Below are 57,671 nucleotides of genomic sequence, written 5' to 3'. Positions count from 1 at the left end.
ATTTTCAATCAATTGGATGATTGTTTAATTGGACTAACTCAAAATAAAACTGAAAACAAACAATTGGTACTGTCCTGTGAACCAACCATTTCGATGAAGTGGTTAATTCCACGACTTGTTGAATTTAAAAAACTTGGACATGATTTTGAAATAGTTTTGCTCACAGGTGGTGGTGTAGTCGACTTTGAAAAAGATAATATCGATATCGCTATACGAAGAAATGATTTTGAATGGGGGTCGCATCTGTTTAGTGAGAAAATTGGCGATGAATATATTGTGGCAGTCCAAGCATCTCACCACCCTAAAACCAAAGAATTGTTAATTTCTAAATCACGCCCTTATTTTTCAAAAAAATTACACCAATTGGATGAACTCAAAGATATTTTGAAGAAACATTCCAAAATAGAATTAGAGCATTTTTACTTATGTTTAGAAGGCTGCTTGGCTGGCCTAGGAAAGACGATCATTTCTATCTACATGATTGAAAAAGAATTAGAGCTCAAGTCTGTAAAAAAAATAACACCAATTCTTCAGGATGGTTCTGCCTATTATCTACTGTCCCATACTAGATTTATTGAAGATCCTCGGAAGATTATTTTTTTAAATTGGTTAAAAAATGAAATGAAGCAAAGTCAGATCAATCATTTTTAACATGAGATCACATAGATCATCTAAGGTTTTAAACTTAATTGAAGATCATTAGAATCTTATGAAAATTAAAACGAATATGTCGCAGATATTTGTATTTAGTGCAGGCATTTCAACTGCTAAACTACGAAGAAACGGGCTAAATATTACTATCCAGCATGATTAAAATTGAATCTAAATTACCAGACTTAGGTGTCACTATTTTTAGCGTGATGTCAGCACTCGCCCAAAAGTTGAACGCGTTAAATCTTTCTCAAGGTTTTCCTGATTTTCCACCTCCTCCTGAATTAATTGCAGCTTTAGCTCAAGCCACACAACAAGGCTATAACCAATATCCACCTGGTGACGGTCTGCTGAGTTTAAGACAAAAAATTGCAGCCCAATTCTGCCAACGAGACCAAGTCGATTTAGACCCGATCAGCGAAATCACCATTACACCTGGTGCAACGACTGCAATTTTGTGTGCGATTCAAGCTGTTGTAAATGCTGGAGATGAAGTAATTATTTTCGATCCTGCTTATGATAGTTATGCACCTGCAGTGAAACTCGCTGGGGCGCAAGCGATCCATATCAACTTGATACATCCAGACTTCCATGTTGACTGGAATGTGGTGAAAGATCGAATAAATGAACGAACGCGATTAATCATTGTAAATACACCACATAATCCCTCAGGTGCAATTTGGTCCAAGCAAGATTGGCAACAACTGATCGAGTTGATTCAGGATAAAAACATTTGTGTACTTTCTGACGAGGTCTATGAACATTTAGTGTTTGATGGTCAACAACATTATTCTGCGCTTAGTTTTCCTGAACTTCGAGATCGTAGTTTTGTGATTGGTTCATTCGGAAAAACGTTTCATGTTACTGGTTGGAAAACTGGATATTGCGTTGCACCTCAGGCACTGATGAAAGTATTTCGTCAAATTTATCAATTTGCCAATTTCTGTGGTGTCCATCCGATTCAAGTCGCGCTTAATCAATTCATCGAACAACATCCTGAACATATTTTAGATCTCCCCAATTTTTATCAAGCTAAACGTGACTTATTCATCCATGGAATTCAACATTCAAAATTTCAATATCTGCCGTCACCAGGAACTTATTTTCAAAACTTAGATTTCAGTACACTAAGACCTGAGCTCACAGATATAGAAATGTGCCAATATCTTGCAGAACAACACAAACTGGTAGCGATTCCTATATCAGTGTTTTATCAACAGCCACCTCAAGATCTGAAGCTCATTCGAGTCTGTTTTGCAAAACAAGAAGAAACCTTGCATCTTGCAGGAGAAATTTTAACGAAGGTTTAATCACAATAACGAAAAGAGATGCAACGGATTACTTTATTACTAAAGCAATTTGAATGATAAGGTGCTAAGGTCAATCCGTTGATATAGAAAACAATAATGGATAAGACTTATATATGGCGAGAACCTTACGGCCGATTGATGAACCTGGTTTCTGGAAAGTTTTTTTAGTTTTTTTAGTTCCGCTGATTGCAACCAATATCCTGCAAAATTTATCAGGCACAATTAATACGATCTTCGTCGGGCAAATGATGGGCGTCCAAGCAATTGCTGCTGTTTCAGTCTTCTTCCCTATTTTGTTCTGTCTCTTGGCTTTTGTAATTGGGCTTTCGGCTGGCTCGACGGTATTGGTTGGTCAAGCGTGGGGAGCACAAAATTTAGAAAAAGTTCGAGCAGTTGTCGGCTCTACTATTTTTATGACATTGATCGGCGGGACGATTATTGCCATTTTAGGTGTTCTATCTGCACGCCACATTCTTGAGGCCTTGGGCACAGACCCAAGTGTCATGCATTTATCTTTGCCTTATGTTCAATGGATGTTAGCAGGTAGCCCACTCCTCTTTATCTATATTATTTATACCTCTATCTTACGTGGTGTCGGTGATAGCATTACACCTCTCATCGCTTTGGGAATGACCAGTCTAATTGGGCTCTTTATTACTCCTGTTCTCATCGCTGGATATTTTGGATTTCCTCAATTGGGTATCATTGCACCCGCCATCGCTACGATTGTGGGTTATCTGGCCGTCCTTATTTTTCTGTACGTTTATTTAAATAAAAAAAATCATCCATTACGTCCAGATTTAGCAATGTGTAAACATGTACGCCACAATCCTGAACTGAGCAAAATTATTCTCAGGCTTGGTGTTCCTACAGGCATTCAAATGGTCACGACTTCTGTGGCAGGTTTAGTCATTGTCGGTTTGGTCAATCGCTATGGTTCAGAAGCAACAGCTGCTTATGGCGCAGTCAATCAGGTTTTGAACTATATCCAATTCCCTGCTCTGTCTATCGCAATTGCCACTTCTATTTTTGGGGCTCAAGCGATTGGTGCTGGTAAAGCCGATTCTTTATCACGTGTAACTAAAACAGCACTGGGCATGAATTTTGTCTTTACAGGCGGGCTCGTAATCTTGGCTTATTTGTTCTCAAAATATCTCATGGCATTATTTATTACAGATGAAAAAGTTGTGATACTCGGGCAACAATTATTGTTTATTGTGCTGTGGTCAATTTTATTTTTTGGCGCGAGTGCTATTTTCGCCTCAATTATGCGTGCAAGTGGCACTGTGACTATGCCAATGATCATCAATATTGTAGCCATACTCTGTATTGAACTCCCAGCAGCTTATCTATTTAGCGCATGGTGGGGGCTGGCGGGAATCTGGTACGCTTATGCTTTGGCTTTCGTTTGCTTATGTGTGATGCAAGGTTTGTATTATCAATTTGTTTGGAAAAAGAAAACTGTTCAAGTACTGATTTAAATTAAAAATCAAGAAAATAAAAAACCCGCATGACGCGGGTTTTTTTAACGATTATTTAGAATCGAAACGTTTACTCATTTTAGTCGCAAATGCAGTCACTTTTTGATAGCCCGTTGGCATCACACGTTGCATTAAATCAATCACTTTCGCATCGTTACCAATCAGTAAACGACGGCGATCTTTTTGCACTGCTTCTAGAATTTGACGCGCTGCTTCTTCAGGTGGACAACGTAATAATTTATCAAATGTCTGTGCAGATTTCTGTGGATTCATGCCCAAAGATTTTAAACTGTCATTCATTTTTGCAGCTTTCGCAATATTGGTACGAATGCCACCTGGATGTACGCAAAGCGCGCTCACACCCACATTTTCAATATCTAGCTCTTGACGAAGAGATTCAGTGAAACCACGTACAGCAAATTTAGTTGCATTATAAGCAGACTGAGTGGGTTGCGCAGTTAAACCGAATAGACTTGAAATGTTGATAATGTGTCCATCACCTGTTTTCTTAATATATGGTAAGAATTCTTTGGTGCCGTATACGACACCCCAGAAGTTAATATTAACAATCCATTCCAACTCTTCGTATGTTGCACCTTCAACGGTCGAACCCAATGCCACCCCAGCATTGTTGAAAATCATGTTCACTGAACCATGATTCTGTACAGTTTCAGCCGCCCATGCTTTAACTTCGTCACGATTCGCAACATCTACTTTTTTGGTTGTGACTCGTACATTTGCATTCTTCGTCAGTTCAACTGTTTCTGCTAAGCCCTTTTCATTTACGTCACTTAAAGACAAATGACAACCTTGCTTAGCCAGTAACACCGCAAGTTGTTGACCAATACCAGAACCTGCACCTGTGATTGCAGCCACTTTGTTTTTAAAATTTTTCATTGTGAATCCTTTTTTTGATTTTTATGCACCACAGCGTTGATCTGGGTCATTCATGTTCACTATAATTTTGACAATTATTATTGTCAATGTAACTATCGACCATTTTTATTGTTACTATAGGCCAATTTAGTATCTTTAGCTGATCAGTACTCTATACTGACCGCAGCATAACACTTTTATAAAAAGACTCGAATTGCTATGAACCCAGAGAACCTCACTCCATCAGAACACGAGCAAGCGATTGAAAAGCCTCCCGCAAAAGAGCGTCAATTTAAAGGGATGTCCTTAACTGAACGCAAACAAGCACGCCGTGAGAAACTTATTGAAGCGGGTATTGAAGCATATGGAGCTCATGGTTTTTTCTCAGTAACCGTTAAAGATATTTGCACACAAGCGAAATTAACTGAACGTTACTTTTATGAATCTTTTAAGAAAAGTGAAAACTTATTCCAAACGATCTTTTTAGAACTGATTGAGAAGCTTCAACAAACATTAATGCAAGCTATTATGAAAGCCTCTCCTGAGCCTCTAAACATGATTGATGCAGGTCTAAATGCGTTCTTTAGTTTTTTAGAAGATGATCCGCGTACCGCTCGGATTATTTATATTGATGCAATGCTCGTCCAAGAACTTCATAATCATGCAACCATTCAAGAAACAATGGGCCGTTTCGACCGAATGATTCATGCCTTTGTCACATTAATGATGCCACATACCCATCTCACTGAAAAAGAGATCTCCTTGATTGCAACTGGTCTAAATGGCTATGTCACTCAAGTTGCTGTTCGCTGGGTAGTAGGTGGTTTTAAACTTCCACGTGCTGAGGTCGTTCAGGCATGTAAAACCGTTTTTCTCGCCCTATTGAATGATCTAATGAAAAAGTAGCATCAAATTAAGATGAAGAAATTGTGACAAATCGTAAGTAAATTTAAGATATTGATTTAATTTCAAATTAATAAATATCAATGAGACAAAATATCAGCCTAATTGTCACAAAACATTGCTATATTTAACTTCGATTTCCATCTTGCAATGATACTGTCATAATTAATCTTTGTAATAAGCCTGTCATAAATATAAAACGGTTCACCGTTCATCATAGGATATTGCGTTGTGAAAGATGACTACATTTTAATTGTCGACGACGAGCTCCCAATTCGGGAAATGATCCATACTTCTTTAGATATGGCAGGCTTTCAATGCTTGGAAGCAGAAGATGCGAAACAAGCACATCAAATGATTGTTGATCAACGTCCAGCGCTTATCCTACTCGACTGGATGTTACCGGGTGGCGTGAGTGGCGTAGATTTGTGTCGTCGCCTTAAGCGTGATGAAACACTTTCAGAAATTCCAGTCATTATGTTGACTGCGCGTGGCGAAGAAGACCATAAAGTTCAAGGTCTTGATGCTGGAGCAGATGACTATATGACGAAACCATTTTCAACACGTGAGTTGGTATCCCGTATTAAAGCGGTGTTAAGACGTGCAAATGCGTTAAATGGCGAAAAAACCATTGATGCAAATGGCTTAATTCTTGACCCAGTAAGCCAACGTGTCAGCTATAATCAAAATATTCTTGATATGGGGCCAACAGAATATCGTCTATTGGCATTCTTTATGACTCATCCAGAACGTGCCTATACCCGTGCTCAATTACTTGATCAGGTATGGGGTGGAAATGTGTATATTGAAGACAGAACCATCGACGTCCATATCCGTCGCTTACGTAAGGTGCTCGAACCTTATGGTGCAGACCGTTATGTTCAAACTGTGCGTGGTACTGGCTATCGTTTTTCAACACGAGCTGATGTTGCTTTAGGTTAATTTAGATTTTATGTACGAACCCTACCCCGTCCCAGAATTGGCACGTGAACATCAAAAGTTTCTATATAGCAGTTTATGGACTTTTGCCAAGCAAGACTTACGTTTACTGGTATTTCTACTGATTATTGCGGGCTGTATCGGGTTAGGGATTGGCTATCTTTGGATATGCTTAGGCATTGCCTGTCTCATATTTTTTGGTATCCAATTACGCTCATTATATTTAGTCAATGATTGGATTTCGAATCGTCCTTACGATGTACCACCAAATTTAAATGGAATCTGGGGGGCATTACTGTTCAATGTATATCGGGCTCAACGCCAAGAACGTATTGTTCAGTCTGAAATGGTTGGACTGATCGATCGAACTCAATCTTCTCTCGTAGCTTTATCAGAAGCGATTATTCTTACGGATGATTCCCATCAAATCGAATGGTGGAATCCTGCTGCGGAAAAACTATTTGGGATTCAAGCTGTTGATCGTGGCCGTAACCTGCTCACGATTATTCGCCAGCCAGATTTTATTGAATATTTTCATAATACCCATCAAGCACCAGATGGTGTAAAAATTAAATTGGTGAACCATGATAATAAGTACGCGCAAATCAAACTGACTCGCTTTGGCAATGAAAGTCGCCTCTTAGTTGCGCACGACATTACCCGTATGAAAAATCTCGAGCAAATGCGTTCAGATTTTGTTGACAATATTTCACATGAATTAAGAACACCACTCACAGTGTTAAGTGGGTATATCGAAACATTCACAGATCAAGAAGATATCAATCCGCGTTGGAAACGTGCCTTTGAACAAATGCAATCGCAAACTAAACGCATGAATGCATTGGTCAATGATCTTTTGCTTTTGTCTCGTTTAGAAAATGAAAAACAAATTGCGAAAAATCAAATTATCGAAATGCCAAGTTTAATGAACCATCTGTTCGATGACGCGCAAGCTTACAATATTGATTATGGTCATACACTTAACCTTGATATAGACAGCCACTGTGACTTAATTGGTTCAGATATGGAATTGGCGAGTGCGTTTAGTAACTTAATTACCAATGCCATAAAGTACACCCCGAAAGGTGGCACCATTACCATCGGCTGGCATGATGATGGGGAACGTGGCTATTTTTCTGTTCAGGATACTGGTATTGGAATTGATCCAAAACACTTACCGCGTTTAACTGAGCGTTTTTATCGTGTGGATAGTGCACGCAGTCGTCAAACAGGTGGTACTGGTTTAGGCCTTGCCATCGTTAAGCACGTACTTATGCAACATGGCGCACATATTGAAATCGAGTCGAAAGAAAACGAAGGCTCTACATTTATTGCCGTGTTTCCCAAAGAACGCTTGTATAAAATACACGAATAAAAAAAAAGCGCCTTAGGCGCTTTTTTTTATTCAGAAGATATACTCAAATAAGATGACCCAACGCTTCACCCATTACTACAGTTGAGTTCGCCTTGAATGCTTGGTCCCATTGCATTTTATCTTTCTCAAACAAAACTACAGCAGTTGAACCCAAATAAAAACGTCCGAGCTCATCACCTTTTTCAAGTTTCATCGCATGATGGTTCAGCTCTAAGCGACCTGTTGGTTTTACTTTACCTGTCGCAACAGTTTCAATTCCAGCAACAATCATTGCACCAACTAAAACAACAGCCATACGACCAACATCAGTATCGAATAAACATACCATTCGTTCATTACGTGCAAACAAACCCGGAATATTTTCAGCTGTAGTTTGGTTGACTGAAAATAATTCACCTGGAATATATAAAGTTTCAGTCAATGTGCCAGAATAAGGCATATGCACACGATGATAATCACGCGGTGATAAGTACACGGTTGCAAATTCACCATTTTTGAATGGTGCTGCCAATTGAGGATCACCAATTAACTTTTCAACTGAAAAGCTTTGACCTTTTGCCTGAAAAATATCGCCCTCATTGATTTTACCTAATTGTGAAATTGCACCGTCTGCAGGTGACACGACACTTCTAGGATTAGAATCAATTGAACGAACGCCTGTTTTCAAAGAGCGAGTGAAAAACTCATTAAAGGATTTAAATTTCAAAGCATTTTGTTGCTCAGCAATTGACATATCAATGCCATATTTTGCTTTAAATGCTTGAATGACAACATTCTTTAATACTGGGTTTTCACTGGCTGCGACTTTACCCACCAAACGGCTGAGTTTTTGTTGCGGGACGATTTGCTGCGCTTGAATAAATAGTTTCTTTTTTAAATTTGTCAGACTCACTCAGGTGACTCTCCAGTAATGATTGGACTGTCGAGGCGGTTGCCCCACTCGCTCCACGCACCATCATAAGCTTGGATATCCCAACCCAGTAATCGACCAATAATGTAAGCTAAACCTGAACGGTGATGAGACTGACAATATACGACGACTGGCTGATCAAATTGAAAGCCCAATTGTTCTAAACGTTGTTGCGTGCGTTCTAAGGGGTGCAATTTTAAATGATTTTGACGATTAAGTGCAGTACTCCACTCAAAATGTCTAGCCGTTGGAATATGTCCACCACGACGTGCCGCGAGACGTTGCCCGGTATACTCCTCAGCCGTTCGGCAGTCCCATACTTGGCAAGTTTTATTTTCAATTTTTTTTATTAAAGTTGAATAATCAATACGGTGTTGATCAACATTGGATGTCTTAACTTGAAAAAGACATGTGACTGGCTGAACCTCTTCAACTTCTGAAGAAGTAGGATAGTTGGCGCCTAACCATGCATGAATACCACCATTTAATAAACTGGTGTTATAAAAACCCATACAGTGTAAATTCCAGATCAGTCGACCAGCCCATGCCCCACCTTCATCATCATAGACCACGACATGATGCTCAGGTGATATGTTTAATATCTGGACTAGCTGCTGAAGCCCTTCATCATCAGGCAATAAACCCGTAGTTTGTTCCTCTTGGCGCACTAAAAATTTTGGCTTCAGATGTATAGCATGCGGAATATGTAATTGCTCATAGACCGAACTTCGGGTCAAATCAACAATACGTAACTTTTCACTTCCTAAATGAGGAACAAGTTGTTCTGCTTCAATGAGCAGACCGAAATCAAAAGCGTTAGTGGTCATATTTATTGAATAGTTCTATTGGCCTTGTTCAAATCTTAGCACAAGACTTTTTCAAAATTATTCTGATTTTTTGCATGGTATTAGCAAAAAATCAGAAAAGGGAAATTATGATTAAGGAGACTCAACATCAAATACCTGACGCAAATATGCGAGGAAGGTATCATTATCAGTCATCGTTTTTCCTGGACTATCAGAGAGTTTAGCTACCGATTGACCATTGCATTCGACTAACTTTAAAACAATATTCAAAGCAGTTTGTCCCATATCATTGGTGAGGTTAGTACCAATCCCGAAACTGACTTGGAAACGATCTTTAAAATATTGATGCAAATCCCATGCCTTCTCTAAGTTTAGACCATCACTGAAAGTGAGCATTTTAGTTTTGCTGTCAATTTTTAATTTTTTATAATGTGCGTAGGCTTTATCGCCCCACTCATATGGATCACCACTGTCATGTCGTAGACCATCAAACAATTTGGCAAAATACAAATCAAAGTCTCTTAGGAATGCATCCATACCAACAACATCTGTCAGTGCAATGCCTAAATCTCCGCGATATTCCTGCACCCAAGTTTCAAGTGCAGCTTTTTGGAAATCACGTAAGCGAACATCAAGTGCTTGGAAAGCTTGTAAAAATTCATGCGCCATCGTACCAATGGGTGTAATACCCAACTGCTTTGCCAATAAAACATTACTTGTGCCACGAAAAATATGTGGTGCAGCCTTATTAAACTCTTCCACCACATGTTTCTGCCAGTCAAAACTATAGCGACGGCGTGTTCCAAAATCGGAAACAAGAAATGGTGGATCATTCGGTTGTTGACTACTTTCATAGTGTTTCAACAATTCAATTTTAGCTTTAAGACGGCGCTCTCCTTCTGCCAATACCTGCTCATCGCGAATACGACGAAAATAGAGTTCATTGACGATTGCAAGCACGAAAATTTCAAACATCATTGCTTGAACCATAGGTCCTTCGATACGGATATCTAAACGGCCTTGATCATCGATACTGGCTTTAATAAAGCGGCGCTTAAGTTGAAATAATTCTAAATAGTCTACAAAATCACTTTTAATAAAGCGCAAACTTCTTAAATATTGTAATTCATCTTCTTTAAATTTGAGCTGACACAGTAAATCTAACTGTTCGTTCAGTTCCTCTAATATATCCACGAGTGGATAGGCTGTATCTTCAAGGTTACGACAACGAAATTGATAGACACTATCCGTTTGAGGAAATTGATGTAATACCACTTGTAGCATCGTGAATTTATACAAGTCAGTATCAAGTAAGGATTGAATAATGGCAGACATATTATTTTTCAGTTTTTAGCAACTTATTGCATTAAAGCACATTTTGTTGCGATTCATAGCTCGTTTTAGTAATTGTCGAAGATTATTCGACTAATTACTAAAACTTAAACTGATTATTTTTTTGCATTGTCTTGACTATATGACTCAGTCAAAGCTTTCAATGCTTTATCTTGCCCAATAACTTTTGCGAATTCTTCTGTGGTCTTGTGTCCTGTCTGTTTTGCTTGAGCATCACAATCGACCTGGCGTAATTGTTTGGCAATCGACCATTCAAGCTTAAAGATAGCACCCATCAAAGCTGTATTACCCTTATTATCACGAGCACAGCGGTCTGCGCCGTTTTCCAATAGAGTCGTTACAATATCTTGATGACCATAGTAGGTCGCCATCATTAATGGTGTAAAACCAGCATGGTTTTTAATATTGACTGGAAACCCATGTTTCAAAAATTCATGAATAACTTCTTTGTTTCCTGTTTTCGCTGCTGCAAAAAATAAGTCAATCACTTCTTTCTGATCTGATTGTTGTGAGCTACTGACAGACGTCGTTTGAGCGTGAAGCATTACTGAACTTAAACTCAGTAAAGCGATTAATAAACTATATACAATATTTTTCATTCTTCCCTCACCTGAGTTTAAATTCGATAACGAGTGCCTGTAAAACTCCCCTAGGGTTGCAGGAAAGGAATTGAGTTTTACAGGACTTTTTTGAGGTGACACCTTAGACCCTAATCACCAATTCAAGGACTAATCTTGATTAGTCTTTTAAAGCTGCCGCTTTCGCTTTAACAGTCGCTAAGTTACCGTTTACAGCTTTAGTCATACGTGTGCCATAATCCGCATCTGCTTTATAGAAATAAGACAACATGATGTGTTTAGTTTCTGAATCTTTTACGTTACCAAGATCAGCTGCTAAGTTCATAATGAGGTCAGATTTCTCTTTAGCAGAGTATGAACGGTATAAATCACCCGCTTGCTTAAAGTTTTGCTCTTTCACACCACGTTGCTGAACCGTACCAGAAAGTGGAGTTTCAACAGCACGAGCTTTCGCTGTAGATGGTTTTGGTTCAATACGACTTGGTTCGTAATTCACATTAGATGTCGTAGCACCAACATTCATATAACCATCTTGGTTATTGTTGTTCACATTTACCAATGGACGGTTTACTGGAATTTGTTGGTGATTTGCACCTAAACGGTACATTTGTGTATCAGAGTAAGAGAAGATACGACCTTGAAGTAAGCGGTCTTCTGATGGCTCGATACCTGGTACTAAATTACCTGGTGCTAAAGCAACTTGTTCCGTTTCTTGGAAGAAATTCTTCGGCATACGATTTAATGTCAAAGTACCCACTTTTGTTTCTGGTACTAAATCAGTAGGCCAGATTTTAGTTGGATCAAGTGGATCGAAATCGAAGCTATTCAAATCTTTAGGATCCAACACTTGGATATAAAGATCCCATTTCGGGAAATTGCCCGCATTGATGTTCTTATAAAGATCATTCGTTAAGTGGTTAAAGTCTTTGCCTTGTAATTCAGCAGCTTCTTTAACGTTTAGACCTTTAACACCTTGCTTAGAACGGAAGTTAAATTTAACGTATTTATATTCGCCTTTGTCGTTGTACAATTTAAATGCATGTACACCGAAACCGTCTTGTTCACGGTAGCTCGTAGGAACACCTTGGTTACCATATACATAAGTCAACATATTTGTTGCCCATGGCTGGCTAGACAAGAAGTCAAATACGCGATTAGCGTCTTGAACGTTGTCAATTGGGCTTGGTTTCATTGCGTGGATGAAGTCTGGGAACTTAATCGCATCACGAATGAAGAATACAGGCGTTTGGTTACCAACTAAATCCCAGTTACCTTCTTGAGTATAAAACTTAATTGCGAAGCCATGTGGGTCACGTAAAGTTTCTGGAGAATGCTTACCATGAATTACTGTAGAGAAGCGTAAGAATACTGGAGTTTTCGTACCTGCTTTGAAAAGTGAAGCAATAGTAAGATCTGATAAATCTTTAGTTGCAACGAATTCACCATAAGCTCCCGTACCACGTGCGTGTACAACACGCTCAGGGATACGCTCACGACCGAAACGTTGAAGTTTTTGAATCAACTGTACATCTTGTAATAATACAGAACCATTTGGACCTGCAGTGATTGAATTTTGGTTATCACCCACTGGTGCGCCGTTATCTTTTGTTAATGGTGCAGCTGATGCTGCTGTCGCAGTTGCAAGCATTGCAACCAACATTGAACGCTTAAACATCGTTTTCTCTCTCAAATTTACCTTTCCTGCAGGCGTAAATTACCTTCTTTAACAAAATTGGTAAAAAGGTTAATTTTTATTATTTCAATCGCTTTATTAGATCAAAATTATATACTCCGATTAATTATTTTTTATCAATGACTTATGAAGATAGATGACGACTTTATCCCTTTTCTTTTTTCCAATTTGATACAATTCATTTGAATTAAAAAACATCAAACTTGGTTGAATTATGCGTGCTTTACTCCAACGCGTCCTTGAAGCGAAAGTCGTTGTGGATGGTGAGATTACTGGTCAAATCGAAAAAGGGATTTTAGTTTTTATTGGTATTGGCAAAGAAGATAACTTTGAAAAAGGTAAGAAGCTCATCGATAAGATTTTAAAATACCGTTTTTTTGATGATGACCAAGGAAAAATGGGTTGGAATCTTAGCCAAGCAGGAGGCGGATTATTATTAGTCTCGCAATTTACCCTGATGGCACAAACCCAAAAAGGTTTGCGTCCTGACTTCGGCCCTGCAATGCCGCCTCTCGAAGCAAAAGAACTGTATGAACAGTTAGTTGAATACGCAAAATCTCAGTTTGAACATGTACAAACAGGAATCTTTGCAGCGGATATGAAAGTGCATCTCATCAATGATGGTCCGGTAACCTTTAATCTTGAAGTTGAATGACTAGAAAAGCCCTCTGATGAGGGCTTTTTTATCTCTAGAATCAAAACGAGAAAAGTCCGTATAGGTGCTGTATTACTTACCCGTCTTTTCTTTAATAAATTGTCGAGCAAATTGTATTTTTTCTTTTACAGGTTTAGGAATTTTTGGTGGAATTAATTTAGCGACTTGGTTAAACCATACCAATAAGCTGAAATCACCTTCCATTTTAATACTGCCATTTTGCATACCCGTCATGAATGCAGTTGGATCACCTTTCATCAGGGTTTTAACACCTTGCTCGCTATCAGCAAACTGAAGTACGAAATCTGCTTTCTCTGCATCACCTGAAACAGAATCAATCTGACCATTGTTGACTAAAATCTGACGTGCAACACCTAGATCTGTACCAATTTGAATACGGAACTGACGATCATGAATTAACTCAATAAATTTTGGACTCGTACGTGACAATTGTTTCATACGCAACGCCAAACCTAACACTAAAAGGTCTAGTGGATCTGTGCTTGCATCAACGATAGGTAATTTCACAACAGGTATTGAAGATAGTTTCATGACAATTTAAGTCCGTTTTTTTAATATCAAAAATAATTGATTCATCCTAGCATATCTTATAAGTAAGGAAATGCAGCTTTGTTTAACAAAACGTATAGGCAAAAAAAAGGTATATCATTTTGATACACCTTTAAATATAAAATTGTTACTACGCAGTTTTGGTCTACATCTCATCTGTCATGAGCTGGATTTAATCGTCCTCATATACAGGAGTATGTTCAATATAACGACGATTTTCTAAAGCCTTTTGCGCACGACTATCTTCGCGAAGTAAGAAAGCCGTTAAAGCCACCATAGCTAAGCTAATCGCTGTTAAATAACTATATGCCAAGGACATGTCAAAGACGTGTTGAACACTATAACGAATACCTTCAAGTAAACCCCAGAAGACCATACCTGCTAACATAAACCCTAGCCAATGACGATAAGGTGAAAAGAATACGGCCGCCAATGCTACAGCGATCAAAGCAAATCCGAGTATCGTTGCAAAAGTTAAAGTGACCATAAAAATCTCCGTCAAAATTTAGATGTTTCAAATACTGCCTAATGGTGTTTCACAACAAATTAAATAACGCTTCACTTTCTTCAATGGTCTTGTTGGCGTCTATGAAAGCATTATGGTGAGTTTTTTTCAGAAAAAAAGACCTGATGCTTTTGTAAGCGACACATATTGTCGCAACATTCTTTTGTCATTACATTTTTTAAGATTAGACATTTTTCATAGAGTCAGAATCAGTCAAACTTGGCGTGTCATTACAAAAAAATACCTCGTAATTTTTTGTCGAAACATCTTTTTTTCGATGATAACCATCTGTTTTTTCGTCTGAACTTAACTGATTAAAATTTGTCTAAGAATGATTCACTTAGATAAAAAAAAGCGACCATTTGGTCGCCTTTTTAATAAGCTTTTTTTGATTTTAAGCTCGACTTAAATCTTTATCATGTACACCTAACAGGTACAGAACACCATCCAAACCAACACTTGAGATGGCTTGATTTGCATTTTGACGCACCAATGGTTTAGCACGGAATGCAACGCCCAAGCCCGCTATAGAGAGCATTGGCAAATCATTCGCACCATCACCTACTGCAATCGTTTGCTCAAGTGAAATGCCCATTTCATCCGCAATTTGGCCTAATAAAAATGCTTTACGAGCGCCATCCACAATATGCCCTTTAACTTCGCCAGTGACCTGCCCATCTTGAACATCCAAGATATTGGCATGAACTTCATCAATCCCAAGTTTTTCTTGTAAATATTCAGCGAAGTATTGGAAGCCACCAGATAAAATAGCCGTACGATAACCCAAAGATTTCAGGGTTGAAATAAGACGTTCTGCACCTTCAGTAATCGTTAAACGTTCTGCAATTTTAGGCAATACAGAAGCATCCATACCTTTCAGTAGCGCCACACGCGCACGGAAACTGCTCTGAAAGTCCAGCTCACCTTGCATAGCACGCTCAGTAATTTCTGCGACTTGTGCACCGACACCTGCTTCAATTGCAAGCTCATCAATCACTTCTTGTTCGATCAGCGTTGAATCCATATCAAAGCAAACTAAACGACGATTACGACGGTACGGCGTGTCTTCTTGTACTGCAACATCGACACTAAGGTCATTTGATAAACTTAAACATGCCGCTCGCATCGCTGCAGCATCTAACATCTGACCGCTCAAACCAAATTGCACACAAGCACGTTTTGGTTCATTTTCAAAATGATTCAACGTTGGGCGACCAGACAAACGAGTGACTGTTTCAATATTAAACCCTTGACTTGAAACAATATTAGTCACTGCTTGCAAATGTGCTGCGGTAAGTTCAGGTGCCAATGCCGTCACGATATATCGTGTACGTCCACCCTCTTTCACCCATTGCTCATAATCTTCTGAATCGATCGGTTTAAAGCGCACAGTAAGACCAATATCGTGTGCTAAAATCAGAATATCTTTCATGGCCAAAGCCGTTGCTGTCTGGTCTTCGGAAGCAACCACGATGCCGAGAGTCAATTGGTTATGGATAACTGCTTGTCCTACATCTAAAATTTGCAAAGAATGTACGGACAACACCTGCATCAATCGAGTAAACTGATTCGGTTGGTCAGGTCCTAAAAATGAAATAAGAATGATTTCTCGCATGAATTGACTCGGGTCTGAGCTACGAATATTGTAAGAATCATAATCGAAATTGAATTAATTTTCTTTGGAAGTTTACGTTGAATGCGCCTAGACAAGGGCTATTTGCTAGCCTGCTGATTGTAAGTTTTGCCTTGCATACCTTTTTATTGGTTATTGCAACGACACATCAATTAAATGAAAACCGTGCAAGCCAAGGTTTGCTAATGACGACTCAACTGGTCGCAGATAGCTTAACTGAACTTGAACCTGCCAATACTGTATCTCTTGCATTATTAGCCAACCGCTATGCAACGAATCCAAGTGTTGCATATATACGTATTCTTGGCACAGGAGATCAAGTTCTCGCAACTGCAGGCTTGTCTAAGACGCGTCAGGGTGAAATCTTCGTTCGAGATGCACTACAAAATGAAAAGAAAATTGGCAGTGTGGAAATCACATTGGTTAAACCAAGTATCGGTGAAATATTAAGAACACAATGGCTGGCAATCCTCTCTTCACTCTTTATTCATGGCTTATTATGGTTGGCTTATCGTGCCATTGCTCGCCCTACGCGTAGCGAATATCTTGCGAGATTAAATAATGAGTCCCGTTTACGTCATGAGATCAAGCTGCTCACTGAAGCATTAGAACTGGAAAAGAGTCAGCCTAAACAACCTCATACGCCAGAGCAAAATAAAGAACAAGCTGCAATTACGCCAAAAGTACCGACTCTGCAGTTAAATCAGGATGCTTTATCACTGAATATCCAATTTTATGATCCGAAACAATTAATTAATACGGTCAACAAATCTGTCTCTTTACCTTATTTTAATTTATGTCAAATTTTCTTAAATAAGAGTATCGAACTGTGTACAGCGCATTATCATTTGAATGTTGATGATATCGTTGTGAATCGTAGTTTTGATCAACAAGGCGCTGTCATCAGTATTTCTTCACTCAAGAATAACTCGATTGCTTGCATCTTAATGATTGGTTCGGTGTTTCAATTATTGTCAGAAGTACTCTATAAACGTTACCGTGAGGATAAACGGTTCGTATTACAAACGCGCTGTGCTGTAACCGCCCCAGTGGAGGCAATGCAACTCGATTCAGTACAAGCTGCGGAAAGACTCACACATCACCTGATTGCGAAAGAAATGGCGCTATATTTGACCCACGATCAGTTAAAGCATATTGGTGAATGCTATCAATTGGTTCCGATGCCGAATCCAACCAGTGTGTTAACACGTCACGCTTTCATGATTAATGGTATGAACGAAGCCTGTGCCGAACTCGCACAAAATATCCGTACTGAGATTTTGAAAGGCAAAGCCCAAAGCTCCTCGACGGATCGTACAATCAGCTCTTAATTAGATTAAATTTTAATAAGTAAACCAGATTTGATGCTAAGTTAAATCTGGTTTTTCTTTTTAAAAGCTCACAGTCGTGAAAAGTTAGACTAAGCGTCTAGTTTGTATACAAAATTGCTCTTTTGGTAATTTTATCTCTCTTTTCAATGTGCTATGAAGGTGTATGTTTGACTGTGTTGAATGGTACAGTCATAACCATAGGCAAACTGACTAAAAAAGCGTTAGACTATGGCGCAACAAATTTATTCAAATGTCAGAATGACATAACAAAAAGGTGAAGGTTGATGTCGCTCAATACTGTAGAAGAACTTGTAGCAGATATCCGTGCAGGAAAAATGGTCATCCTGATGGATGATGAAGATCGTGAAAATGAAGGCGACCTCGTTATTGCTGCAACGCACGTACGACCTGAAGACATTAATTTCATGATCACGCATGCTCGTGGCTTGGTTTGCTTAACGTTAAGTCGTGAACGCTGCAAACAATTAAATTTACCGTTAATGGTTGATGCGAATGGCGCTCAACACGGGACAAACTTCACGCTTTCTATTGAAGCTGCAAATGGCATTTCTACAGGTATTTCTCCAGCAGAACGTGCGCACACGATTCAAACAGCAGTTGCGGCACATGCAAAACCAGCAGATATCGTTCAACCAGGCCATATTTTCCCACTCATGGCACAACCAGGTGGTGTGCTCCATCGTGCAGGTCATACCGAAGCAGGTTGTGATTTAGCTCGTCTTGCAGGTCTTGAACCTGCGTCTGTGATTTGTGAAATTATCAATGAAGACGGGACTATGGCCCGTCGTGCTGACCTTGAAATTTTTGCTGAAAAACACGGTCTAAAAATTGGTACAATTGCTGATCTTATTCACTACCGCATGACCAATGAACAAACGGTAGAGCGTTTGGATCAACAAAAACTCGATACCGAGTATGGTACTTTTGATCTTTACCGTTATCGTGAAGTCGGGAATCCTGATATTCATTTGGCATTGGTTAAAGGTCAACCTGAAGAAGGTGTGACGACTGTTCGCGTTCATGGCTTCAATCCAGCGCGAGACTTATTAAAACTTAATAAGCAAGATGGTGAAGCAGCTTGGAACTTAGATCGTGCTTTAAAAGAAATTGCTCAAAGCGATCGTGGTGTCTTGGTATGGATTGGACAACGTCAGCCGTCTGATTTAGGTCCAGCATTAGAAGCATTAACTGCGCCAAAACCAGCCAAGTCAAATGCTGCCTTATCTCAGCAATACCAAACTATTGGTGTGGGTGCACAAATTTTACGTGATTTAGGCGTACAGAAAATGAAGCTCCTGAGCTCACCTTTACGCTTCAATGCATTGTCTGGCTTTAATTTAGAAGTGGTCGAATACATCACAGCTGATCAGAGCTCTCATTCATAACTCTTATTAAATATCGAGGTTGCTATGGCGATTCGCCGTATTGAAGGTTTATTACATCTCGCGAGCGAAGATCGTTACGCGATTCTAGTTGGTCGTTTTAACAGCTTTGTTGTTGAACATTTATTAGAAGGTGCAATTGATACATTGCATCGACATGGTGTTAAAGACGATAATATCACTGTCGTTCACGCGCCAGGCGCTTGGGAACTTCCGGTTGTGGCGAAAAAACTCGCAAATTCTGGTAAGTTTGATGCGGTAATTGCACTTGGTGCAGTTATTCGCGGTAGCACTCCTCACTTTGACTTTGTTGCTGGTGAATGTGCAAAAGGCCTTGGTGTTGTTGGTTTAGAAGCTGGTTTACCTGTAATCAATGGCGTATTGACTACAGACAGCATTGAACAAGCCATCGAGCGTTCAGGTACAAAAGCAGGTAATAAAGGTGGTGAAGCTGCCTTGACTGCAATTGAAATGGTTAACTTGCTAAAGGCGATCTAAAGCATGTCGCAGACACTCCAAGCTACTTATGCAGCTAAACGCAAAGCACGTCGTTTTGCTGTACAAGGGATTTATGAATGGCAAATGAGCCACAACCCTGTGCATGAAATTGAAGCACGTACACGTGCTGAAAATGCCATGCATAAAGTGGATCTCAGCTATTATCACGAGTTGCTCACACAAGTGATTGCAAATCATGAAGCATTGGATGCGTTATTAATTCCAGTACTAGATCGTGAGATCTCGGCACTGGACGGCGTTGAATTAGCTACTTTGCGTCTTGGCGCGTATGAATTGAAAGAGCATCTTGAAATTCCATATCGCGTCGTTCTCGATGAAGCAATTGAATTGGCTAAACACTTCGGCGGTGCAGATAGTCACAAATACATCAATGGTGTATTAGACCGTTTGGCACAAAGCCTACGTGAAGCAGAAAAGCAACAAGCAAAATAAGTTGTTGTTGAAATGGCTGAGTTTTCTATTATTGACACCTATTTCAATCGACCGAGTTATTCTTCAGTCGATCTAGGTGTCGGTGATGACTCAGCCCTGCTCACCCCGCCTCCACAGCAACAATTGGTCATTTGTGCCGATACCCTCGTTGCTGGTCGACATTTCCCCATCGATACAGATCCCCATGCGATTGGATGGAAATCTGTAGCTGTGAATCTTTCAGACATTGCAGCCATGGGTGCAAAACCTCAAAGCATTCTCTTGGCATTGAGCCTACCCCAAATTGATCATCACTGGCTAAAAGGGTTTAGTCAGGGTTTGTATGATTGTTGCGATCAATTTGGAGTAAGTTTAATTGGCGGCGACACAACGCAAAGCCCACATCTCACATTATCAGTTACCGCTCTAGGCTGGGTGGATATTGGAAAAGCCGTGCCACGTTCTGGTGCTCAAGCAGGTGATTTAATCTGTGTATCCGGCACTGTCGGTGATGCTGCATTCGGATTAAAATATCCCGATCATGCTTTAAAAAAACGTCTCGATTATCCCACTCCACGTTGTGAACTCGGTCAAGCGCTTAAAGGATTGGCGCATAGTATGATTGACGTATCCGATGGTTTAGCACAAGATCTAGGACATATTCTCAAAGCATCTCATGTTGGTGCCGACCTACACTTAGATCAACTTCCACTTAGTCCTGCCTTACAAGCATTGCCCAATCAACAAAAATGGCAATTGGCTTTAGCAGGTGGTGATGATTATGAATTGTGTTTTACCATTCCTTCACCTGCCTTGGATGAATTAAAAGCTCGACACTGCGATACACCGATCACGGTGATTGGTGTCGTAAAAGAGACTCAGCTATTAGATTTTTATCATCATCAACAACCACAAAAACTAGAATTACAGGGATATCAGCACTTTGCAAAAACAACCAATTAATTTTAAAACGATGACTTGGTCTGAACGTTTCATTGTTTTTTGTGGCGTTGGATTCGGTTCTGGTTTAGCGCCAAAAGCACCTGGTACTTTTGGTTCAGCTTTTGCCTTGTTGTTTATCCCTGCTTTCATGGCAATAGGTTTTTTGTATAGCACGATTGCCATAATCGTTATGTCATTGATTGGGATATATATTTGTGGAAGAGCCGCTGATATAATGCGCGTCCATGATGACGGACGAATTGTGTGGGATGAATTTGCGGGTCAATCGATCACGTTTCTCCCTTTAATCTACCTAGGTCTGATGAATTGGGTATGGCTTTTTATTGGTTTTGCACTTTTCCGTCTCTTTGATGTTTGGAAACCTTGGCCGATTCGCGTCATTGATCGTCAAGTCGACGGTGGTTTCGGCATTATGCTTGATGACCTGATCGCAGGTTTGTGGGCAGCACTTTGTATTATAATTTATCTCTATATTGATATGGCTTAAGCCAAGCTCCAAAGAAAGGATGTTGTATGTCAACCACAGTTGTTATTCTTGCTGCAGGTAAAGGGACGCGAATGCGTTCAAAACTACCAAAAGTATTACAGCCTTTAGCAGGACGTCCACTCTTAGGGCATGTCATTGAAACCGCAAAAAAAATACAAGCTGAAAATATTATTACTATTTTCGGTCACGGCGGCGCTCTAGTTAAACAAGCATTTTCGACAGAAAATATTGACTGGGTTGAACAAGCTGAACAACTTGGTACAGGTCACGCTGTTCAAATGACCTTACCGGTATTACCCAAAGATGGTATTTCTTTAATTTTATCCGGCGATGTGCCTTGTATTACAGCCGATACATTACAAAAATTACTTGAAGCAACACAATCTAAAGGTATTGGCTTAGTCACACTTACACTAGACGATGCTTCAGGTTACGGTCGTATCGTGAGAGAAAATGGTAAAATCCAAGCCATTGTTGAACATAAAGATGCTTCTGAAGCGCAACGTTTAATTCAAGAAATTAATACTGGCATTTATGCAGTAAGCAATGCCAAATTGCACGAGTGGTTGCCACGTCTGAATAATAATAATGCGCAAGGCGAATACTATTTAACAGATATCGTAGCAATGGCTATTAACGATGGACTCGAAATTGCTTCAGTTGAACCTGCTTTAGCTTTCGAAGTTGAAGGTGTAAATGATCGTGTGCAATTGGCAGCATTGGAAAGAGAATACCAAAACTACCAAGCGAAATTACTGATGCAGCAAGGTGTACATTTGATCGATCCGAGTCGTTTCGATCTCCGAGGTTCACTCAAGGTTGGTCAAGATGTGCGTATCGATATCAATGTCATTATCGAGGGCGAATGTGAACTTGGTGACAATGTCGAAATCGGTGCAGGATGTGTAATTAAAAACTCCAAAATTGCTGCAGGCACGAAAGTTCAACCGTATAGCGTATTTGATTCAGCCATTGTGGGTGAGCAGACTCAAATTGGACCATTCGCACGTTTGCGCCCTGGTGCTAAATTGGCAAATGAAGTACACATTGGCAATTTTGTTGAAGTGAAAAACACCACCATTGGTTTAGGCTCTAAAGCCAATCATTTTACCTACTTAGGTGATGCCGAAGTGGGTGAAGGTTCAAATATCGGCGCGGGTACGATCACATGTAATTACGATGGTGCCAACAAGTTTAAAACGATCATTGGTGACCAAGCCTTTATAGGTTCAAACAGCTCTTTAGTCGCGCCAGTCAAAATTGGCAATGGCGCAACAGTTGGTGCTGGATCGACGATTACTCGTGATGTGGATGATCATAGTTTAGCGGTAGAACGCTCTAAACAATTTGTGAAAGACAATTATCCACGTCCACAAAAGATTAAGAATTAAGGGGATTACAATATGTGTGGTATCGTCGGCGGTGTAGCAGAACGAAGCATAACGAATATTCTAATTGAAGGCTTAAAGCGTCTTGAATACCGTGGTTATGACTCAGCGGGATTAGCTTTAATCAATGCAGGTCAAGTTTTACGTGAACGTCGTGTCGGTAAAGTTATCAACCTTGAAGAAGCAGTTTCAGAAGCAGCGATCACTGGCGCGCTTGGTATTGCACATACACGTTGGGCTACTCATGGCAAACCTACAGAAAATAATGCACATCCGCATATTTCTGGTCAAGTCGCTGTGGTACATAACGGTATTATTGAAAATTACCAAGAGCTTAAAGATGATCTTGAAGCATTAGGATATGTGTTTACATCCCAAACAGATACTGAAGTTGTTGCACACTTAGTTCATGATGCACTGAAGTCTGCTCCTAACCTGCTTAAAGCCGTTGAACAAGTTGTGCCTCAACTCAAAGGTGCATTTGCACTCGGTATCGTACATACAGATTACCCAAATGAATTGATCACTGTTCGTGAAGGTTCACCGCTCGTGATCGGTGTGGGAATTGGTGAGAACTTTATCAGTTCTGATCAATTGGCCCTATTACCGATTACCAATCGTTTTATATACCTTGAAGAAGGTGATATTGCGCGTTTAACACGTGATACGATTGAAGTCTATGTACAAGGTGAGCGCGTTGAACGCCCTGTCAAAGAACTTGATGCGACAGTGAGTAATGCTTCAAAAGGTGAATATAAGCATTACATGCTGAAAGAAATTTATGAGCAACCTGAAGCGATCAAGCAAACCATCTCTCAAGCCTTAAATGCCGATCACTTACGTGATGATTTTCTTGCAAATGCTGTAGAAGATTTTTCTCAGATTCAGCAAGTTCAAATCATCGCTTGCGGTACCAGTTACCATGCAGGCATGATCGCAAAATATTGGTTTGAACAACTGATTGATGTACCTTGCCAAGTTGAAATTGCAAGTGAGTTCCGCTATCGCACTCCAGTCATCGTGAACAATACACTTTATGTGTGTATTTCTCAATCAGGTGAAACTGCCGACACATTGGCTGCTCTTCGTGATACACAAAAACGTGCCAAAGCGAAAAATATTAATATCACCACGATGACGATCTGTAACGTTGCAACATCTTCCATGGTGCGTGAAACAGATTACAGCTTATTGACATTAGCGGGTCCAGAAATTGGGGTTGCGTCGACCAAAGCATTCACCACACAACTTGCTGCCCTGATGCTTCTCGTGCTTAAGTTCGGTCAAGTTAAACAAACGATTTCTAATGAACAAGTAACAGAAATCATTACTGGATTATGGCATACACCTAAAGTGATTCTTGACACATTACAATGTGATAAAGAAATTTTACGCCTATCTGAATTGTTTGTTGAAAAACAACATTGCCTATTTTTAGGTCGTGGAACACAGTTCCCAATCGCGCTTGAAGGAGCGCTTAAACTGAAAGAAATTTCATATATTCATGCTGAAGGTTATGCAGCTGGTGAGTTAAAACACGGCCCATTGGCCTTAGTTGATAATGATATGCCTGTTGTCATTCTTGCTCCTCAGGATGATATGCTTGATAAGCTCAAATCAAATATGGAAGAGGTTCAAGCACGTGGTGGTGAGCTGTTTGTATTTGCAGATGAAAATAGTGGCATTAAGGAAAAAGAGCGCCAACACGTCGTTCAAGTTCCGAGCGTTTCAGCACTATTATCACCAATCGTATACAGTATTCCTGTGCAGCTTTTGTCCTATCATGTCGCTGTACTACGTGGTACCGATGTAGATCAGCCGCGTAACTTAGCTAAGTCAGTTACGGTTGAATAATTCAATTTGATCTACACTTAAAAAGACCGATAATGAAAATTATCGGTCTTTTTTTTATCAAATGAAATATCTTATCAGTGCATGTTTAGTCGGACATCCAGTTCGCTACGATGGTCAACATTGCCTTCAAGAAAAAATTAAAACGCTGATTGATACCGATCAGGCCGTCGTAATCTGCCCTGAAATTTCTGGAGGACTTAGCACTCCCAGAGCCCCTGCTGAAATTCAAAAAGGAACAGGCTCCGATGTTTTGAGTGGCCATGCAAAAGTATTTGATCTTTCGGGAAAAGATGTTACCGAAGCATTTATTTTAGGTGCCAAACAGACCTTAGCTTTTGCGAAAAAACATGGGATTACTCATGCGATTTTGAAAGCTAAAAGTCCATCATGTGGTTTTGGTCAGATTTATGATGGCTCTTTTTCGGGGTCAAAAATAAATGCGGACGGTGTTACAGCAGCGCTTTTAAAGCAACATGGTATTCACATCATGACTGAAAAAGAATTTCTAGATCAGTTAATGAAATAAAATCAGCTACTTAATCACATCATCGTCATATTCATGTTTTTTAAGGTGAGCTTTGTCACGCGTCGCCCAATAACTTGCCAAGACGGGTCCAGAAATATTGTGCCACAAACTAAAAATTGCACTTGGAAGTGCTGTAATGGGGGTTGCCGCAAAATGAACAGCAGCTAAAGCAACGCCTAAGCCAGAATTTTGCATCCCTACTTCTATCGAAACTGCTTTAGCATCTGCTTGATTGAGCTGCAATAATTTTGCAGCCCAATAACCTATAAAATATCCTAATCCATTATGTAAAATTACAACAGCAAGGATCAGTAACCCTGACTGTAAAATTTGCACTTTACTTCCAGCAATAATCGCAGCCACAATCAATACAATCGCGATGACTGAAACCATAGGCATCATTTCAATATATTGATCTATTTTTTGCTTAAATAGACCGCTCACGATCACCCCTAAAATGATAGGGAACAAAATCACTTGCATTACCGATACAAGCATTGCTACCGCATCTATATCAATCCACTGACTCGCTAAGAGATAAAAAATCAATGGTGTCAGCAAAGGTGCTAACATCGTTGAAACTGAGGTACACGCGACGGACAAAGCCACATTTGCCTTTGCCATATAAGCAATGACGTTAGATGCTGTACCTCCGGGACAACATCCAACAAGGAGTACGCCAATGGCAATTTCAGCGGGTAATCGAAATGCTATGCACAAGCCCCATGCCAATAATGGCATCACTATAAATTGAGCACCCACCCCAATGGCAACCGCCTTAGGCTGACTGAGAACACTTTTAAAATCTTCCCATGACATGGTCATTCCCATGCCAAACATGATAATCCCGAGCATCCAAGTGATATAAGACTTAAGCCAAATAAAAGCTTCTGGCATATACATGGCAATTCCTGCAAAAAGGAGTACCCACAGCGCAAAGGTTTTCTGCAAGAATTGATTGATGGCTTTCATTTAAAAAGTTCACTTATTGGATTAACGACGTATGATCTTGAACCATGACCTTTAAATGGTCTGCGCTGAATGCCTGAGAGTCATTAGTTCTTTGGCGTAAATTCGTTTCACACCTTGTGCAAGCATTTCTTGCCATGCATGTTGTAAAGAACCATTTAAATCGATGCCTTTGGTCGCATCTGACACGACATAACTATTAAAACCTAATTTTGCAGCATCAATTGCTGTCCAAGCCACGCAAAAATCAGTGGCAATCCCGACAATGAAGACATCACGAATTCCACGCTCATGCAGATATCCTGCTAAGCCAGTCGATGTTCGATGATCAGCTTCTAAAAAGGCAGAATAACTATCAATATGCGGATGAAAACCTTTACGAATGACCAACTGCGCTTTGGATATATTCAAGTCTGGATGAAAATCTGCATCATGTGTACCCTGCACACAATGTGAAGGCCATAACACCTGGCGACCATAAGCTAATTCAATCGTCTCATAAGCAGACTTTCCAGGATGATTTTCAAAAAATGAAATATGGTCTTGAGGATGCCAATCTTGGGTAAGGACAACATTGTCAAAATGCCGAGCAAGTGAATTAATGGTTGGAATAATTTGATCTGAATTTGCTACCGCCAAATTTCCCCCAGGGGTAAATCCATTCTGAACATCAACAACGATAAGTACACTTTGTTGTGGTTGGAACATCCTTTTCAGCTCCCAATATTTTTAAAATTGTTAGGGACTATTGCATAGGATCAAGAGAACTACAATTGCTTGAGTTGAAAATTTGATATCAAAATTCTATAAAAAAAGCCTGCATCAAGCAGGCTTTAATCTATGTTTTTGTCTTAATTCTGGATACGACGTACCAACATTAACATGAAGATTGCAGAAATAATAATACAAGGGATTGCTGCAGAGATTACGCCTGCTGCACCAAATCCAGCCGTTAATAATGATCCTGCAATTGCTGGCCCAAGCATAGCACCGATACGACCTACTGCTGATGCAACACCAACACCTGTACCACGTACTTCTGTTGGGTACACAATACCACCAAATGCGTAAAGCACACCTTGACAGCCAATCACGAAAGCACCAACCAATGCTGAAGCCAAATACATTTGTGTGAGTGAGCTTGCTGCATTCAACGCAAGAAGGCCAGCCAAAATACCACCGTACATTAACAAGATCACATAAGCTTTTTTCCAGCGGTCAGTTAATACACCTAAAATCACAGTACCTACAGTAGCACTTACCATGAAGTAGAATTGCGCTGTCGCACCTTCTTTTCTCGAAAAACCTAATTCTTGGAATAGAGAAGGTAACCAGCTGAGCATGATGTAAACCACCATGAGCGTGAAGAAATAGCTACACCAGATGAACATCGTACGAAGAAGATTCTGTGAATTAAACAAATCTTTAAACGAACCTTGTGGAGCTTCTGCAATTTCAGCTTCAGTTCTATTTTGCGTTTTCAAAAATTCTTTAGATTCAGGTAAGAATTTCATCATCACTGGTATAACAATTAATGGTAATAAACCACCAAGATAGAAAATATTTTTCCAATTAGCACCGAAATCTGTACTTGCAATTAAAGATAAGATCGCAGCACCGACAGGCATACCACAGTACATTAGCCCTACAGCACGACCACGATTTTGTGGGGTTACTGCTTCAGAAGCCAAAGTGATGAGAATTGGCATTGCTGCACCTAGTCCTGCACCTGCAAGGAAACGTACAGCCAATAAACTGTTAAAACTATTTACCCATACCGTACATAAAGTGAATACAGCGAAAACAGCAACAGACCAAATTAAAACTGTTTTACGACCAATACGGTCCGCAATACGCCCACCTACCAGTGCCCCAGGTAACAGACCTAAAATACCAGCACTAAAAAACACACCTAATTGTGAACTATCTAAACCAAAATGTTCACGAATACCCGCAGCTGCAATACCTGCAGCCTGAATATCTAAGCCTTCAATTACTGCAATGAGGAAGCAGATACCTACCGTCAAAATTGCATGTTTGTTACTTACTGATTCTTGCATTGAACTTCCCTCACTCATCAGCATTTGAGTCCGATGCCCGATTATCTATGTAAGTCAATGAAAGTGAGAGTTATCAAATGGTGTAATAAAATGTAATCAAAATAAGATTAAATTTCATACCTCTTGCCAACCAAAATAAATTCTAGTCTTCAAAACGATTAATTATTTTTTTTATTTAAAAAAAACCCAGAAAAATCTATTATAAAATCTGTAAGTATTAGAATAATTTAACCTTTAAGTAAAAAAATTAAGACGTTTTATAAATTATAATAATCACATAATTTAAAAATTATTAGTTTATTCACCTTTATATACATACATCTTAAATCTGATGTAAGTGATATAAGATATTAATTCAGGGTAAATTGGTCAGATTTTAGTTCGAATTTTCATTTTTATCCGCAATACTTTCATAGACGAACATCTATCTTCACTGTTATTTAAATGCCTAACCATAAGGTCTTAAAATTGCTTTTTTTAAAAAAAGTTACTTGTTTTAACTAAACTTTTTTTTGACTGAAGTGAATTCATATTGTTCTTATTGGTAGCTTAGTTCATAATTTGCATACGCATTATCCAGTATGCAGGCATATTGGATCGTGATATAAATCAAAATACATACCCATCCAAACTTCGCTTCTCAACCTTCACTGGATGGAAAAATAGGATCGTGTTTTAAAATGACTACTCAGCAAGCTCAGGTAATTCAAGGCTCAATCGTCGCAATCGTCACTCCAATGTTTGAAGATGGAACTGTTGATTGGAAGGGTCTCGAGAAGCTTGTTGAATGGCACATTGAACAAGGTACAAACAGTATCGTTGCCGTGGGAACAACAGGTGAAGCTTCGACCTTAAGCATGGCTGAACACACTCAAGTGATCAAAGAAATCATTCGTGTAGCCAATAAACGCATTCCAATTATTGCCGGCACAGGCGCAAACTCAACGCATGAAGCGATTGAGCTTACCAAAGAAGCTAAAGAGCTTGGTGCAGATGCTGCACTTTTAGTAACGCCATATTATAACAAACCGACTCAAGAAGGCTTGTATCAGCATTACAAAGCAATTGCTGAAGCTGTTGATTTACCGCAAATTCTTTATAACGTACCTGGCCGTACTGGCGTTGATATGAGCAATGAAACTGTAGTTCGTCTTGCTGATATTCCTCAAATCGTAGGGATTAAAGATGCAACAGGTGATGTTCCTCGCGGTGCTGAGCTTTTAAAAGCACTTGAAGGCAAAGATATGGTGGTCTATTCAGGTGATGACGCAACAGCATATCAACTGATTGAGCATGGTGCGAAAGGTAATATTTCTGTGACCGCTAACGTCGCTCCAAAGCAAATGAGCCAAGTGTGTGCCGCTGGTTTAGTGGGTGATGTAGCTCAAGCAAAAGCAATTAATGATCAAGTTGCAAATTTACACGAAATTCTATTTTGTGAATCAAACCCAATTCCTGTGAAATGGGCACTTCATGAAATGGGATTAATTGGTACAGGTATCCGTTTACCACTTACTCCATTAGCAGAACAATATCGAGCTTCACTGCGTGATGCATTAAAAGCTGCGAGCATTATTTAAAGAAGAGTTTAACAACTATGCAACTACGTTTTGGTTTACCCCTTGCCCTTTCAGCCCTCAGCATGGTCGGTTGTAGTACGATTGGTATCGATAATGGTTCACTCGATTATAAAAAATCTACTGCACAAACCCCGCTTAAATTTCCTGAAGGTTCAATGGTTAGACCAGCAACACCGCTTTATCCAGCGCCTGTTGTTGAACAGCTTGCAATAGACAATGCGCCACAAATGGTTAATAAGCGAGGTAATCGTTTCGAGCTACCTCGTCCTAATGTGGCACCAACCGTTTCTAATCCTGTTGAGAGTGAACAATCAACTGCTGTCGGTCGTCCACAACTTTTAACTGATGGAAATGGCAATCCGTTGATCAAAATTGACGGAAATTCTGCTACAATTTGGCAATACACAATCGCCACCCTCAGTAGCCTCAACTACAACTTTGTCAATCAACCTAAGAATCCCCATTCCGCGACAATTCAAGTGGATGGTGAAAGTTTAGTGCTTAAACTGACATCTGTAGGTTCGAGTCATACCTTGGCCGTGTTTACCCCAACTAACGCGTTTGCAGACAAACAAAAAGCTGCGAGCCTGTTAACCCAGATTTATCAAAACTGGCCAGCCTAGTCGTTCTAGGCATATTTTTTCTGAAAAAGGTTCCACCATGTTAAAACAAACCTTGCTCTATACTGGTAAAGCTAAATCCGTTTATGAAACCGATAGTGCAGACCACCTGATTTTAGTCTTTCGTGATGATGCCTCAGCATTTAATGGCGAAAAAATCGAACAGCTAGATCGCAAAGGTAAGGTGAACAACCGTTTTAACGCCTTTATCATGGAAAAACTTGCAGCTGCAGGTATCGAAACTCATTTCGAAAAACTTTTAACACCAAACGAAGTTTTGGTTAAAAAGTTAAACATGATTCCAGTTGAATGTGTAATCCGTAACTATGCAGCTGGTTCGCTTTGCCGTCGTTTGGGTGTTGAAGAAGGTTTAGAACTTACACCACCTACATTTGAATTATTTTTCAAAGATGACGCTTTGGGCGACCCAATGGTGAATGAATCTCAAGCCATTGCTTTAGGTTGGGCTACTGCTGAACAACTTGAGCGTATGAAAGAGTTAACTCACCAAGTAAACGTAGTGTTAAAAGATCTTTTTGCTCAAGGCAACATGCTTTTAGTTGATTTTAAACTTGAATTTGGTGTGTTCCATGACCGTATCGTTCTTGGTGATGAGTTCTCTCCAGATGGTTGCCGTCTATGGGACAAAGATACCAAGAAAAAATTAGATAAAGACCGTTTCCGCCAAGGTTTAGGTGATGTGGTTGAAGCTTATGAAGAAGTTGCTACACGTATCGGTGTTGACCTTTCTGATATCTAAATCAAAATTTAGATAAAATGAAGCCGAGTCATATGACTCGGCTTTTTTGTATCTGTTGATATTATTTTTATATTTTCAAATTGTTGTTATACATTCATTATTTTTGTTAAGTCGCATTACCAATGCTCTCTCCTCATTGGTAATGCTATTAATTTATCGAATCGATATTTAAATAAGATGACAAATCTGGGGTTTTGATCATTAAAAAACTCAATTGTTTTTTGTGTTTTTAAATTTACACCCATTAATCGAATAAATTAATGCTATTTATTAAAATGATCGTTTTTACAATATTACTAAGTTCAACTAATATATTTTTATACCAGGCAACTACAGGAGTTGGTGGCTCAAGAGAGAGACTGTAGTTGCCGACCAGATGAATCGCTTTTCGCCCAGCTTCCTATAGAACTGGGCTTTTTTTTTATTGTTGTTGCTGCTCTTGCTGCCAACGTCGCTGCTGTAAACGCTCTGCTTCGACTTCACGCTTATTACGAGCTGATTCGTACAATTTGGTGCCTTTCAGCTCTGGAGGCATATAATCCTGCAACACGAAATGTTCTGGATAGTGATGTGGATATAAGTAATCTACACCATATCCCTGCTCTTTCATTAACTTGGTTGGAGCATTTCTTAAATGCAATGGAACTGGAAGATTTGACGTACGTTCAGCCAACTCTAATGCTTTATTGATTGCTAAGTAAGTGCTGTTACTTTTCGCGCTTGTGGCCAAATACACTGCACATTGTCCTAAAATAATACGGCATTCTGGCATCCCAACCGCTTGAACGGACCTAAAACACTCCCCAGCCAATAACAACGCATTAGGATTAGAATTTCCAATATCTTCCGAAGCGGCTATCAACATCCGACGCGCAATAAAGACTGGATCTTCCCCCCCCTTTAACATTCTCGCCATCCAATATAGTGCAGCGTCAGGATCACTTCCACGAATTGATTTAATGAATGCTGAGACTAAATCATAGTGCTGCTCACCAGATTTGTCATATCGCGCAATATTTTGTTGAGCTACTTTCACCACGATGGCATTGGTGACAATATTTTCAACATCTGCTTCAAATGTGCTCGCAATGAGATCCAATAAATTGAGTGCTTTACGAGCATCACCTGCGGCAAATTGAATTAATGCATCATATTCTTCGATATGAATATGACGGTCTTTCAGAAATTGGTCTTGCTTGAGTGCACGTTCAATTAAATGTTGAATATCATGCTCAGATAATGCTTTCAGCGTATACACCTGACAGCGCGACAACAAAGCATTATTGACTTCAAAAGAAGGATTTTCTGTGGTTGCACCAACCAGAGTAATCTTGCCTTTTTCTACTGCGCTCAGTAAGGCATCTTGTTGAGATTTATTAAAACGATGAATTTCATCAATAAAAACCACTGGCACAATGAGATCACCACTTTCCCCAATGATTTCTCGAAGCTCTTTAACACCAGTGTTGAGTGCAGACAAGCTAATAAAAGTACGATCTACAGCTTGAGCTAACAATAGCGCAATGGTGGTCTTGCCGACGCCTGGAGGCCCCCAAAAAATAATCGAAGGTAAATGTCCTTGGTCAATCATTTGACGTAAAGGTGCGTCTTCACCAAGTAAATGATCTTGTCCGATAATCTCAGACAAATCACGTGGACGTAAGCGTTCAGGTAGCGGAATTTGTGTATCGGACATATTTTTTATAGATCTCAAAGTGCTGTTGACTAGTCTACTATGTAATAGTCAAATTCCAATATTAATAGTCAAAACAACCATCACTATTCAACATTTTTCATTTTACTCAGATTCGAGTTTTGCTTTTAATTTGAATAAATAAGCTTGCGGTCCATCTTCTATTCCCCAAATTGTGCCATCCTTCGCTTCATGCAAGTCTCGTACTCGAACCCCCATATCCAAGCGCTGAATTTCTCGTACAGGTTCAGATTGTGGATCTACCACAATAATGGCTTTCGATGATAATCCACCGATTAAGGCTTTGTTCTTCCATTGTGGAAAATAGTTAGATTTATAAAAAATCAGACTCGAGGGTGAAATCACTGGAGACCAATCAAGTTTAGGGGCTATGAATTCAGGTCGCGTTTCATGATTCGGAATCTGTTTCCCATCATAGTGATCACCATTAGATACAATTGGATAGCCATAATTCTTACCTTTTTCAATAAGATTGAACTCATCGCCACCTTTAGGGCCCATTTCTGCCACCCACAAACGATTTTGATGATCAAATGCCATACCTAAAGGATTACGATGACCTAAACTCCAAATCTGCGCTGAGACACCACCTTGTTTGGCAAATGGATTAGATTCTTGAGCACGACCATCATCATACAAATATACAATTTTACCTAGATTAGACTGCATATCTTGTGCAGGCTGAAACTTCTGCCGTTCCCCTGAACTAATCCATAAATTCGCTTGCTGGTCAAACACTATACGATGTGCATAATGCCCCTGACCCGACACTTTAGGGACTTGCTCCCATATGCGTTCGATATCCGTCAGTTTCGGTGCTTCGATATTCGATAAATCCAATTTCGCTCGGATCACCACTGCACCAAACAATCCATTTTTTTCTTCGGCATAACTGAGATATAGCCAAGCGTTATTATTGAAATTAGGATGAATCGAAACATCACCTAACCCACCTTGTCCGCCATAAGCAACTTGAGGCACACCAGCCACGTTAAAACTACGTTTTGATTGTGGGTCAAACAACTTAAGTATGCCTGACTTTTCTGTAATTAACAGTTGACCATTTGGTAAAGTTGCAATCGCCCATGGTTCATTAAATAGAGCAATTTTTTCAACTTGATATCGTTGTTCTTGAGCTTTTGAATTCTCGTTTTTGACTGTTGATTCCTGCGGATTCTGTGCTTCAGTGGCTTTATTTTGATTGGCATGACACGCCATTATGATTCCGCTCAAACCAACAATCCAAATCAGTTTTGCAGCTTTTAACATGCCTTTCCCTTTTTAAATCCTTGAATATCAGTCTCAAGGATTAAACGGCAATGATCATTTTAAAAGTGTTTTTATATTACAAAATATGTGTAGTCTAGCAATTGAATGTACTAGCGTACCCACCGCACGATGTATTCATCTATTTCATTTTCATCAACAAGCTGTTCAGATATACAACGACCTGCTACAGATTTTCGAGCACTAATCACACTTTGTTTATTGCCTGTCACCAAGTGATGCCAATTCGGTAGCTTTTTACCTTCATTAATACGTCGATATGCACAACTCGAAGGTAGCCATCGTATTTGTTGTAATTTTTCAGGCGTTAACTGAATACAGTCAGGTACATGCACCTGACGATTTTCATAATCTGAACAATGCCCCGTCTGACAATCTAGAAGTTTGCACGCAACTTTGGTATATGCGATTTCTTCGGTTTCATCATCTTCTAATTTAACCAAACAACACATACCACAACCATCACACAGTGCCTCCCACTCTGCTTGGTTCATTTCAAACAGTGAATAATGTTTCCAAAATTCAGGGCGTAAAGATGTGCTCATGATTCAGCTAAATATCAAAAATTTGAGTCAGTATATCACTAATAATTCTCATAAAATTTCATCAATCTCAGTTACAGTTGATTAACTAAAGAATATCAATACTCTACGTTAAAATACCCTTTGTATACATTTTGCTCAGTTTATTTTCTTATACTGAATGAACATTAATAAAAATTTATGGAGAATCAAAATGTTCCGTTGGGCGATTATTTTTGCAGTGATTGCATTGATAGCAAGTTTGCTAGGGTTTGGTGGTGTAGCAGGCTTATCTAAAGATTTCGCAATTATCTTACTTGTGATTGCAGTGATTCTCGCAATTGTAGGCTTTATCTCAAGAGGCAAAGTCTAGTGTTCTAAATCACTAGATTAAATTGAAAACACAAGATTGATGAAAAGAAGAAGGTACTCCTTCTTCTTTTTTATTTCTTTTTATCTGTTCATTGATACGCGTTTTATATATTCCAATCTTTCATAAATTCTCACATTTGATTTTACTTTCTTATTACAAATTCATCACTTCGGAAAACATTTATGCTTTAATCTTTGCTGATTTTCATAAACGAAAGGACTTTCAATAATGACTTCAGCAATTCAAACAAGAGAAATTCAGTATAAAGCGGCAGATGGTACTCAATTGATTGGTTATTTTGCCGCACCTGAAAACTCTTCAGGAGCTGCAGGTATTATTGTAGCCCCAGAGTGGTGGGGTCGTAATGAATATACAGAACAACGTGCTCGAGAACTTGCAGAACAAGGATATGCTGCTTTTGCCATTGATATGTACGGCGACAAAAAGGTAACCACTGAAGCTTCTCAAGCAAATGAGTGGATGATGCAAACTTTCGCACAGCCTGAAACGATTGTACAACGCGCTACAGCTGCGTTAGACACTTTATCTGCACAGCCTGAAGTTGACGCAACTCGATTAGCTGCGATTGGTTTTTGTTACGGCGGAAAAGTTGTTTTAGATCTTGCTCGCTCTGGTGCGAACTTAAAAGCAGTTGCTACCTTCCATGCTAATTTATCTGCGCAAACACCTGCTCAACAAGGTCAAGTAAAAGCTGAAATTCTGGTTTTGCATGGTGAGCTAGATAGCATGGTCACGCTAGATGATGTGGCACAATTTAAAGAAGAAATGTTTGCAGCTCAGGTGCCACATGAGGTCATTATCTTTGAGGATGCAAAACATGGTTTTAGCAATCCACAAGCTGATGAACGGGCAAAAGCCAATGGTGTAGATCTCGGTTATAACGCTGAAGCTGAGGAAAAAAGCTTAGCTGCGATGTATGAGTTACTGTCGCGTCACTTAGATTAATTACTTTCAAAGTTTATTAGCGCTAAGATTATTGAAGAAAGAAGATAAAATATAAGAGGAATATAAGGATGAGTGAACAATGTACTTATTGCAATCACGATGAATATGATGTGATTGATAAAAATGAATTCGGTGTGATTTTGCCAGAACAGCAGCCGTTGACTAAAGGACATTCCGTTATTATTCCTTTACGTCATGTGAGTTCTTTTTTTGAAATTACCGATAAAGAGCGTAAAAGTTTACAGTCGTTGTTAGAACTGGCACGTAACGAGTTAAAAATCCGTCATCATCCGGAAGGCTTTCATATCGCTTTTAATGATGGCAAAGTTTTTGGCGATGAAGAGTCGGAACATTTACACATCCATATTATTCCTCGTTACAAAAACCAACCGCTTAAATTAGATAGTCGTTGGGGCATTATTCAAGAGTAATGTTGATTTTACAAAAAGGCGCAATATGCGCCTTTTTCATGCTTTTTTAAAAGGTCTTTGCCTAGATTGGTTATACTGAGCACAGATTGTATTAATGGTATTTTCATGTTTTCTTTTTCAACTGCGTTACTGGATTGGTTTGATGTACATGGTCGACATGACCTGCCATGGCAAGTCGCAGATGATCCTTACAAAGTTTGGGTCTCTGAAATTATGTTGCAGCAAACCCAAGTGAAAACTGTTCTGAAATACTATGATCGTTTTATTGAGCGCTTTCCGACGGTCACCGATTTAGGTCGTGCTACTTGGGATGAAGTTGCTCCTTACTGGGCAGGTCTCGGCTATTATGCGCGTGCTCGCAACCTGCATAAAGCAGCCACAATCGTAAGTCAAAATGGACATTTTCCAGAGACTTTAGAAGCTTGGATGGCCCTGCCAGGAATAGGTAGATCAACTGCTGGTGCATTGATGTCACTTGGATTACGCAAATACGGCGTGATAATGGATGGAAATGTTAAGCGTGTTTTAGCACGTTTCTTTGCCATTGAAGATGATTTATCAAAGCCTGTCCATGAACGTGCAATGTGGGAATTAGCCGAGCAACTCTGTCCTGAACAACGCAACCATGATTACACGCAAGCCATTATGGATTTGGGTGCAACAATTTGTACTCCTAAAAAACCACTTTGCCTGTACTGTCCAATGCAGTCAGAATGCCAAGCTTTAAAGCAGGGTCTGACACAAGAGTTACCATTTAAAAAGCCAAAAAAAGCAGTGCCTATAAAGACTGCGGATGTTTTATTACTGCGAAGTACTGAAAATACATGGTTATGGCAACAACGTCCGCATTCAGGCTTATGGGGTGGTTTATGGACCTTACCCATCATTGATGAAACTTCAGAATTTAGTCAATTGACTCAGCAATATGGTTTGGTGAGTAATCAATTACCAACTCAAATTTCACACAGTTTCACCCACTTTACCTGGTTACTGAATGCACATATTTTCCATGTTGATCTCGACCAGATGGAATACCTCCAAACAGAATTAGGAGGTGAATGGCTCGCTCCACAAGTTGTAACAGAAATGGGCATTCCAACTGCGATGAAAAAATTGATCTCAGCCGTGAAATTGTGACATAGTCGATTCAAATAAGTGTGGCTGTATCAATCAAGGAGTTGGAGTGACTAAGTATTTGCGACATTACATCATCCTAAGTGTAGCTATTTTACTTGTTGCCTGCAGTAGCCAACCTCCAAAACAAACGCCGCTTGACCCAACCCTCGTTGCTCGCTTACATATGCTTCCTTTGGACCGCAAATTACCTATCCCAGTACAAGGTGTAAAAGCGAGACAACTCACTGACACTTGGGGTGCATCACGAAGTCACGGTCGAACACATGAAGGCATTGATATCTTGGCGGCTCGTGGTACAAAAGTTTATAGTGCAACTGATGGAATTGTTCGCAGTATGCGCGATAATAAGCTGGGTGGGAAAGTCATTTGGATTTTAGGACCCGCTGGTTCTTGGCATTATTATGCGCATTTAGATCAGCATAAAAAAGGTCTCAATGAGGGTGACTTCGTGCGACGAGGTGACCATATTGGTTATGTCGGCAATACGGGTAATGCTCGACATACTGCCCCTCATTTACATTATGGAATTTACTTAGATGGTCGCGGTCGAGGCCCTGTCAATCCATACCCTTATTTACGTTAAATTAAAGTTTTTATTATTAGGAAGTTTTCATGTCAGAAGCCTTGATTAATCGTCTAGTTGAATTTGCAGAATCTGGCAATCAACAACGTATTGTCTTAAATGGACAAAGCCATCAGGGCTGGATTATGGAAATTACCGAAGAAGCTCTGTTGATTAGCACTGGGTTTGCGGACAAAGCAGGTAAAGATTTCTGGATTAATTTTTCAGATTTAGAACAAGCAGAGTTGTTCTTTTGGGACAATCAAAACGATCAGTGGGTTGCTTTTACCATTTGATCACTTCAGAGCATTCGCATGACGATTCAACGCTGTGGCTGGTGCTCCGATGAGCAGATTTATATTAATTATCACGATCAAGAATGGGGTGTGCCTGTATATGATGAACACACCTTATTTGAAATGCTCTGTTTAGAAGGTCAGCAAGCAGGACTCGCTTGGGTTATTGTTTTAAAAAAACGCGAGCGATATCGATATCATTTCTTTCAATACACCATTGAAGAAATTGCGACTTTTACAGATGAACATTTAATCGAAATAGCACAAGATCCGGGCATAATTCGTCATTTAGGTAAACTAAAGGCGATTCGAGATAATGCTCGAGCATGGTTGAATATGCGCCAAATCATGCCTGATATGGTCAAATGGTTATGGAGTTTTGTAGGGCATCAACCCAAAGTTCATTCTGTGCCAGACTATCGCTTAGCACCAACACAAAGCGAATTAAGCCTGCAACTGTCTAAAACTCTAAAAAAGAATGGTTTTAAATTCGTGGGTCCAACCATTATCTATTCTTATCTGCAAGCGGTAGGAATGATTGATGATCATGAAAATCACTGCTTTAAAAAGCTTAGTTTAGCGCCATAATCTTTTTAAGAAGGTGCTTGGGATGATGACCTCATTTTTTGTTTCACCCAATCCGCTAAAAACACGATGGAGTCATGAATTTCATGAGTTAGTTCATGCCCTGCATTTAAGCGAATATAATTTTTATAACGGCGTTCTTCTCCAAAAACATCACCGGGAACAATGTTAATACCATGTTGACGTGCAGCATAATAGAGTTCTAAACCATCAATATGTGTCGGCAATTGCAGCCATAAAACATAACCACCATCCGGCTGACTTAACCCAATGTCGATCCCGTGAAAAGCGTTTAATATCGTTTTTCGATATGCATCAACTTGATGATTTAATTTTGGTTTTAATCGGAGTAGATGCTCACGATAGGCTCTACTATACATCAGGTCAGCCAAAGCCAATTGCAAAGGTGTATTCACACTGACATTTTGAATGACAATTTGACGATGCAAATATTTAAGCCTCGGCGGTAAACAAAACCAACCTACTCGATATGCGCTCGACAATGATTTTGATATTGAACTGCATAAAATGACATAGCCTGCTTCATCCCAATGTTTGATCGGTAAAGGTCGCTGTAAATTAAAACTACATTCAGCATAAATATCATCTTCAATCACATAACATTGATATTGTTCAGCCAATTGCACAATTTTCTGTTTATCATGATTTGAAAGCTCAAATCCTAATGGATTTTGATAATTCACAGTCAATAGACAGGCTTTGGTATCGGGGTGCTGCATTGCTCTTTCTAAGCGTTCTAAATCAAAACCATCCACATTTGCAGGTATCTCAATCAACTTGCGTTTCAGTGTCCCTAACAACTGTAATTGACCATTAAAATTTGGGGTTGGAATCACAATGCCATCCCCTTCCTTGGTCAAGAGCTGAACCACGAGTGATAACGCAGCCATACAGCCATTGGTGATATAAGTCTCGTCTGGATTGATATAAAAACCATCTTCAGCCCAATGGTCTGATAAAGCTTGTCTCAATCTCAAATGCCCTTGTCGATTACTGTAAAGGAAATCTTCTGGTTGACTGTGTTTTAAAGCACGTTGAATTGACTTTCGGATTGCATCTACAGGCACGTGATTTGGAGAGATTTGTACTGCACCTAAATGAATTGATCGGTTATTGATTGAAGACTCCTGTATTTCAATTTGCAAATCTAAGTTACTGATATCCTTTGCTTCAGCTTCAAATTCATGATGATAAGGCAATACTGGCGAATCGTTTCTGGATTTCAAATGTTGAACAAAATAACCCGATTTATTTTTAACAGTAATGAGCCCTTCCGATTCCAATAATGTATAACAATTTTTTGCTGTATTTAAACTGACGGCATGTAATGCTGAAAATTGCCGAAGGGAAATGAGCTTCTGTCCTGAACACAGTTCTCCACTCAGAATTTTCTGTTTGATATGTTTGGCTAAGATTTGATACTGAAACATGAACTGTGCTCATTTTTATAAAATGTGTGTATCTGTATCTATAAACCTAGCAAATTTATGATGGTCTTACAGCTAAAAAAACACAGGAGGCCACATGAACAACGATAAATTATATTTGATATTACCCTTGGTAACACTTTTGACAGCTTGCCAACCAGAACATGCGATCGAACAAGCTGCACTTGAGCAAAAATTTATTTGTACATCGTTAATTGATGGATTCTTAAAAGTGACGCACAACAGTCATTATCGTTTTACAAAAAGTATTGAATCTCCAGATCAGCAGAAAATTTACCTCTACACCGTGTCTTCTGATCATGCAGTCAAGCTCAATAGCCCCACACAAAAAAATTTAAATTTTCAATGTGATGATTCCAAAAAACAAACCTATCAAGTTTTTCTATTGGATCAGACGTCTAAGACTAAGCAACCAATTTTGAGTTTTCATTTGCCTCAAACAGCAGAGTTAAAGCAATTTACAGCTTACACTTTGAAAAATGATTAAATGACTGATATAAAGTCATTATTTCAAAATATCTGGTAACGATATCTGCGCAGATTGAGATTTTGCTAATTCAGTTTTCATTTTTTGCAACATTTGATAAGGCTGCTGTTGTACAAACATATTGGTCACACTTTGTGGAATTGCACCTTCTGGATCCGCATATCCTGAAGTGCTGACCTTCACCTTATTCGGTCCAATCTGTTCAAAGCTCCAGTCTCCAACATAGTGTTGCAGCCGAATATACTGAGGATTCTTCGATTTTCCCGTTTGCGAAGCTTTATTCTTAATATGAACAATACCTTTTAAATCCTTATACATTTTCCCTTGCACAATCAGATCTCGATCTTTCAAAGGAAATGGAAAATCTAACACCATGTAGAGTTTAAATTCCCCTTGCTTCAAATCTTGAGAAATCGCCTGTGCTGAACCGACATTGGGTACCCATGATTTTGCATTTTCCACATCCAAAACTATTGCAACTGCTCTTTCGAGTGAAGCATCCACTACTGTTTCAGCACGATAGGACAACACAGGATGATCAGGATTTTGTATCGTCCACACTTTAATATTGTTTTTGTTAATGGTGAGTCGAGAGGCTTCATTGGCTTGAACTTGGCTTGTCAGGCCAATGGCACTGACAAGCAAGCAGATCATAGAAATTTTCTTCATTTTTATTCTTCATATTTCACATTATTATTTAGATGATCACGCAGTATTTTTAAACTTAAACTTTGATATCGTTGAAGCCTAAAACGTCTTTCATGTCATATTTTTTCGGTGCTTTACCGACAACCCAAGCAGCGGCACGTACTGCACCTGCAGCAAAATTCATGCGGTTCGTGGCTTTATGTGTGATTTCTACACGTTCACCTTCACCAATAAACATTACCGTATGTTCACCCACAATATCGCCACCACGAATGGTTTGGAAACCAATACTTTGACGTTCACGAGGACCAGTATGTCCTTCACGGTGATACACCGCATCTTGCTTCAAATCACGACCTAATGCATCAGCAATCGCCTCACCCATCATTAAAGCAGTACCTGATGGCGCATCAACTTTATGACGATGATGTGCTTCGATCACTTCAATATCGACACTGTCACCAAAGACTTTAGATGCTAATTCTAAAAGTTTAATGGATACATTCACGCCTACGGAGTAGTTTGCTGCGTAGACTACAGGAGCAATCGTTGCACTTTCATCTAAAAATGCTTTTTGCTCATCGTTCATTCCTGTCGTACCGATCACTAATGCAACACCAGCCTCACGGCACAGTTTCAAATGCTGTTCAGTTGCAACTGGTGCAGTAAAGTCAATAAATACATCACAATCATTTAAAACATCTTGGATATCACCCACGACTTTCACACCAAGTGTACCAATACCCGCTAATTCGCCTGCATCCGCGCCAATAAGGCTACTGCCTGGACGCTCTACCGCTGCTGCTAATTGATAACCAGCATCTTGAACTGCTTGAATCAATGTACGACCCATACGGCCACCAGCACCTAAAATCCCAATACGCGGAGCGACAGACATAACCTATTCCTAGTGTTGCTTTAAAATTGTTCTTACTATAACAAAAGTCTATACATACGCTAAGTTTATCGATATAAAAAATTATGCTGTCTTTTAAGCATTTGATTTGAACCTTAATCGAATAATTAGATTAAATTAAGAAAAATATTCGGTTTTTTATATTTATAAATTTTAACTATGATCAATGCCATGAAATTCAACACTTTTATAAGGAAATAATATGGCAGACCAAGCTCGAAAATTATCAACGATCCAAACGATCGAACAGTTACAGTTGGATGCTTCATTAGTTCAAGGTTTAGATCATGCCGAAACTGCGTGGATCATTATCGAAGCTATTCAACAATTGCAAGAATATCATAATCAGTGGCACTGAGATGAAACGGATCAGATGATTTTTCTTATTTAAAAGAAAATCATCTTCTGTGTTATTAAAATATTTACAATTTAAAAATCATATTAGGATTCAAAATTTAAAATTGCTCAAAGCATTGATTGCTCAGCTAAAGCATCGGTTTCTATTTTCATTCCTATTAAAATATGTTCTTATTATCTCGTTATTTTTAATCTAAATTACATTCTATCTTCACAGTTTCTCTGCATTTTTTCAGTACATTAGTGTGAACCCCAATTTATAAGGTCAACGAGGGCGGAATATGAAAAAGATTATGACAGTTTTGACATTATCTTTAAGTGCAATATTTACAGCAAATATTGCCAATGCTGCTCCTTACTCTGATGACTACCAAGATAAAGGTTCACGTGAACGTGGTAAAGGATTTGAGAAACGTACTCAACATGATGCTTCATCAGATCAAGAGTTCCAAGATCGTCGTAAAAACAGAGAAGAGCGTGGCGTAAAACGTTTACGTCAACATAAATGGCAAACTGGCTACGTCATGCCTCAACACTATCGTGGCAATAGTTATAAAACCGAATATAGAGATCATAACCTACCAAAACCTGGTAAAAACCAACAATGGTACAAAGTGAATAATGACTTTATTCTGGTGGATTCAAACAGCAATAGCATTTTGAAAATCCAGCAAGATTAATTTTGACGTTTAAATCGACCCGACTTCATGTCGGGTTTTTTGTTGAGTTCAATCCTAATCATTCATCTTCATCACTTCTTCATACATTTCACAAATTGACTATATCTCTCCACGGTTTATCTCAAATCATTTTGTACTTTAGCGATATCGGATAAATAACAAAGTTAGAGGTATCCCACATGAAAAAGTTAGTATCAGTACTTACATTAGCAATGAGTGGTTTATTGGCAACATCTGCGATGGCTGGTCCACATGACGATGGTCGTCACTATTCAAAACCAACTCCACCACCAGCGCATTGGAATAAAGGTCAGCCTGGGAAATATCAACATGACCGCTATGAACAAAATCGTGGCTTCCAAAATGTAAATCCAAGCCGTCAATGGCGAGTAGGTCAACAGTTACCACGTCAATTCAACTCTTCAAAATTTGAGTTAAGTGATCGTCAAGCGAAGAATCTACCTAAAGCGGCGCGTAACCAGCAGTGGTACAAAATTAATGGAGACTATGTCTTAGTGAATGAGCGTACAGATCGCATCGTGCGTATCATCGGATAAGCTTATTCCTAGATCTTCTCAAATTGATCTTCCCTGCACTCAGCCCAAACTCAGTTTGGGCTTTTTTATGTCTTTATTTTAATGCAGGTGTGGAAAATCATTTTTTTGTTTAGAATCTGATGACCACTTCCCGCTTCTATCGGTACATGCATGCAATCGGACTCAATAGATACAACTCAAAATATGACACAGCAATATGTGCATTGGTTCCGAAACTCAGCGCCGTATATCAACGCCCATCGTAATAAAACCTTCGTTTTAATGTTTGGCGGCGAAGCAGTTCAATCACCAAATTTTCAACATATTATTCATGATATTGCCCTTTTACATTCTCTCGGCATTCGACTCATTCTGGTTCATGGAGCACGACCACAAATCAGTGCAAATCTTGCTGAGAAGAATTTAGATAGTCCTTTTCATAATCATCGTAGAGTAACAACACGTGACTCATTAGGTGCGGTCATGTCTGCCGTAGGCTCAATCCGTTTACAAATCGAAGCCTTATTGTCTATGGGACTTGCAAATTCACCCATGTATGGTGCTCGCATTGATGTGGTATCTGGTAATTTTATAACAGCTAAACCTTATGGCATTCGTAACGGTATCGATTTTCAACTTACCGGTGAAGTGCGTTCAGTCGATGCAGATGCGATTCAAAAACATTTGGACAATCACAATATTGTATTGCTTGGCCCCTCAGGTTATTCAACCACTGGTGAAGTTTATAACTTGCTTGCTGAAGAAGTGGCGACCAAAACAGCTATCCAACTCGGTGCCGATAAACTCATTTTTCTCGGTTCCGAACAAGGTTTAATGCAAAGCCCACAGCAGTTGTTGCGCGAAGTGACCCCGCATCAGCTAGATCAACATATTGACGTTGCTTTAGAGCAAAATTATGAATTGGCATTGCATTTACAAAATGCCAAGGAAGCCTCTTTAAATGGCGTTAACCGCGTTCATTTATTATCTTATGAACATGATGGTGCATTAATCGAAGAATTATTTACTCGTGATGGGCATGGCACGATGATCACCGATGCACATTATGAAGAAGTCCGCACAGCGACGATTCAGGATGTCGGTGGATTAATCAGTTTATTACGCCCATTAGAACAAGAAGGCATTTTGGTATACCGCTCTAGAGAACGCTTGGAAAATGAAATTGATCATTTCGCTGTGATTGAACGTGACGGTATGGTTCTGGCTTGTGCAGCATTATATCCAATACCAACTGAATCAAATGAAATTCGTTCTGCAGAAATAGCCTGTGTGGCAGTACATCCAAGTTACCGCAAATCAAATCGTGGTAGCCAAATCTTGCACTATTTAGAAGAGAAAGCAAAAAAGTCTAATATCCAACAGTTATTTATTCTTACGACACGAACCGCACATTGGTTTTTGGAACAAGGGTTTGTCAAAGCATCGGTGGATGACTTACCACAAGCGCGTCAGGCACTTTATAATTTCCAAAGAAACTCAATTGTTTGTAAAAAGCCACTCTAAAGTGGCTTTTTTATTGCACCCTTATGAACTGCTTTATCTTTCTTTTATATATTGATATTCCTAGGTGAACTATCTTCACAATCATTCGATATATTCATACAAATCATATCCTTATCACAATTTAATATTTTAATATATATTTATATATTTCATAAACTTAGAAACAAAAATATCGTTATTCTTAGATTGAGCCTTTTGCATTTTTTTAGATATTTTTTTCTCTTTTAATTTTATCTTTTTTATTCATTAGGAATTCCTGAATTCTTATTTTTTACGAAATAGAAAATTCATTAACTTAGGCGCGTTACATGACGCATTTATTTTTTTGATTTTTTTTATTTTTAAGTTTTCAGGATTTTCAATATGAGCAGCTTTAACGCTAATCTTTGGAAAAAAACACTCATTTTGTCTTCTGCGTTAACAGGTGCTTTGCTACTCACTGGTTGCGACTCAAAAAAAGAAGATAAAACCCAAGTGTTAAATATCGGTTATCAAAAGTATGGCTTACTGCCCGTGATTAAAGAAGGTGGTGAATTAGAAGCCGCTTTGAAGGATCAAAACATTCAAGTGAAATGGGTAGAGTTCCCAGGTGGACCACAACTGTTAGAAGGTTTGAATGTCGGCAGTGTTTCATTTGGTGAAGTCGGTGAAGCACCCCCTATTTTTGCCCAAGCAGCGAATTCAAATTTGGTTTATGTCGCAAATCAACCTGCGACTCCACGCGCTGAAGCGTTGATTGTTCAAAAAAATTCGAACATCAAAGATATTCAACAACTTAAAGGTAAGCGTGTAGCGTTAAACAAAGGTTCTAACGTTCATTATCTTCTCTTGAAGATCTTAGAAAAGAATCATTTGACGCTTGATGATATTGAATTGGTTTACCTACCACCATCGGATGCTCGCGCAGCATTTGAGCGCGGTGCAGTCGATGCATGGGTAATCTGGGATCCGTTCTTTGCAGCAGCAGAGCATCAAATCGGCGCACGTGTTCTCGCTTCTGGCGAAGGGAATGCCAATAACTACCAGTTCTATATGGCTGATCGTAAGTTCGTTGAACAGAATCCTGAAATTATACAAACCGTTGTTCAAGAACTTAATGAAGCATCAGATTGGATTGCTTCCAATAAAGACGAAGCAGCTCAACTACTCGTGAAGCCTACAGGTCTAGATTTCAAAATTCTTCAAACCTCAATTGGACGTATGAGCTTCGGCGTTTATCCAATTAGTACTGAAGTTGCTCAACATCAGCAAAAAGTTGCCGATGTATTCCATCAACAGAAATTGATTCCAAACAAAATCAATATTCAGGCCGCAATTATTGCGCCTACACCCAAATAACAACATGAAAAGGTGATGAACATGACTCAATATCAATCAGCAAATACAGCACACACTTGGTTTAAAACCTCAAGTCATTCAATGACAACGATGCTATTTGCCTGTGCGATGTTGGGTTGCTCAGCTGCATGGGCTGTTGATCCCTCAGTGAAAGAATTACGCATTGGCTTCCAAAAATCTTCCGTAAATTTGGTGATTGCTCAACAGCAAAAACTGTTTGAGCAAGAATTTCCCAATGCCAAAATTACATGGAATGAGTTCCCTGGTGGTCCTCAAATTTTAGAAGCACTTGCAGTGGGTTCAGTGGATATTGGTGCAACAGGTGATACCCCCCCTGTTTATGCTCAAGCAGGAAATAAACCTTTGCATTACATTGCTTATGAGGCGGCGAAGCCACTTTCTTCAGCAATCTTAGTGCCGAAAAAATCCAACATTACTCAGCTTAAACAACTCAAAGGCAAGCGTGTCGCAGTACATCGTGGATCTAGTTCACATTATCTATTGGTCCAAGCCGTCCGAAAAGCAGGTTTGCAATGGAGCGAGGTAAAACCAATTTGGTTAAGTCCTGCCGATGCACGTGCAGCATTCCAAAAAGGTGCCGTTGATGCATGGGCCATTTGGGACCCGTATTACGCTGCTGCTGAGCTTGAAGATAAAGCAAAAGTTTTGACCACTGGACAAGGGCTGAGCCCGAATTACACGTTCTATCTCGCTTCAGGCAAGTTTATCGACAAACATCCTCAAGCGATTTCAGGTGTCATTGAACAGATTAATCTTGCTGATCAATGGGTTCAAAAGAACTTAAAAACTACAGCAACGATTTTTGCCAAAACAACAGGTTTAAAGCCGAATGTGAGCCAAACCTTTGTTCAGCGCCGACCTCGTCCATCTTATGCAGCACCTTTAACCGCGAAAGTCATTGCAGATCAGCAACAACTGGCTGATCGCTTTGCTGAGCTCAAAATCATTCCTAAACCGATACAAATTAACCAAGTCGTATGGACTGGTAAGTAACTCATATTAAGGACTTAAGTAATGAAAATTTTCTGGTTTATTCCTACTCATGGTGATAGTCGCTACCTAGGTACAAGCAAAGGCGGACGTGTTGTCGACCATGCCTACATGAAACAAATCGCTGTGGCGGTGGATAATCTAGGTTATGAAGGTGTGCTTATCCCGACTGGTCGTTCTTGTGAAGATCCATGGTTGACTGCCGCAAGTTTAATTGATGCCACCAAAAATCTTAAATTTCTCGTTGCTTTGCGTCCAGGGGTAACCACTCCTGCACTGGCTGCACGTATGGCAGCAACCTTTGACCGTCTTTCAAATGGCCGTGTTCTATTGAACTTGGTCACTGGTGGTGATGAGCAAGAGTTAAAAGGTGACGGCGTCTATGAAGATCATAAAACGCGTTATAAAACTGCGACTGAATATACTACGATTTGGCGCGAAATTTTAAAACGCTCTCATACGGGTGAAAGCTTCACGTTCCATGGTGAACGTCTAAGCGTGGATGATGCAAAATTATTATATCCACCCGTCCAAAAACCTTATCCACCATTGTGGTTTGGTGGTTCTTCTGATGATGCTGTTGAACTGGCAACTGATCAAGTAGATACCTATTTAACTTGGGGAGAGCCTCCAGCAGCGGTTAAAGAAAAAATTGAAAATGTCCGCGCTAAGGCGGCAGCTAAAGGTCGCACCCTAGATTACGGTATTCGTTTACATGTCATCGTCCGCGAAACCAACGAGGAAGCATGGAGAGCTGCTGAAGAATTAATTCGGTATGTTGATGATGAAACCATCGCTGCGGCACAGAAAAAATTTAAACAAATGGACTCTGTTGGTCAACGTCGTATGGCTGAACTTCATAATGGAGATCGCTCGAAACTTGAAGTGTCACCAAACTTATGGGCTGGCGTAGGTCTCGTCCGTGGGGGTGCAGGCACGGCATTAGTAGGTGACCCTGAAACTGTGGCGGCACGTATTCAAGAATATGCAGATTTAGGCATTAATACCTTTATTTTCTCGGGTTATCCGCACCTTGAAGAATCAATTCGTTTTGCTGAATTGGTATTCCCTCTTCTGCCATTAGAAACACGCCAAAAACTGACTCAACCTAATCTGACTGGTCCTTTTGGTGAGATTGTCGCGAATAACTATACTCCTGAAGAAAATAAAAAAGGAGATCAGGTTCAGGAGCCGGCATGACAACAGCGGTAGATAAAACTCAAAAACATTCTATCGTGTTGAGTAAAACCAAGGAGGTTAAAGCTGAAGGTTTTCTCTCTCGAGGAATCAAACAACTGGGGCAACGTTTGTTGCCTTGGTTAGTACCCATTTTTCTTATTGTGATTTGGCAACTTGCTTCAGTCACTGGCATTTTAGAAAGCCGTGTCTTGCCTGCTCCAACCGCAGTGGTTTTGGCTTTTTGGCATCTATTGCTTAGTGGTGAACTGTGGACACATGTCCAAGTCAGTGCGGGACGTGCACTGATTGGCTTGCTGATTGGTGGGGGCTTAGGATTATTTTTAGGATTGTTAAATGGCTCATCTAAAGTAGCCTCTACGTTACTCGACACGACCCTACAAATGATCCGTAATATTCCAGCTTTAGCTTTAATTCCATTGGTGATTCTATGGTTTGGAATTGACGAATCTGCCAAATTATTTTTGGTCGCGATTGGCGTGTTTTTCCCAATTTATATCAATACGTATCACGGTATCCGATCTGTAGATCCTCAGCTGATCGAGATGGGCAAGAGTTATGGTTTAACACGCTGGCAGTTATATAAAGAAATTATTTTACCAGGTACTCTTCCTTCCATTTTAGTTGGTTTGCGCTTCGCACTAGGTTTAGTTTGGGTTCTGTTAATTGTGGCTGAAACCATCTCAGCACAAGCTGGAATTGGCTACATGACCATGAATGCGCGTGAATTTTTACAAACAGATGTCGTTTTAGTTGGGATTCTACTGTATGCCCTACTTGGTAAATTAGCGGATGTACTCGCGGTTGCCTTAGAAAAATATTTATTACGCTGGCATCCAGGCTATCAAAAATAGGAATGCGTATGACTGATTTAAGTATTTCAAATCTCGCTGATGAACATGTCATTCCAGATCATGCCAGATCAGCTCCACAAAAGATCGGTGCAGAAATCAATCTTGAACAACTGCACAAGTTCTATGGCAAAGTTAAAGTATTAGAGGATTTAGACCTACATATAGAACCTGGTGAATTTGTTGCCATTGTGGGTCGAAGTGGCTGTGGTAAGAGTACGTTGTTACGGTTAATCGCGGATTTAGAACAACCGAGTTATGGTGAGATTAAATTTAAATCTGCACTGAACTTTCGTGAAGGTATTACCGCTGATGACATCCGCGTCATGTTCCAAGATCCTCGCCTATTACCATGGAAAAGCATTTTAAAAAATGTGCAATTGGGCTTAGATAAATCCCAGCATGATAAGGCTGAAGCATTATTGGAAAAAGTTGGCTTAAATGAAAAAGCTGAACTTTGGCCTGCACAACTTTCAGGTGGACAACGTCAACGAGCAGCGCTAGCACGTGCCTTGTCTCATACCCCTCGAATACTATTACTTGATGAACCTTTGGGGGCTTTAGATGCGCTTACGCGTTTAGACATGCAAAATCTAATCGAGAAACTATGGTTAGAACAAGGCTTCACCACCATCTTAGTGACACATGATGTCAGTGAAGCAGTCCAGTTAGCAGATCGTATTATTTTGCTCGATAAAGGTCATATCGCACATCAGTTCAAAGTAGATTTACCACGACCGCGACAAAAAAATGTCAAATTTGCAGAGCTTGAACAACAAGTTTTAGAAGCCGTACTTTCAACTTAAGCGATACAAAATATGACATTCTGAATTGTTGAATAAGGTAAATGGAAGTGTCTAATTTTCGTCGGAAAATTAGACACTTTTCGTACTGATAAATGGCTTTTTTTAATTAAATTAAAAGATATTCTCGATCAGCATTTCCCACATGAGTAATATGTATTTGTTTATCAAATAAATTGTACATGTGTCTTATTATTAGTTTTATCACTTAACTACACAATTATTCTTCATATTCTTTTGCAAATGCCCTAATCCTTGTGCACAAATCGCACGTTTTGCCGTACAATTTGAGGTTCCTTTTTATAATTTACTGACGAGATGGAACAAAAGAAGAGTACGCAAAAACGTCAACAGCTTTTAGCTGCTGCATTAGATGTGTTTTCTGTGTATGGTTTTAGTGGTGCAAGCTTAGATGAAATTGCACAACTCGCGGAAATGCACAAATCGAATATTTTCTATTACTATGAAAATAAAGAAGCGCTCTATGTCGAAGTGCTGACTACTGTCATGCAAAAATGGTTAGCTCCACTGCAAATGTTGGAAGCTGATTTAGAGCCTGCTGAAGCGATCACGCAATATCTCATGCAAAAGATTGAGGTTTCCCGTACTCAACATAAGGCATCAAAATTATTTGCTTTAGAAATTATCCAAGGCGCACCACATATCCTGCCAATTTTGAAAGGCCCATTAAAAAAACTCTTCAAACGCAAATCTAAAGTCATTTCCACGTGGCAAGAGCAAGGCAAAATATCAGACAAGATCGATGCTGAGGTTTTAATTATTAACCTTTGGGGTATCACACAAAACTATGCTGATTTTAGCACCCAAACTGAAATGGTAACGGGAAAAACCTTGCGCAATCGCACCATGTATCAACGTACCATTGAGCATACAGTCCATATGATGCTATACGGTATTTTACCTCGACCATAATTGGTTTCTCTAAATCTCTTCGAGATTGATCTCTGGCATACGACCATAGTTTCTATGGTCGCCAAAATCTTCAAAATCTAGTGTTCCATACTCTGATATAAAGCCAATAATTTTTGAGCGCCCAACAACAAGTTCTCCTCCCAATCTAAATGTGCGGTGTCGTTTGCCCCATCTGTAATGTATTTCACGGAAATCAAACGAACGCCAAGTTTCTTACATACTTTGGCGAGCGCATATCCTTCCATATCAACCAGCTGACATGGCACCTTAGGTTCACCAGTTTCAAAGCTATCGCCAGTCCCACAAATGCCCTTGGGAAGATGTTGAAAATACGGCTCTAGGTTAATCGCTGCGGGAAATTCCTGATCCATCGGTGTAACACCAACTTCAAAGCCAAGCGGTGAAACATCCATATCTCGCTGTACAAATGTTGTTACTTCAACCAAGGAATGCGCATCAAAATGCGAACTTCCTGCTGTTCCTAAATTCAGCAAAGTTGTGCATCCCGTTTTTTGAATCACTTCAAAAGCTTTAAATGCTGCATTGACCTTACCAATACCACTGTAATGTACTGCAATATTTTCAGCTTCGAATAATCCTTTAGATTCGCTTGCTAAGGCCATAATTAGGGCTAGATCAGACATCACTTACTCATTAAATTTCGAATGGAATACATTAGACAAAAATATATCCCGAAATAAAAGTTTCTTTGATCTAATGACTCAAGCGTCTTGATCTAGAATAAGAAAAGTATTGAATAAAAACACAACAACAAGACGAAACTGTGAGAATATGGCAATATATAGCCCAAATTAATTTTAGTCACCATTTCGCCCATGAAGCTACTCCGTCTGAATGCTTTAGCGCCCAACTTTCAATTGCCCAAAACTGCCGTCACCATTGGCAATTTTGATGGTGTTCATTTGGGTCATCAGGCGATGGTTCAGCAATTAAAAGACATAGCACAACAACAAGATTTAAAAACTGTGGTGATGATTTTTGAGCCACAGCCTTTAGAATATTTTAAAAGTTACGATGCACCACCACGAATTAGTTCATTACGTGAAAAAGTGGAACATTTGGCTGCACTTGGTATCGACTATATTGTTGTTGCCAAATTTGATGACACTTTCCGTAATTTAAGTGCGGAAGAGTTTGCTGATATTCTAAAATACAAACTGAATACCCAAAGTCTGGTACTCGGTGAAGACCATCATTTTGGGAAAAACCGTCAAGGTAATAGCCAATTCTTGCGCGATTATGGTTTTCAAGTCACCGATTTAGATAACGTTGAACTGAATGGCGAGCGTATTAGCTCCACCTTAATTCGCCAAACTTTGGCTACAGGGGACCTTAAAAAAGCTGCGGAGCTACTTGGTCGTCCGTATAGCATTACGGGTCGTGTTCAATATGGTGATCAAATCGGTCGCACCATTAACTTTCCAACTATCAATGTTCGTCTAAACCGCCATAAGCCCTGTTTGCATGGCATCTATGGTGTTGAAGTGATTTGTGAAACAGAATCGTTAAAAGACAAAGTTCGCAATGAAAATGCCGGATATCCAGGTATCGCTGGTTATAAGGCTACAGCCCTTTTCGGTGCAGGACATGTCGGCACCCGACCAGCCATCGAACAGGAACATCCAGAGTGGCGATTAGAAGTACATTTCCCTGATGTTTCTGCTAATCTGTATGGCCTGTTAATGCGGGTAACATTTTTGAACTTTGTTCATGGCGAAAAGAATTATCCTTCGCTAGAAGCACTCAAAGCTGGGATCGATGATGATGTTGAGCAACTGCTTGAGTTTCGCCGAAACAACCCCAACTTTCCTTATTAATACTCCTTAATTTTTGTAAAACGCGTCAGCTTTAGACTGATTAAATTGGAAGACAACTTGCATGAGCGATAAGCAAACTCCTGAAAATGCAGTGGACTATAAAGCCACGCTAAACCTCCCAGGTACTGACTTTGCGATGAAAGCAAATCTCGCAGTACGTGAAGCGAAATGGTTAGAAGAGTGGTATGCCGACAACATTTATCAGCAGATTCGTGCGTCGCGTATTGGCAAGAAAAAATATGTGCTTCATGACGGCCCTCCATATGCGAATGGTCAAATTCACTTAGGTCATGCGGTTAACAAAGTCTTAAAAGACATCATCATTAAAAGCCGAGTGATGGATGGTTTTGATGCACCATACGTACCGGGTTGGGACTGTCATGGTCTTCCAATTGAACTTAAAGTTGAAGAAAAAGTCGGTAAAGTCGGCGTAAAAGTAGATGCTTCTACATTCCGTAAAGCCTGCCGTGAATATGCTTACACACAAGTTGAACTGCAAAAGAAAGACTTCGTGCGTATGGGCGTGTTTGGTGATTGGGACAATCCGTACTTAACGATGAACTTCAAACAAGAAGCCGACATCGTGCGTTCATTGGGTGCTATTGCCAAAGCAGGTCATATCGAGCCGGGTCTTAAACCCGTCAACTGGTGTTTAGACTGTGGTTCATCATTGGCTGAAGCTGAAGTTGAATATGAAGATAAAAAATCTGATGCCATCGACGTGGGTTTCAGCGTTGTTGATCTTGCTGATTTATCTGCACGCTTAGGTGTAGACATTGCCGATCGTACTGACATCGTGATCTGGACGACGACGCCTTGGACCATGCCTGCTAACCAAGCCGTTGCATTACACGCTGAGCTTGAGTATCAACTTGTGAAAGCAACGGGTGAAGACAAAGCACCTCAAAACTTCATTCTTGCGAAATCATTGGTTGAATCAGCTACTCAGCGTTATGGTTTTACCGCATTTGAAGTCATTGCAGAATTCACTGGTGCAAAACTTGAAAACCTTGTGCTGCAACACCCACTGATCGCTGAACGCCAAGTGCCTGTAATCTTAGGTGAGCACGTGACTGACGGTAGCGGTACAGGTGCTGTACATACTGCACCAGGTCATGGTGTAGACGACTATAAAGTTGGCTTACAGTACAACTTAAAAGTTGAAAACCCAGTCGGTGGTAATGGTGTGTATCTACCAACTTCGCCACTCTTTGCAGGCGAGCACATCTACAAAGCCAATCCAAAAATTATTGAAGCATTGACTGAAGCAGGCAAACTTTGGGCACATGTTGTGATTAAACATAGCTACCCACATTGCTGGCGCCATAAAACACCGATTATCTTCCGTGCAACACCACAATGGTTCATCAGCATGGATGCCAAAGGTCTACGCCAAGGTGCATTGAACGCGATTGAAAATGATATTGAGTTCGTACCAGATTGGGGTAAAAACCGTATTCAAGCGATGATCGAAGGTCGCCCAGATTGGTGTATCTCTCGCCAACGTACTTGGGGTGTGCCAATTCCATTCTTCGTTCATAAAGATACTAACGAGTTACACCCTCGTACACCTGAATTGATTGAAGAAGTTGCGAAGTTAATCGAGCAAGAAGGTATTGATGGTTGGTATAACCGTGATGCACGCGAATTCATCGGTGATGATGCAGATTGCTATAATGCTGTTCGAGATACTTTAGACGTATGGTTCGATTCAGGTACAACACACTTTGCAGTCCTTCGTGAACGTGAAGAGCTACAAGACCCTGCTGATTTGTACCTTGAAGGTTCAGACCAACACCGTGGTTGGTTCCAATCTTCATTGTTGACTTCAATGGCAATCAACGAACGCGCACCGTATAAAGGCTTGTTGACACACGGCTTCGTGGTCGATGAGAAAGGCCGTAAGATGTCGAAATCGATCGGTAACGTCATCACACCGCAAGACATCATTAAAGATATGGGTGCTGATGGCCTTCGTTTCTGGATTGCATCTGCAGACTACCGTTATGAAATGACCGCAGGTAAAGAAATCTTTAACCGTGCCTCAGACGGTTACCGTCGTATTCGTAACACATTGCGTTTCTTGTTAGCAAACTTAAATGGTTTCCAACCTGCGACTGATTGCTTAGCGATTGATGATTTGATTGCACTTGATCAATACATCTTGCAACGTGCTTCAGAAGTGCAAGAAACCATTAAGAAAGCTTACGAAGATATGAACTTCCATATCGTGACAAGTGCGCTAACGAATTTCTGTATCAACGATTTAGGTGGTTTCTACCTAGACATTATCAAAGACCGTCAGTACACCACCAAAGCAGATTCTCAAGCACGCCGTTCTGCACAAACTGCGTTGTACCATTTGGTTCAAGCATTTGTACGTTGGATGGCACCTATTTTAACGTTCACCGCACAAGAAGCTTGGCCATTGATTCCCGGTCAAACTGAGAAATATGTCTTCACTGCTGAATGGTATGATATTCCGACTGCATCAAGTGCCAATGTCGTATCAGAAACTGAATGGCAAACATTGATCAATGTGAAATCGGCAGTGAATAAGTTTATCGAGGCAGCACGTGGTGCGAAAACTGTGGGTTCAAACTTGTCTGCTAAGGTTGAGCTTTGGGCGAATGATGAACTTAAAGCCGTTCTAGACAAGTTAGGCGATGAACTTCGTTTCGTTCTCATTACTTCACAAGTGATGGTCAATAGTTTCGATGCAGCACAAGGTGAAGTATCTGACTTAGAAGGCTTGAATGTGAAAGTTTCTGCTGCTGACGGCGAAAAATGCGTTCGTTGCTGGCATGTTCTGCCTGATGTGAATACACATCCATCACATCCAGGACTATGTGGTCGTTGTATTATTAACCTCCCTACAGGTCAAGGCGAAGAGAGAAAATATGCCTAATCCACAAAATAATAAAAAAGGTTTATTCCAATTCTATCCCCACAATTTGTGGTGGATAGGATTGTCTATTGTTGCCATTATTTTGGATCAATGGACTAAATGGATAGCAAGTACACATCTGACTTATGCAGACCCTGTACCTGTTTTACCTTTTTTAAATTGGACATTACTACATAACTACGGCGCTGCCTTTAGTTTCTTGTCCGATGCCGGTGGATGGCAACGTTATTTCTTTACATCACTTGCAGGAATTGTCTCGGTTATTTTTGTGTTTTGGATTATGCGTATGCCAAAAAACATGAAAGTATTGCCTTTAGCCATCGCACTCATCTTAGGTGGGGCGATTGGTAATCTTATTGATCGAGTAAGTTTAGGCTATGTTGTAGATTTTATTCATGTCTACTATAACAATAGCCACTTCCCTGCTTTTAACCTTGCAGATAGTGCCATTACTTTAGGTACCATCTTAATGCTGATCGATACTTTTTTCTTAGAGAAACATCGTATTCAACGTGCGGAAGCGCAAAATGACTGATTTTATTAATCCAAATGAAGATACTCGCATTGAAGCGGGTTCAAAAGTACATTTACACTTTTCAGTAGCCATTGAAAATGGTGTTGAAATTGATAATACACGTAGTCGCGAAGAACCTGTAAGCCTTGTGATAGGTGATGGCAGCTTATTGCCTGGTTTTGAAAAAGCTTTATTTGGCTTACGTGCGGGGGACCGTCGTACAGTAAGTTTACCTGCTGAAGATGCTTTTGGCCCTTGGAACCAAGAGAACGTGCAAAAATTTGATACTGTTAAATTTGAGCAACGTCCTGCTGAAGGTCAAATGATTGAGTTTGAAGATAAAGCAAAGCAGTCATTATATGGTGTGGTTAAATCGGTTGGTGATGATATCACTGAGGTTGACTTTAACCATCCGCTTGCTGGTAAAGATATTACTTTTGAAGTTGAAATTTTCAAAGTAACACCAGCAGGTCAGCAAGGCATCAAAATTATGTAATGCCTGATTCGTGCATAAAAAAGCGCCTTATGGCGCTTTTTTTTAGATACATTTTCGGGTGGTGTTTCAAAAAGTATGCTGGCGTTAAACAAATCCGTTATTAAGGTAAAAGAAAGTCAAATCAAAGGCTTTAAAATGATTTTCGAGCTTTTTAGAAAAGTTGCAACTTCTCCTAAATCCACGC

General features: G+C 39.7%; 60 protein-coding genes and 1 pseudogene (1 of these 61 running past the window's edge). 41 read left to right on the top strand and 20 right to left on the bottom strand.

The genetic code is table 11. The annotated features are described in order from the left end of the window. The 3 genes from FTV32_RS08320 to FTV32_RS08310 form a co-directional block, all read left to right on the top strand. Positions 1-651, top strand: partial view of a LysR family transcriptional regulator gene (locus FTV32_RS08320; RefSeq protein ID WP_180028382.1) — the 3' portion only. It extends 222 nt beyond the left edge of the window; the window shows 651 of its 873 coding nt (coding positions 223-873); the start codon falls outside the window, past its left edge; the stop codon is at positions 649-651. A 155-nt stretch (positions 652-806) separates the two neighbouring features. Continuing rightward, positions 807-1,961: a methionine aminotransferase gene (locus tag FTV32_RS08315; RefSeq protein WP_092766553.1), complete on the top strand. Its 1,155-nt coding sequence runs from the start codon at positions 807-809 to the stop codon at positions 1,959-1,961. A gap of 113 nt (positions 1,962-2,074) precedes the next feature. Next, positions 2,075-3,442, top strand: a complete 1,368-nt coding sequence (locus tag FTV32_RS08310; protein ID WP_180028381.1) for an MATE family efflux transporter — start codon at positions 2,075-2,077, stop codon at positions 3,440-3,442. Positions 3,443-3,493: 51 nt separating this feature from the next. On the opposite strand, the gene FTV32_RS08305 is transcribed toward FTV32_RS08310, so the two are convergent. After that, positions 3,494-4,339 carry an SDR family oxidoreductase gene (locus FTV32_RS08305; protein WP_035264797.1) on the bottom strand — a complete coding sequence of 282 codons (846 nt, stop codon included), beginning with the start codon at positions 4,337-4,339 and terminating at the stop codon, positions 3,494-3,496. A gap of 198 nt (positions 4,340-4,537) precedes the next feature. Here FTV32_RS08305 and FTV32_RS08300 point away from each other — a divergent pair, with 198 nt between their 5' ends. The 3 genes from FTV32_RS08300 (at position 4,538) to phoR (ending at position 7,535) form a co-directional block, all read left to right on the top strand. Further along, on the top strand, positions 4,538-5,224 hold the full coding sequence (locus FTV32_RS08300; RefSeq protein ID WP_092766555.1) for a TetR/AcrR family transcriptional regulator: 687 nt from the start codon (positions 4,538-4,540) through the stop codon (positions 5,222-5,224). A gap of 228 nt (positions 5,225-5,452) precedes the next feature. After that, complete coding sequence (phoB, locus tag FTV32_RS08295) at positions 5,453-6,163, top strand: phosphate regulon transcriptional regulator PhoB (protein WP_035264799.1); 711 nt, start codon at positions 5,453-5,455, stop codon at positions 6,161-6,163. A gap of 10 nt (positions 6,164-6,173) precedes the next feature. Then, the gene (gene phoR, locus FTV32_RS08290; RefSeq protein WP_180028380.1) at positions 6,174-7,535 is read left to right on the top strand and encodes a phosphate regulon sensor histidine kinase PhoR; all 1,362 of its coding nucleotides are present in this window, start codon (positions 6,174-6,176) and stop codon (positions 7,533-7,535) included. 43 nt (positions 7,536-7,578) lie between these two features. Here the strand turns inward: phoR and asd are convergent, their stop codons facing one another. The 5 genes from asd to FTV32_RS08265 all read right to left on the bottom strand — a co-directional run bounded on the left by asd (position 7,579) and on the right by FTV32_RS08265 (position 12,857). After that, on the bottom strand, positions 7,579-8,427 hold the full coding sequence (gene asd, locus FTV32_RS08285) for an archaetidylserine decarboxylase (protein WP_180028379.1): 849 nt from the start codon (positions 8,425-8,427) through the stop codon (positions 7,579-7,581). Continuing rightward, entirely contained in the window at positions 8,424-9,272 is an 849-nt protein-coding gene (locus FTV32_RS08280; RefSeq protein ID WP_180028378.1) for a sulfurtransferase, read from the bottom strand. Before FTV32_RS08280 ends, asd begins: the two co-directional genes overlap by 4 nt. 111 nt (positions 9,273-9,383) lie before the next feature. Then, entirely contained in the window at positions 9,384-10,586 is a 1,203-nt protein-coding gene (gene pncB, locus FTV32_RS08275; protein ID WP_035264803.1) for a nicotinate phosphoribosyltransferase, read from the bottom strand. Between the two features lie 113 nt (positions 10,587-10,699). Next, the gene (locus tag FTV32_RS08270) at positions 10,700-11,203 is read right to left on the bottom strand and encodes an ankyrin repeat domain-containing protein (RefSeq protein ID WP_180028377.1); all 504 of its coding nucleotides are present in this window, start codon (positions 11,201-11,203) and stop codon (positions 10,700-10,702) included. A 139-nt stretch (positions 11,204-11,342) separates the two neighbouring features. Next, positions 11,343-12,857, bottom strand: coding sequence for a catalase (locus FTV32_RS08265; protein WP_180028376.1), 1,515 nt, complete (start codon positions 12,855-12,857; stop codon positions 11,343-11,345). Positions 12,858-13,089: 232 nt separating this feature from the next. Between FTV32_RS08265 and dtd the strand changes: the two genes are divergently transcribed. Beyond that, a complete protein-coding gene (dtd, locus tag FTV32_RS08260) occupies positions 13,090-13,530 on the top strand; it encodes a D-aminoacyl-tRNA deacylase (protein ID WP_035264810.1) in 441 nt (146 codons plus the stop codon). Between the two features lie 72 nt (positions 13,531-13,602). On the opposite strand, the gene FTV32_RS08255 is transcribed toward dtd, so the two are convergent. The 3 genes from FTV32_RS08255 to serB form a co-directional block, all read right to left on the bottom strand. Continuing rightward, positions 13,603-14,082 carry an SCP-2 sterol transfer family protein gene (locus FTV32_RS08255; protein WP_092766561.1) on the bottom strand — a complete coding sequence of 160 codons (480 nt, stop codon included), beginning with the start codon at positions 14,080-14,082 and terminating at the stop codon, positions 13,603-13,605. A 190-nt stretch (positions 14,083-14,272) separates the two neighbouring features. Beyond that, a complete protein-coding gene (gene aciT / locus FTV32_RS08250) occupies positions 14,273-14,587 on the bottom strand; it encodes a ciprofloxacin tolerance protein AciT (protein ID WP_035264816.1) in 315 nt (104 codons plus the stop codon). Positions 14,588-14,999: 412 nt separating this feature from the next. Continuing rightward, positions 15,000-16,220: a phosphoserine phosphatase SerB gene (gene serB, locus FTV32_RS08245; protein WP_180028375.1), complete on the bottom strand. Its 1,221-nt coding sequence runs from the start codon at positions 16,218-16,220 to the stop codon at positions 15,000-15,002. 77 nt (positions 16,221-16,297) lie between these two features. Here serB and FTV32_RS08240 point away from each other — a divergent pair, with 77 nt between their 5' ends. From FTV32_RS08240 to FTV32_RS08200, 9 genes are all read left to right on the top strand, one after another. Continuing rightward, complete coding sequence (locus tag FTV32_RS08240; RefSeq protein ID WP_035264826.1) at positions 16,298-17,569, top strand: hypothetical protein; 1,272 nt, start codon at positions 16,298-16,300, stop codon at positions 17,567-17,569. Between the two features lie 284 nt (positions 17,570-17,853). After that, positions 17,854-18,975: a bifunctional 3,4-dihydroxy-2-butanone-4-phosphate synthase/GTP cyclohydrolase II gene (gene ribBA / locus FTV32_RS08235; protein ID WP_035264829.1), complete on the top strand. Its 1,122-nt coding sequence runs from the start codon at positions 17,854-17,856 to the stop codon at positions 18,973-18,975. Between the two features lie 24 nt (positions 18,976-18,999). After that, the gene (ribE, locus tag FTV32_RS08230; protein ID WP_035264832.1) at positions 19,000-19,470 is read left to right on the top strand and encodes a 6,7-dimethyl-8-ribityllumazine synthase; all 471 of its coding nucleotides are present in this window, start codon (positions 19,000-19,002) and stop codon (positions 19,468-19,470) included. 3 nt (positions 19,471-19,473) lie between these two features. Beyond that, on the top strand, positions 19,474-19,923 hold the full coding sequence (gene nusB / locus FTV32_RS08225; RefSeq protein WP_035264834.1) for a transcription antitermination factor NusB: 450 nt from the start codon (positions 19,474-19,476) through the stop codon (positions 19,921-19,923). 12 nt (positions 19,924-19,935) lie between these two features. Next, positions 19,936-20,865 carry a thiamine-phosphate kinase gene (thiL, locus tag FTV32_RS08220; protein WP_035264837.1) on the top strand — a complete coding sequence of 310 codons (930 nt, stop codon included), beginning with the start codon at positions 19,936-19,938 and terminating at the stop codon, positions 20,863-20,865. A 10-nt stretch (positions 20,866-20,875) separates the two neighbouring features. Next, positions 20,876-21,352 (top strand): phosphatidylglycerophosphatase A, encoded by a 477-nt coding sequence (locus FTV32_RS08215; protein ID WP_081403227.1) that lies wholly within the window; start codon positions 20,876-20,878, stop codon positions 21,350-21,352. Positions 21,353-21,378: 26 nt separating this feature from the next. Beyond that, entirely contained in the window at positions 21,379-22,743 is a 1,365-nt protein-coding gene (glmU, locus tag FTV32_RS08210; RefSeq protein ID WP_035264841.1) for a bifunctional UDP-N-acetylglucosamine diphosphorylase/glucosamine-1-phosphate N-acetyltransferase GlmU, read from the top strand. 12 nt (positions 22,744-22,755) lie between these two features. Next, positions 22,756-24,594, top strand: a complete 1,839-nt coding sequence (gene glmS, locus FTV32_RS08205) for a glutamine--fructose-6-phosphate transaminase (isomerizing) (RefSeq protein ID WP_035264843.1) — start codon at positions 22,756-22,758, stop codon at positions 24,592-24,594. 61 nt (positions 24,595-24,655) lie between these two features. Beyond that, on the top strand, positions 24,656-25,120 hold the full coding sequence (locus FTV32_RS08200; protein ID WP_035264844.1) for a DUF523 domain-containing protein: 465 nt from the start codon (positions 24,656-24,658) through the stop codon (positions 25,118-25,120). Between the two features lie 6 nt (positions 25,121-25,126). Here the strand turns inward: FTV32_RS08200 and FTV32_RS08195 are convergent, their stop codons facing one another. The 3 genes from FTV32_RS08195 to mhpT all read right to left on the bottom strand — a co-directional run bounded on the left by FTV32_RS08195 (position 25,127) and on the right by mhpT (position 28,149). Continuing rightward, positions 25,127-26,092: a bile acid:sodium symporter family protein gene (locus FTV32_RS08195; RefSeq protein WP_035264849.1), complete on the bottom strand. Its 966-nt coding sequence runs from the start codon at positions 26,090-26,092 to the stop codon at positions 25,127-25,129. A 51-nt stretch (positions 26,093-26,143) separates the two neighbouring features. Beyond that, the gene (gene pncA, locus FTV32_RS08190) at positions 26,144-26,797 is read right to left on the bottom strand and encodes a bifunctional nicotinamidase/pyrazinamidase (RefSeq protein WP_035264852.1); all 654 of its coding nucleotides are present in this window, start codon (positions 26,795-26,797) and stop codon (positions 26,144-26,146) included. A gap of 143 nt (positions 26,798-26,940) precedes the next feature. After that, positions 26,941-28,149 carry a 3-(3-hydroxy-phenyl)propionate transporter MhpT gene (mhpT, locus tag FTV32_RS08185; RefSeq protein WP_035264856.1) on the bottom strand — a complete coding sequence of 403 codons (1,209 nt, stop codon included), beginning with the start codon at positions 28,147-28,149 and terminating at the stop codon, positions 26,941-26,943. Positions 28,150-28,829: 680 nt separating this feature from the next. Here mhpT and dapA point away from each other — a divergent pair. From dapA to purC, 3 genes are read left to right on the top strand one after another with little or no spacing between them, the layout of a single operon-like run. After that, the gene (gene dapA / locus FTV32_RS08180) at positions 28,830-29,729 is read left to right on the top strand and encodes a 4-hydroxy-tetrahydrodipicolinate synthase (RefSeq protein WP_035264858.1); all 900 of its coding nucleotides are present in this window, start codon (positions 28,830-28,832) and stop codon (positions 29,727-29,729) included. Positions 29,730-29,746: 17 nt separating this feature from the next. Further along, positions 29,747-30,352 (top strand): lipoprotein-34 precursor (NlpB), encoded by a 606-nt coding sequence (locus tag FTV32_RS08175; RefSeq protein ID WP_035264860.1) that lies wholly within the window; start codon positions 29,747-29,749, stop codon positions 30,350-30,352. 37 nt (positions 30,353-30,389) lie between these two features. Further along, positions 30,390-31,109, top strand: a complete 720-nt coding sequence (gene purC / locus FTV32_RS08170; protein ID WP_035264862.1) for a phosphoribosylaminoimidazolesuccinocarboxamide synthase — start codon at positions 30,390-30,392, stop codon at positions 31,107-31,109. Between the two features lie 421 nt (positions 31,110-31,530). On the opposite strand, the gene FTV32_RS08165 is transcribed toward purC, so the two are convergent. From FTV32_RS08165 to FTV32_RS08155, 3 genes are all read right to left on the bottom strand, one after another. Beyond that, positions 31,531-32,805, bottom strand: a complete 1,275-nt coding sequence (locus FTV32_RS08165; RefSeq protein ID WP_035264864.1) for a replication-associated recombination protein A — start codon at positions 32,803-32,805, stop codon at positions 31,531-31,533. 102 nt (positions 32,806-32,907) lie between these two features. Beyond that, positions 32,908-34,092, bottom strand: coding sequence for a PQQ-dependent sugar dehydrogenase (locus FTV32_RS08160; RefSeq protein WP_180028374.1), 1,185 nt, complete (start codon positions 34,090-34,092; stop codon positions 32,908-32,910). A 110-nt stretch (positions 34,093-34,202) separates the two neighbouring features. Next, positions 34,203-34,655, bottom strand: coding sequence for a YcgN family cysteine cluster protein (locus FTV32_RS08155; protein ID WP_035264867.1), 453 nt, complete (start codon positions 34,653-34,655; stop codon positions 34,203-34,205). Positions 34,656-34,845: 190 nt separating this feature from the next. Between FTV32_RS08155 and FTV32_RS08150 the strand changes: the two genes are divergently transcribed. The 7 genes from FTV32_RS08150 to FTV32_RS08120 all read left to right on the top strand — a co-directional run bounded on the left by FTV32_RS08150 (position 34,846) and on the right by FTV32_RS08120 (position 38,984). Continuing rightward, a complete protein-coding gene (locus tag FTV32_RS08150; protein WP_035264869.1) occupies positions 34,846-35,004 on the top strand; it encodes a DUF1328 domain-containing protein in 159 nt (52 codons plus the stop codon). A gap of 228 nt (positions 35,005-35,232) precedes the next feature. Then, entirely contained in the window at positions 35,233-35,970 is a 738-nt protein-coding gene (locus FTV32_RS08145; RefSeq protein ID WP_035264872.1) for a dienelactone hydrolase family protein, read from the top strand. Positions 35,971-36,032: 62 nt separating this feature from the next. Further along, a complete protein-coding gene (locus tag FTV32_RS08140; RefSeq protein ID WP_265596980.1) occupies positions 36,033-36,401 on the top strand; it encodes an HIT family protein in 369 nt (122 codons plus the stop codon). Between the two features lie 105 nt (positions 36,402-36,506). After that, positions 36,507-37,538 (top strand): A/G-specific adenine glycosylase, encoded by a 1,032-nt coding sequence (mutY, locus tag FTV32_RS08135; protein WP_035264874.1) that lies wholly within the window; start codon positions 36,507-36,509, stop codon positions 37,536-37,538. A 58-nt stretch (positions 37,539-37,596) separates the two neighbouring features. Continuing rightward, a complete protein-coding gene (locus tag FTV32_RS08130) occupies positions 37,597-38,121 on the top strand; it encodes a M23 family metallopeptidase (protein ID WP_035264946.1) in 525 nt (174 codons plus the stop codon). A gap of 29 nt (positions 38,122-38,150) precedes the next feature. Further along, the gene (locus FTV32_RS08125; RefSeq protein WP_035264881.1) at positions 38,151-38,396 is read left to right on the top strand and encodes a hypothetical protein; all 246 of its coding nucleotides are present in this window, start codon (positions 38,151-38,153) and stop codon (positions 38,394-38,396) included. A gap of 18 nt (positions 38,397-38,414) precedes the next feature. Beyond that, positions 38,415-38,984, top strand: coding sequence for a DNA-3-methyladenine glycosylase I (locus FTV32_RS08120; RefSeq protein WP_035264883.1), 570 nt, complete (start codon positions 38,415-38,417; stop codon positions 38,982-38,984). A 5-nt stretch (positions 38,985-38,989) separates the two neighbouring features. Here the strand turns inward: FTV32_RS08120 and FTV32_RS08115 are convergent, their stop codons facing one another. Next, positions 38,990-40,432, bottom strand: a complete 1,443-nt coding sequence (locus FTV32_RS08115; protein WP_035264885.1) for a PLP-dependent aminotransferase family protein — start codon at positions 40,430-40,432, stop codon at positions 38,990-38,992. A gap of 94 nt (positions 40,433-40,526) precedes the next feature. Here FTV32_RS08115 and FTV32_RS08110 point away from each other — a divergent pair, with 94 nt between their 5' ends. Then, a complete protein-coding gene (locus tag FTV32_RS08110) occupies positions 40,527-40,937 on the top strand; it encodes a hypothetical protein (RefSeq protein ID WP_035264887.1) in 411 nt (136 codons plus the stop codon). Between the two features lie 18 nt (positions 40,938-40,955). On the opposite strand, the gene FTV32_RS08105 is transcribed toward FTV32_RS08110, so the two are convergent. Beyond that, the gene (locus FTV32_RS08105) at positions 40,956-41,606 is read right to left on the bottom strand and encodes an START domain-containing protein (protein WP_180028373.1); all 651 of its coding nucleotides are present in this window, start codon (positions 41,604-41,606) and stop codon (positions 40,956-40,958) included. 55 nt (positions 41,607-41,661) lie between these two features. Beyond that, a complete protein-coding gene (dapB, locus tag FTV32_RS08100) occupies positions 41,662-42,483 on the bottom strand; it encodes a 4-hydroxy-tetrahydrodipicolinate reductase (RefSeq protein ID WP_035264896.1) in 822 nt (273 codons plus the stop codon). 220 nt (positions 42,484-42,703) lie between these two features. Between dapB and FTV32_RS08095 the strand changes: the two genes are divergently transcribed. The 10 genes from FTV32_RS08095 (at position 42,704) to FTV32_RS08050 (ending at position 51,731) form a co-directional block, all read left to right on the top strand. Beyond that, complete coding sequence (locus FTV32_RS08095; protein WP_171076739.1) at positions 42,704-42,859, top strand: hypothetical protein; 156 nt, start codon at positions 42,704-42,706, stop codon at positions 42,857-42,859. A 280-nt stretch (positions 42,860-43,139) separates the two neighbouring features. Then, positions 43,140-43,538, top strand: coding sequence for an RcnB family protein (locus tag FTV32_RS08090; RefSeq protein WP_035264899.1), 399 nt, complete (start codon positions 43,140-43,142; stop codon positions 43,536-43,538). Between the two features lie 179 nt (positions 43,539-43,717). Beyond that, entirely contained in the window at positions 43,718-44,095 is a 378-nt protein-coding gene (locus FTV32_RS08085) for an RcnB family protein (protein WP_035264902.1), read from the top strand. Between the two features lie 150 nt (positions 44,096-44,245). Then, complete coding sequence (argA, locus tag FTV32_RS08080) at positions 44,246-45,598, top strand: amino-acid N-acetyltransferase (protein ID WP_035264904.1); 1,353 nt, start codon at positions 44,246-44,248, stop codon at positions 45,596-45,598. A gap of 363 nt (positions 45,599-45,961) precedes the next feature. Further along, on the top strand, positions 45,962-46,936 hold the full coding sequence (locus FTV32_RS08075; protein ID WP_035264914.1) for a sulfonate ABC transporter substrate-binding protein: 975 nt from the start codon (positions 45,962-45,964) through the stop codon (positions 46,934-46,936). An 81-nt stretch (positions 46,937-47,017) separates the two neighbouring features. Beyond that, positions 47,018-47,950: a sulfonate ABC transporter substrate-binding protein gene (locus tag FTV32_RS08070; RefSeq protein WP_228133222.1), complete on the top strand. Its 933-nt coding sequence runs from the start codon at positions 47,018-47,020 to the stop codon at positions 47,948-47,950. 21 nt (positions 47,951-47,971) lie between these two features. Further along, a complete protein-coding gene (gene ssuD / locus FTV32_RS08065; RefSeq protein WP_035264919.1) occupies positions 47,972-49,147 on the top strand; it encodes an FMNH2-dependent alkanesulfonate monooxygenase in 1,176 nt (391 codons plus the stop codon). Beyond that, positions 49,144-49,998 (top strand): aliphatic sulfonate ABC transporter permease SsuC, encoded by an 855-nt coding sequence (gene ssuC / locus FTV32_RS08060; protein ID WP_373683325.1) that lies wholly within the window; start codon positions 49,144-49,146, stop codon positions 49,996-49,998. The genes ssuD and ssuC overlap by 4 nt, the downstream gene beginning before the upstream one ends. An 8-nt stretch (positions 49,999-50,006) precedes the next feature. Then, entirely contained in the window at positions 50,007-50,801 is a 795-nt protein-coding gene (locus FTV32_RS08055) for an ABC transporter ATP-binding protein (protein ID WP_035264921.1), read from the top strand. 315 nt (positions 50,802-51,116) lie between these two features. Then, positions 51,117-51,731 (top strand): TetR/AcrR family transcriptional regulator, encoded by a 615-nt coding sequence (locus FTV32_RS08050; protein WP_035264923.1) that lies wholly within the window; start codon positions 51,117-51,119, stop codon positions 51,729-51,731. Between the two features lie 77 nt (positions 51,732-51,808). Here the strand turns inward: FTV32_RS08050 and FTV32_RS08045 are convergent, their stop codons facing one another. Next, positions 51,809-52,378 (bottom strand): 5'-nucleosidase, encoded by a 570-nt coding sequence (locus FTV32_RS08045; RefSeq protein ID WP_171076810.1) that lies wholly within the window; start codon positions 52,376-52,378, stop codon positions 51,809-51,811. A 189-nt stretch (positions 52,379-52,567) separates the two neighbouring features. Between FTV32_RS08045 and ribF the strand changes: the two genes are divergently transcribed. The 4 genes from ribF to FTV32_RS08025 all read left to right on the top strand — a co-directional run bounded on the left by ribF (position 52,568) and on the right by FTV32_RS08025 (position 57,487). Next, a complete protein-coding gene (gene ribF / locus FTV32_RS08040; RefSeq protein ID WP_035270549.1) occupies positions 52,568-53,569 on the top strand; it encodes a riboflavin biosynthesis protein RibF in 1,002 nt (333 codons plus the stop codon). Between the two features lie 61 nt (positions 53,570-53,630). Next, complete coding sequence (gene ileS, locus FTV32_RS08035) at positions 53,631-56,477, top strand: isoleucine--tRNA ligase (protein WP_035270553.1); 2,847 nt, start codon at positions 53,631-53,633, stop codon at positions 56,475-56,477. Continuing rightward, on the top strand, positions 56,470-57,012 hold the full coding sequence (gene lspA, locus FTV32_RS08030; RefSeq protein WP_035270556.1) for a signal peptidase II: 543 nt from the start codon (positions 56,470-56,472) through the stop codon (positions 57,010-57,012). The genes ileS and lspA overlap by 8 nt, the downstream gene beginning before the upstream one ends. Beyond that, positions 57,005-57,487 carry a peptidylprolyl isomerase gene (locus tag FTV32_RS08025; RefSeq protein WP_035270560.1) on the top strand — a complete coding sequence of 161 codons (483 nt, stop codon included), beginning with the start codon at positions 57,005-57,007 and terminating at the stop codon, positions 57,485-57,487. Before lspA ends, FTV32_RS08025 begins: the two co-directional genes overlap by 8 nt. Positions 57,488-57,571: 84 nt before the next feature. Here FTV32_RS08025 and FTV32_RS08020 read toward each other — a convergent pair. Continuing rightward, positions 57,572-57,671, bottom strand: a pseudogene (locus FTV32_RS08020) (IS1 family transposase); the annotation flags it as partial.

It is taken from the genome of Acinetobacter sp. YH16032, from assembly GCF_013417345.1.
In the GTDB taxonomy this organism is placed as follows: Bacteria; Pseudomonadota; Gammaproteobacteria; order Pseudomonadales; family Moraxellaceae; genus Acinetobacter.
This window is presented reverse-complemented; position numbering and strand designations above follow the sequence as displayed.

Excerpts from the sequence above, each read along its gene's own strand:
- dapB (WP_035264896.1), bottom strand. The coding sequence starts at position 42,483 with ATGTCTGTCGCTCCGCGTATTGGGATTTTAGGTGCTGGTGGCCGTATG.
- FTV32_RS08025 (WP_035270560.1), top strand. The coding sequence starts at position 57,005 with ATGACTGATTTTATTAATCCAAATGAAGATACTCGCATTGAAGCGGGT.
- ssuD (WP_035264919.1), top strand. The coding sequence starts at position 47,972 with ATGAAAATTTTCTGGTTTATTCCTACTCATGGTGATAGTCGCTACCTA.
- FTV32_RS08070 (WP_228133222.1), top strand. The coding sequence starts at position 47,018 with ATGACAACGATGCTATTTGCCTGTGCGATGTTGGGTTGCTCAGCTGCA.
- FTV32_RS08125 (WP_035264881.1), top strand. The coding sequence starts at position 38,151 with ATGTCAGAAGCCTTGATTAATCGTCTAGTTGAATTTGCAGAATCTGGC.
- FTV32_RS08160 (WP_180028374.1), bottom strand. The coding sequence starts at position 34,092 with ATGTTAAAAGCTGCAAAACTGATTTGGATTGTTGGTTTGAGCGGAATC.
- FTV32_RS08175 (WP_035264860.1), top strand. The coding sequence starts at position 29,747 with ATGCAACTACGTTTTGGTTTACCCCTTGCCCTTTCAGCCCTCAGCATG.
- FTV32_RS08305 (WP_035264797.1), bottom strand. The coding sequence starts at position 4,339 with ATGAAAAATTTTAAAAACAAAGTGGCTGCAATCACAGGTGCAGGTTCT.
- glmS (WP_035264843.1), top strand. The coding sequence starts at position 22,756 with ATGTGTGGTATCGTCGGCGGTGTAGCAGAACGAAGCATAACGAATATT.
- FTV32_RS08280 (WP_180028378.1), bottom strand. The coding sequence starts at position 9,272 with ATGACCACTAACGCTTTTGATTTCGGTCTGCTCATTGAAGCAGAACAA.
- ribF (WP_035270549.1), top strand. The coding sequence starts at position 52,568 with ATGAAGCTACTCCGTCTGAATGCTTTAGCGCCCAACTTTCAATTGCCC.
- FTV32_RS08055 (WP_035264921.1), top strand. The coding sequence starts at position 50,007 with ATGACTGATTTAAGTATTTCAAATCTCGCTGATGAACATGTCATTCCA.
- mutY (WP_035264874.1), top strand. The coding sequence starts at position 36,507 with ATGTTTTCTTTTTCAACTGCGTTACTGGATTGGTTTGATGTACATGGT.
- FTV32_RS08215 (WP_081403227.1), top strand. The coding sequence starts at position 20,876 with ATGACTTGGTCTGAACGTTTCATTGTTTTTTGTGGCGTTGGATTCGGT.
- FTV32_RS08155 (WP_035264867.1), bottom strand. The coding sequence starts at position 34,655 with ATGAGCACATCTTTACGCCCTGAATTTTGGAAACATTATTCACTGTTT.
- ileS (WP_035270553.1), top strand. The coding sequence starts at position 53,631 with ATGAGCGATAAGCAAACTCCTGAAAATGCAGTGGACTATAAAGCCACG.
- thiL (WP_035264837.1), top strand. The coding sequence starts at position 19,936 with ATGGCTGAGTTTTCTATTATTGACACCTATTTCAATCGACCGAGTTAT.
- FTV32_RS08200 (WP_035264844.1), top strand. The coding sequence starts at position 24,656 with ATGAAATATCTTATCAGTGCATGTTTAGTCGGACATCCAGTTCGCTAC.
- FTV32_RS08255 (WP_092766561.1), bottom strand. The coding sequence starts at position 14,082 with ATGAAACTATCTTCAATACCTGTTGTGAAATTACCTATCGTTGATGCA.
- purC (WP_035264862.1), top strand. The coding sequence starts at position 30,390 with ATGTTAAAACAAACCTTGCTCTATACTGGTAAAGCTAAATCCGTTTAT.
- FTV32_RS08085 (WP_035264902.1), top strand. The coding sequence starts at position 43,718 with ATGAAAAAGTTAGTATCAGTACTTACATTAGCAATGAGTGGTTTATTG.
- ribE (WP_035264832.1), top strand. The coding sequence starts at position 19,000 with ATGGCGATTCGCCGTATTGAAGGTTTATTACATCTCGCGAGCGAAGAT.
- FTV32_RS08145 (WP_035264872.1), top strand. The coding sequence starts at position 35,233 with ATGACTTCAGCAATTCAAACAAGAGAAATTCAGTATAAAGCGGCAGAT.
- FTV32_RS08150 (WP_035264869.1), top strand. The coding sequence starts at position 34,846 with ATGTTCCGTTGGGCGATTATTTTTGCAGTGATTGCATTGATAGCAAGT.
- glmU (WP_035264841.1), top strand. The coding sequence starts at position 21,379 with ATGTCAACCACAGTTGTTATTCTTGCTGCAGGTAAAGGGACGCGAATG.
- FTV32_RS08315 (WP_092766553.1), top strand. The coding sequence starts at position 807 with ATGATTAAAATTGAATCTAAATTACCAGACTTAGGTGTCACTATTTTT.
- ribBA (WP_035264829.1), top strand. The coding sequence starts at position 17,854 with ATGTCGCTCAATACTGTAGAAGAACTTGTAGCAGATATCCGTGCAGGA.
- FTV32_RS08270 (WP_180028377.1), bottom strand. The coding sequence starts at position 11,203 with ATGAAAAATATTGTATATAGTTTATTAATCGCTTTACTGAGTTTAAGT.
- FTV32_RS08110 (WP_035264887.1), top strand. The coding sequence starts at position 40,527 with ATGAACAACGATAAATTATATTTGATATTACCCTTGGTAACACTTTTG.
- FTV32_RS08115 (WP_035264885.1), bottom strand. The coding sequence starts at position 40,432 with ATGTTTCAGTATCAAATCTTAGCCAAACATATCAAACAGAAAATTCTG.
- phoR (WP_180028380.1), top strand. The coding sequence starts at position 6,174 with ATGTACGAACCCTACCCCGTCCCAGAATTGGCACGTGAACATCAAAAG.
- dapA (WP_035264858.1), top strand. The coding sequence starts at position 28,830 with ATGACTACTCAGCAAGCTCAGGTAATTCAAGGCTCAATCGTCGCAATC.
- FTV32_RS08310 (WP_180028381.1), top strand. The coding sequence starts at position 2,075 with ATGGCGAGAACCTTACGGCCGATTGATGAACCTGGTTTCTGGAAAGTT.
- FTV32_RS08050 (WP_035264923.1), top strand. The coding sequence starts at position 51,117 with ATGGAACAAAAGAAGAGTACGCAAAAACGTCAACAGCTTTTAGCTGCT.
- FTV32_RS08195 (WP_035264849.1), bottom strand. The coding sequence starts at position 26,092 with ATGAAAGCCATCAATCAATTCTTGCAGAAAACCTTTGCGCTGTGGGTA.
- pncA (WP_035264852.1), bottom strand. The coding sequence starts at position 26,797 with ATGTTCCAACCACAACAAAGTGTACTTATCGTTGTTGATGTTCAGAAT.
- aciT (WP_035264816.1), bottom strand. The coding sequence starts at position 14,587 with ATGGTCACTTTAACTTTTGCAACGATACTCGGATTTGCTTTGATCGCT.
- FTV32_RS08095 (WP_171076739.1), top strand. The coding sequence starts at position 42,704 with ATGGCAGACCAAGCTCGAAAATTATCAACGATCCAAACGATCGAACAG.
- FTV32_RS08165 (WP_035264864.1), bottom strand. The coding sequence starts at position 32,805 with ATGTCCGATACACAAATTCCGCTACCTGAACGCTTACGTCCACGTGAT.
- lspA (WP_035270556.1), top strand. The coding sequence starts at position 56,470 with ATGCCTAATCCACAAAATAATAAAAAAGGTTTATTCCAATTCTATCCC.
- FTV32_RS08265 (WP_180028376.1), bottom strand. The coding sequence starts at position 12,857 with ATGTTTAAGCGTTCAATGTTGGTTGCAATGCTTGCAACTGCGACAGCA.
- FTV32_RS08090 (WP_035264899.1), top strand. The coding sequence starts at position 43,140 with ATGAAAAAGATTATGACAGTTTTGACATTATCTTTAAGTGCAATATTT.
- dtd (WP_035264810.1), top strand. The coding sequence starts at position 13,090 with ATGCGTGCTTTACTCCAACGCGTCCTTGAAGCGAAAGTCGTTGTGGAT.
- ssuC (WP_373683325.1), top strand. The coding sequence starts at position 49,144 with ATGACAACAGCGGTAGATAAAACTCAAAAACATTCTATCGTGTTGAGT.
- FTV32_RS08105 (WP_180028373.1), bottom strand. The coding sequence starts at position 41,606 with ATGAAGAAAATTTCTATGATCTGCTTGCTTGTCAGTGCCATTGGCCTG.
- pncB (WP_035264803.1), bottom strand. The coding sequence starts at position 10,586 with ATGTCTGCCATTATTCAATCCTTACTTGATACTGACTTGTATAAATTC.
- FTV32_RS08300 (WP_092766555.1), top strand. The coding sequence starts at position 4,538 with ATGAACCCAGAGAACCTCACTCCATCAGAACACGAGCAAGCGATTGAA.
- FTV32_RS08120 (WP_035264883.1), top strand. The coding sequence starts at position 38,415 with ATGACGATTCAACGCTGTGGCTGGTGCTCCGATGAGCAGATTTATATT.
- FTV32_RS08075 (WP_035264914.1), top strand. The coding sequence starts at position 45,962 with ATGAGCAGCTTTAACGCTAATCTTTGGAAAAAAACACTCATTTTGTCT.
- mhpT (WP_035264856.1), bottom strand. The coding sequence starts at position 28,149 with ATGCAAGAATCAGTAAGTAACAAACATGCAATTTTGACGGTAGGTATC.
- serB (WP_180028375.1), bottom strand. The coding sequence starts at position 16,220 with ATGCGAGAAATCATTCTTATTTCATTTTTAGGACCTGACCAACCGAAT.
- nusB (WP_035264834.1), top strand. The coding sequence starts at position 19,474 with ATGTCGCAGACACTCCAAGCTACTTATGCAGCTAAACGCAAAGCACGT.
- argA (WP_035264904.1), top strand. The coding sequence starts at position 44,246 with ATGCAATCGGACTCAATAGATACAACTCAAAATATGACACAGCAATAT.